Annotated in this window: 46 protein-coding genes and 2 riboswitches (2 of these 48 cut by a window edge); of the genes, 22 read left to right on the forward strand and 24 right to left on the reverse strand. The window is 37.7% G+C overall.

Translation table 11 applies throughout. The features are described 5' to 3' along the window. The 8 genes from EO766_RS11400 to trxA all read right to left on the reverse strand — a co-directional run. On the reverse strand, positions 1-338 hold the 5' portion of the coding sequence (locus tag EO766_RS11400) for an HAD family hydrolase (RefSeq protein ID WP_287101033.1). It extends 277 nt beyond the left edge of the window; 338 of the gene's 615 nt are visible here — the first part of the coding sequence; the start codon lies at positions 336-338; the stop codon falls past the left edge of the window. Positions 339-412: 74 nt separating this feature from the next. Further along, entirely contained in the window at positions 413-889 is a 477-nt protein-coding gene (locus tag EO766_RS11405; RefSeq protein WP_218332054.1) for a PAS domain-containing protein, read from the reverse strand. 178 nt (positions 890-1,067) lie between these two features. After that, positions 1,068-3,452, reverse strand: coding sequence for a ribonucleoside-diphosphate reductase subunit alpha (locus EO766_RS11410; protein ID WP_218332052.1), 2,385 nt, complete (start codon positions 3,450-3,452; stop codon positions 1,068-1,070). 48 nt (positions 3,453-3,500) lie between these two features. Then, complete coding sequence (locus EO766_RS11415) at positions 3,501-4,472, reverse strand: ribonucleoside-diphosphate reductase small subunit (RefSeq protein ID WP_218332050.1); 972 nt, start codon at positions 4,470-4,472, stop codon at positions 3,501-3,503. 115 nt (positions 4,473-4,587) lie between these two features. Then, positions 4,588-4,774: riboswitch (cobalamin riboswitch) on the reverse strand. A gap of 227 nt (positions 4,775-5,001) precedes the next feature. Then, a complete protein-coding gene (locus EO766_RS11420) occupies positions 5,002-5,343 on the reverse strand; it encodes a hypothetical protein (RefSeq protein ID WP_218332048.1) in 342 nt (113 codons plus the stop codon). 122 nt (positions 5,344-5,465) lie between these two features. Then, complete coding sequence (locus EO766_RS11425) at positions 5,466-5,630, reverse strand: hypothetical protein (protein WP_218332046.1); 165 nt, start codon at positions 5,628-5,630, stop codon at positions 5,466-5,468. 49 nt (positions 5,631-5,679) lie between these two features. Next, on the reverse strand, positions 5,680-6,276 hold the full coding sequence (locus tag EO766_RS11430; protein ID WP_218332044.1) for a class I SAM-dependent methyltransferase: 597 nt from the start codon (positions 6,274-6,276) through the stop codon (positions 5,680-5,682). A gap of 83 nt (positions 6,277-6,359) precedes the next feature. Next, positions 6,360-6,734: a thioredoxin gene (gene trxA / locus EO766_RS11435; RefSeq protein ID WP_218332042.1), complete on the reverse strand. Its 375-nt coding sequence runs from the start codon at positions 6,732-6,734 to the stop codon at positions 6,360-6,362. A gap of 203 nt (positions 6,735-6,937) precedes the next feature. Between trxA and EO766_RS11440 the strand changes: the two genes are divergently transcribed. From EO766_RS11440 to EO766_RS11460, 5 genes are all read left to right on the forward strand, one after another. Next, entirely contained in the window at positions 6,938-8,269 is a 1,332-nt protein-coding gene (locus EO766_RS11440; RefSeq protein WP_287101034.1) for a TolC family protein, read from the forward strand. Between the two features lie 21 nt (positions 8,270-8,290). Then, positions 8,291-9,397, forward strand: coding sequence for an efflux RND transporter periplasmic adaptor subunit (locus tag EO766_RS11445; RefSeq protein ID WP_218331763.1), 1,107 nt, complete (start codon positions 8,291-8,293; stop codon positions 9,395-9,397). 89 nt (positions 9,398-9,486) lie between these two features. After that, positions 9,487-12,732 carry an efflux RND transporter permease subunit gene (locus EO766_RS11450; RefSeq protein WP_287101035.1) on the forward strand — a complete coding sequence of 1,082 codons (3,246 nt, stop codon included), beginning with the start codon at positions 9,487-9,489 and terminating at the stop codon, positions 12,730-12,732. 21 nt (positions 12,733-12,753) lie between these two features. Then, the gene (locus EO766_RS11455; RefSeq protein WP_074421166.1) at positions 12,754-13,062 is read left to right on the forward strand and encodes a hypothetical protein; all 309 of its coding nucleotides are present in this window, start codon (positions 12,754-12,756) and stop codon (positions 13,060-13,062) included. A gap of 21 nt (positions 13,063-13,083) precedes the next feature. Further along, complete coding sequence (locus EO766_RS11460; RefSeq protein WP_074421167.1) at positions 13,084-13,287, forward strand: YgaP family membrane protein; 204 nt, start codon at positions 13,084-13,086, stop codon at positions 13,285-13,287. Positions 13,288-13,351: 64 nt separating this feature from the next. On the opposite strand, the gene EO766_RS11465 is transcribed toward EO766_RS11460, so the two are convergent. The 4 genes from EO766_RS11465 to EO766_RS11480 all read right to left on the reverse strand — a co-directional run bounded on the left by EO766_RS11465 (position 13,352) and on the right by EO766_RS11480 (position 18,728). Then, positions 13,352-13,669 (reverse strand): hypothetical protein, encoded by a 318-nt coding sequence (locus EO766_RS11465; protein WP_143439649.1) that lies wholly within the window; start codon positions 13,667-13,669, stop codon positions 13,352-13,354. Between the two features lie 204 nt (positions 13,670-13,873). Continuing rightward, a complete protein-coding gene (locus EO766_RS11470) occupies positions 13,874-14,551 on the reverse strand; it encodes a hypothetical protein (protein ID WP_074421169.1) in 678 nt (225 codons plus the stop codon). An 18-nt stretch (positions 14,552-14,569) separates the two neighbouring features. After that, on the reverse strand, positions 14,570-16,054 hold the full coding sequence (locus EO766_RS11475) for a hypothetical protein (RefSeq protein ID WP_287101036.1): 1,485 nt from the start codon (positions 16,052-16,054) through the stop codon (positions 14,570-14,572). Positions 16,055-16,499: 445 nt separating this feature from the next. Continuing rightward, positions 16,500-18,728 carry a transferrin receptor-like dimerization domain-containing protein gene (locus EO766_RS11480; RefSeq protein ID WP_287101037.1) on the reverse strand — a complete coding sequence of 743 codons (2,229 nt, stop codon included), beginning with the start codon at positions 18,726-18,728 and terminating at the stop codon, positions 16,500-16,502. 246 nt (positions 18,729-18,974) lie between these two features. On the opposite strand from EO766_RS11480, the gene EO766_RS11485 reads away from it, so the two are divergent. Continuing rightward, positions 18,975-20,147 (forward strand): amidohydrolase family protein, encoded by a 1,173-nt coding sequence (locus EO766_RS11485; protein ID WP_074421161.1) that lies wholly within the window; start codon positions 18,975-18,977, stop codon positions 20,145-20,147. Between the two features lie 12 nt (positions 20,148-20,159). Here EO766_RS11485 and recO read toward each other — a convergent pair whose 3' ends face one another. Further along, positions 20,160-20,906, reverse strand: coding sequence for a DNA repair protein RecO (gene recO / locus EO766_RS11490; RefSeq protein WP_074421162.1), 747 nt, complete (start codon positions 20,904-20,906; stop codon positions 20,160-20,162). Positions 20,907-20,978: 72 nt separating this feature from the next. Beyond that, complete coding sequence (gene pheS, locus EO766_RS11495) at positions 20,979-22,007, reverse strand: phenylalanine--tRNA ligase subunit alpha (protein ID WP_074421163.1); 1,029 nt, start codon at positions 22,005-22,007, stop codon at positions 20,979-20,981. Between the two features lie 138 nt (positions 22,008-22,145). Here pheS and EO766_RS11500 point away from each other — a divergent pair, with 138 nt between their 5' ends. The 4 genes from EO766_RS11500 to EO766_RS11515 all read left to right on the forward strand — a co-directional run bounded on the left by EO766_RS11500 (position 22,146) and on the right by EO766_RS11515 (position 28,056). Continuing rightward, a complete protein-coding gene (locus tag EO766_RS11500; RefSeq protein WP_074421171.1) occupies positions 22,146-22,895 on the forward strand; it encodes a DUF4290 domain-containing protein in 750 nt (249 codons plus the stop codon). A 107-nt stretch (positions 22,896-23,002) separates the two neighbouring features. After that, positions 23,003-24,310 (forward strand): UDP-N-acetylglucosamine 1-carboxyvinyltransferase, encoded by a 1,308-nt coding sequence (gene murA / locus EO766_RS11505; protein ID WP_074421164.1) that lies wholly within the window; start codon positions 23,003-23,005, stop codon positions 24,308-24,310. A 283-nt stretch (positions 24,311-24,593) separates the two neighbouring features. After that, a complete protein-coding gene (locus EO766_RS11510; RefSeq protein ID WP_218331742.1) occupies positions 24,594-25,403 on the forward strand; it encodes a glucose 1-dehydrogenase in 810 nt (269 codons plus the stop codon). A gap of 28 nt (positions 25,404-25,431) precedes the next feature. After that, a complete protein-coding gene (locus EO766_RS11515) occupies positions 25,432-28,056 on the forward strand; it encodes an MGH1-like glycoside hydrolase domain-containing protein (RefSeq protein WP_287101038.1) in 2,625 nt (874 codons plus the stop codon). A 93-nt stretch (positions 28,057-28,149) separates the two neighbouring features. Here the strand turns inward: EO766_RS11515 and EO766_RS11520 are convergent, their stop codons facing one another. The 3 genes from EO766_RS11520 to bcp form a co-directional block, all read right to left on the reverse strand. After that, entirely contained in the window at positions 28,150-28,854 is a 705-nt protein-coding gene (locus tag EO766_RS11520; protein ID WP_228733245.1) for a GDSL-type esterase/lipase family protein, read from the reverse strand. Positions 28,855-29,127: 273 nt separating this feature from the next. Continuing rightward, positions 29,128-29,382 (reverse strand): SemiSWEET transporter, encoded by a 255-nt coding sequence (locus tag EO766_RS11525; protein WP_068245931.1) that lies wholly within the window; start codon positions 29,380-29,382, stop codon positions 29,128-29,130. Positions 29,383-29,466: 84 nt separating this feature from the next. Then, positions 29,467-29,934: a thioredoxin-dependent thiol peroxidase gene (bcp, locus tag EO766_RS11530; RefSeq protein WP_218331737.1), complete on the reverse strand. Its 468-nt coding sequence runs from the start codon at positions 29,932-29,934 to the stop codon at positions 29,467-29,469. Positions 29,935-30,135: 201 nt separating this feature from the next. On the opposite strand from bcp, the gene carB reads away from it, so the two are divergent. From carB to EO766_RS11545, 3 genes are all read left to right on the forward strand, one after another. After that, positions 30,136-31,782: a carbamoyl-phosphate synthase large subunit gene (gene carB, locus EO766_RS11535; RefSeq protein ID WP_167517043.1), complete on the forward strand. Its 1,647-nt coding sequence runs from the start codon at positions 30,136-30,138 to the stop codon at positions 31,780-31,782. Between the two features lie 122 nt (positions 31,783-31,904). Further along, positions 31,905-35,315, forward strand: coding sequence for a trifunctional glycoside hydrolase family 18/polysaccharide deacetylase/glycosyltransferase family 2 protein (locus EO766_RS11540; protein WP_218331735.1), 3,411 nt, complete (start codon positions 31,905-31,907; stop codon positions 35,313-35,315). Positions 35,316-35,471: 156 nt separating this feature from the next. After that, on the forward strand, positions 35,472-36,440 hold the full coding sequence (locus tag EO766_RS11545) for a transketolase family protein (RefSeq protein ID WP_218331733.1): 969 nt from the start codon (positions 35,472-35,474) through the stop codon (positions 36,438-36,440). A 221-nt stretch (positions 36,441-36,661) separates the two neighbouring features. Here the strand turns inward: EO766_RS11545 and EO766_RS11550 are convergent, their stop codons facing one another. Genes EO766_RS11550 through EO766_RS11560 form a run of 3 tightly spaced genes read right to left on the reverse strand, consistent with a single transcriptional unit; the run spans position 36,662 to position 38,632 of the window. Next, positions 36,662-36,892, reverse strand: a complete 231-nt coding sequence (locus EO766_RS11550) for a 4a-hydroxytetrahydrobiopterin dehydratase (RefSeq protein ID WP_287101040.1) — start codon at positions 36,890-36,892, stop codon at positions 36,662-36,664. An 18-nt stretch (positions 36,893-36,910) separates the two neighbouring features. Further along, positions 36,911-37,354, reverse strand: coding sequence for an IPExxxVDY family protein (locus tag EO766_RS11555; protein WP_228733248.1), 444 nt, complete (start codon positions 37,352-37,354; stop codon positions 36,911-36,913). Positions 37,355-37,375: 21 nt separating this feature from the next. After that, positions 37,376-38,632, reverse strand: a complete 1,257-nt coding sequence (locus EO766_RS11560) for a hypothetical protein (RefSeq protein ID WP_287101041.1) — start codon at positions 38,630-38,632, stop codon at positions 37,376-37,378. Positions 38,633-38,760: 128 nt separating this feature from the next. Between EO766_RS11560 and feoB the strand changes: the two genes are divergently transcribed. Further along, positions 38,761-40,914: a ferrous iron transport protein B gene (gene feoB / locus EO766_RS11565; protein WP_287101042.1), complete on the forward strand. Its 2,154-nt coding sequence runs from the start codon at positions 38,761-38,763 to the stop codon at positions 40,912-40,914. A gap of 245 nt (positions 40,915-41,159) precedes the next feature. Here the strand turns inward: feoB and EO766_RS11570 are convergent, their stop codons facing one another. After that, on the reverse strand, positions 41,160-42,056 hold the full coding sequence (locus EO766_RS11570) for a helix-turn-helix domain-containing protein (protein WP_074421027.1): 897 nt from the start codon (positions 42,054-42,056) through the stop codon (positions 41,160-41,162). Between the two features lie 153 nt (positions 42,057-42,209). On the opposite strand from EO766_RS11570, the gene EO766_RS11575 reads away from it, so the two are divergent. The 4 genes from EO766_RS11575 to EO766_RS11590 all read left to right on the forward strand — a co-directional run bounded on the left by EO766_RS11575 (position 42,210) and on the right by EO766_RS11590 (position 48,467). Beyond that, entirely contained in the window at positions 42,210-43,199 is a 990-nt protein-coding gene (locus EO766_RS11575) for an aldo/keto reductase (protein WP_228733250.1), read from the forward strand. Positions 43,200-44,302: 1,103 nt separating this feature from the next. Then, positions 44,303-45,112: a DUF3050 domain-containing protein gene (locus EO766_RS11580; RefSeq protein WP_074421029.1), complete on the forward strand. Its 810-nt coding sequence runs from the start codon at positions 44,303-44,305 to the stop codon at positions 45,110-45,112. 337 nt (positions 45,113-45,449) lie between these two features. Further along, positions 45,450-45,640: riboswitch (cobalamin riboswitch) on the forward strand. Between the two features lie 174 nt (positions 45,641-45,814). Further along, positions 45,815-48,142, forward strand: coding sequence for a 5-methyltetrahydropteroyltriglutamate--homocysteine S-methyltransferase (gene metE, locus EO766_RS11585; RefSeq protein WP_074421030.1), 2,328 nt, complete (start codon positions 45,815-45,817; stop codon positions 48,140-48,142). 139 nt (positions 48,143-48,281) lie between these two features. After that, positions 48,282-48,467 (forward strand): hypothetical protein, encoded by a 186-nt coding sequence (locus EO766_RS11590; RefSeq protein WP_143439591.1) that lies wholly within the window; start codon positions 48,282-48,284, stop codon positions 48,465-48,467. 79 nt (positions 48,468-48,546) lie between these two features. Here EO766_RS11590 and EO766_RS11595 read toward each other — a convergent pair whose 3' ends face one another. Continuing rightward, the gene (locus EO766_RS11595) at positions 48,547-49,332 is read right to left on the reverse strand and encodes a hypothetical protein (RefSeq protein ID WP_074421031.1); all 786 of its coding nucleotides are present in this window, start codon (positions 49,330-49,332) and stop codon (positions 48,547-48,549) included. 898 nt (positions 49,333-50,230) lie between these two features. Here EO766_RS11595 and EO766_RS11600 point away from each other — a divergent pair. Both EO766_RS11600 and EO766_RS11605 read left to right on the forward strand, forming a co-directional pair. Continuing rightward, positions 50,231-50,587, forward strand: a complete 357-nt coding sequence (locus EO766_RS11600; protein ID WP_218836936.1) for a Crp/Fnr family transcriptional regulator — start codon at positions 50,231-50,233, stop codon at positions 50,585-50,587. A gap of 40 nt (positions 50,588-50,627) precedes the next feature. Further along, the gene (locus EO766_RS11605) at positions 50,628-51,110 is read left to right on the forward strand and encodes an NAD-dependent epimerase/dehydratase family protein (RefSeq protein WP_141676758.1); all 483 of its coding nucleotides are present in this window, start codon (positions 50,628-50,630) and stop codon (positions 51,108-51,110) included. Positions 51,111-51,236: 126 nt separating this feature from the next. On the opposite strand, the gene EO766_RS11610 is transcribed toward EO766_RS11605, so the two are convergent. Both EO766_RS11610 and EO766_RS11615 read right to left on the reverse strand, forming a co-directional pair. Next, a complete protein-coding gene (locus EO766_RS11610) occupies positions 51,237-51,485 on the reverse strand; it encodes a TIGR03643 family protein (protein WP_074417935.1) in 249 nt (82 codons plus the stop codon). Beyond that, positions 51,482-51,958, reverse strand: coding sequence for a flavin reductase (locus EO766_RS11615; protein ID WP_074417936.1), 477 nt, complete (start codon positions 51,956-51,958; stop codon positions 51,482-51,484). The genes EO766_RS11610 and EO766_RS11615 overlap by 4 nt, the downstream gene beginning before the upstream one ends. Before the next feature lie 383 nt (positions 51,959-52,341). Here EO766_RS11615 and EO766_RS11620 point away from each other — a divergent pair, with 383 nt between their 5' ends. Together EO766_RS11620 and EO766_RS11625 are read left to right on the forward strand one after the other, a co-directional pair. After that, positions 52,342-56,517 (forward strand): PAS domain S-box protein, encoded by a 4,176-nt coding sequence (locus tag EO766_RS11620; protein WP_074421032.1) that lies wholly within the window; start codon positions 52,342-52,344, stop codon positions 56,515-56,517. A 219-nt stretch (positions 56,518-56,736) separates the two neighbouring features. Continuing rightward, positions 56,737-57,671: the 5' portion of a PAS domain-containing sensor histidine kinase gene (locus EO766_RS11625; RefSeq protein WP_074421033.1), read on the forward strand. The gene runs 472 nt beyond the window's last position; the window shows 935 of its 1,407 coding nt (coding positions 1-935); its start codon is at positions 56,737-56,739; its stop codon lies off the right edge, out of view.

Genomic DNA, 57,671 nt, shown 5'->3' on the forward strand with positions numbered 1-57,671 from the left:
TTGGTGTTGGAGTATAAAAAAACATCGTATTTATTTTGTATCGAATTGAGCCATTCAATTCTTTCGGGTGGAAAGTTAATTAACATAGCATTCCAGGCATGGGCAATGGCTTTGTTTGTTGCCAGGATACCTGTTTGTTTTCTGAAAGCATCATAAAAATCATGCGTTGCAATGGTGCCGGTTTCTAAAGCTGCAAAAAGGCTATTGGAGTGGGTTTGTGAAAAAAAACTGTAGAATTGTGTGGCACCTAGTTGTTGAAATGCCTCATTTGTTTTTTGAAAATCGAGGTTTATGAAAACACCACCTAAATCGAAAATAATATTTTTAACTAACTTCATACTACAATATTAAATCAAATTATGTTGATACAATACAGTAGTCAATAGCTGAAGTAATGGTTTAAAAATATTGATTAAGCTGCTTTTTCAATAGCCATAAAATTTACCAACCTGCCTGATTGGTTGAATATGGGGAAGCCTTCAATATGGCAGGTATATATACTGCCGTTTTTACGATAATTTACTAATGAGGTTTGGAAAGGTTGCAAGGCATCAATAGCCATTTTAATGGCTTTACGTGTATCAAGAGAAGTGGCCGGCCCCTGAAATAGCGTTGGGCGTTGGCCTATTACTTCATGGGGCCAATAACCATTCATGGTATGTAAGTTTTCAGTGGCGTGAATGATGTTTAATTGGGTATCGGTAACTATAATGGTTTTATCTTCCCAAATTAAGGCTTCCTGAAAAGCAGCACGCACTTCTTTCCATTCGTTCCGGTACATAATATTTTGTAGTGCTTCCAAATCTTTTTTTAATTGCTTGCGCCGTTCTATTCCTTCTAATACAATATCCCAGCAAAGCAAAGGATGTGGCGTTGGGTTGTTCTCCATGAATTTATTTTTCTGATGTTTAGTAAAATTCATTGTTATTCTTCGCCTAAGTATATTCTGTTATCCTTTCAGTCTAAAAAAGCCTTTAATCATTGAACAAACTTCAATATTTTAATTGATATAAAAAAACAGTTATATAATTTATAACGGTTTTTTAAAAAGTATCCATTTGCTGATTTTATGAGCCGCAACTAATACATCCTTCCTGCATGGTGCAAACAGCGCCTTCTGTTATGGTGGCTGTTACATCGGTTTCGGCTGCAGCTTCTGCCACTGGTATTACCGGTTGTGCAGTAATTTCTGCCTGTTTCTCTACAGTAAACTGAACAGCCTGTGTGGCTGCCTGTGACCGCAGATAATACATGCCTGTTTTAAGGCCTTTTTTCCATGCATAAAAATGCATAGAAGTAAGTTTGGATGAGTTGGGAGCATCTACAAACAAATTCAATGATTGCGATTGGCAGATAAATGCACCTCTGTCGGCAGCCATATCAATAATATTTCTTTGTTTAATTTCCCAAACTGTTTTGTACAATTCTTTAATATCTGCGGGTATTTCTGCTATGTTTTGAATAGAACCATTGGCCGCAATAATCTTCGTTTTCATGGTGTTATTCCACAAACCCAATTGAATTAAATCTTTCAGTAAATGTTTGTTTACTATGATGTATTCACCGCTTAATACCCTTCTGGTATAAATATTAGAAGTGTAGGGTTCAAAACATTCATTATTGCCGAGTATTTGCGAGGTAGAGGCTGTGGGCATGGGTGCAACCAGTAATGAATTGCGAACGCCATATTGTTTTACTTCCTGCCTCAGTGCTTCCCAGTTCCAACGGTTAGAAGGGGTTGCATCCCACATATCGAACTGGAAAATACCTTTTGATAAGGGTGAGCCGGCAAATGTTTCATAAGCACCTTCCTGAATGGCCAGGTCTTTACTGGCTGTCATGGCAGCAAAATAAATAGTTTCAAAAATTTCTTTATTTAACATTTTAGCTAAGTCACTTTCAAAAGGCAGGCGTAATAAAATAAACACATCTGCCAACCCCTGTACACCTAAACCAATGGGGCGGTGTTTTAGGTTTGAATTTCTGGCTTCTTCTACCGGATAATAATTATGATCAATGATGCGGTTTAAATTAATGGTAGCGGTATAAGTAACCTCATATAATTTTTCGTGATTAAAACTGCCGTTTTCTACAAAGCGTGGCAATGCCAGCGAAGCCAGATTACATACCGCCACTTCTTCAGGCGACGTGTACTCCATAATTTCAGTACATAGGTTACTGCTTTTAATGGTGCCTAAGTTTTGTTGATTGCTTTTGCGGTTGGCAGCATCTTTATACAACATATAAGGTGTGCCGGTTTCTATTTGCGATTCCATTATTTTAAACCAAAGCTCTTGTGCTTTAATGGTTTTGCGGGCCCTGCCTTCTGCTTCATACTGTGTGTACAATTTTTCAAAAGCTTCGCCCCAGCAGTCGCTTAAGCCGGGTGCTTCATTAGGGCAAAATAAACTCCATTCTTCGTTGGCTTCTACTCGTTTCATAAACAAATCGGGAATCCATAGTGCATAAAATAAATCTCTTGCCCGCAATTCTTCTTTGCCGTGATTTTTTTTCAGGTCTAAAAATTCAAATACATCGGCATGCCAGGGTTCTAAATACACTGCAAAGGCGCCTTTTCTTTTACCGCCTCCTTGGTCTACATATCGTGCTGTATCATTAAATACCCGCAGCATAGGCACAATGCCATTGCTGGTGCCATTGGTGCCGCCAATATAACTGCCCGTAGCACGTATATTATGAATGGCTAATCCAATACCACCCGCACTTTGCGATATTTTTGCGGTTTGTTTTAATGTATCATAAATGCCATCAATACTATCTTCTTTCATGGTTAACAAAAAGCAGGAGCTCATTTGTGGTTTGGGTGTGCCTGCATTAAACAGGGTAGGTGTAGCATGGGTAAACCAGCGCTCACTCATTAAATGATAGGTTTTAATGGCGCTTTCTACATCTTTTTTATGAATACCAATGGCTACCCGCATATACATGTGTTGCGGCCGTTCTACAATTTTGCCATTGATTTTAAGCAGGTATGATTTTTCTAATGTTTTAAATCCAAAATAATCAAAGGCAAAATCGCGGTCATAAATAATGGTACTGTCTAATAATTCTGCGTTGGTTTCAATTACTTCCATTACATCATCTGCTATTAATGGCATTTTTTTTCCGGAATGTGTATCAGTGTAATTGTATAAAAGCCGCATGGTTGCAGAAAAACTTTTGATGGTGTTTTTGTGTAGATTGCTTACGGCAATACGTGAAGCCAGAATAGCATAGTCGGGGTGCGTAATGGTGAGCGATGCGGCGGTTTCGGCAGCTAAATTATCTAATTCTGCAGTGTGTACGCCATCGTAAATACCCTCAATGGTTTTTTTGGCTACATCAATCACATTCACCATTGGGCTAAGGCTGTAGGATAATTTTTGTATTCGTGCGGTTACTTTATCAAATTTTACGGTTTCTTTTCTTCCGTCTCTTTTTATTACGTGCATGGTCAAACTATTTTAATTGAAATTATTTTATTGGGATATTGAATTACTTTAAAAATCCTCATCCAATGAAAAAGATTGTGATACATTGTTGGTACTCATTACACCGGCTTTTTGATAGTCGCCCACTCTTTTTTCAAAGAAATTGGTTTTGCCTTGTAGCGAAATCATTTCCATAAAGTCGAATGGATTGGTGGCATTGTACACCTTTGGGTAGCCCAGTTCAACCAACCAGCGGTCGGCCACAAATTCAATGTATTGTTGCATTAATTTGGCATTCATACCAATTAAATCTACCGGTAGTGCTTCCGTAATAAATTCTTTTTCAATGGTCACTGCATCAGTAATAATGCTTTTTACCTGTGCTTCCGATAATTTGTTTTGCAGCATTTTATACAACAGGCATGCAAATTCGCAGTGCAAACCTTCATCACGTGAAATCAATTCGTTACTGAAAGTTAATCCGGGCATCAAACCTCGTTTCTTGAGCCAGAAAATAGAGCAGAAGCTGCCACTGAAAAAAATGCCTTCTACGGCTGCAAACGCAACCAGTCTTTCTGCAAAATTGCCATTGGTTATCCAGCGCAAAGCCCATTCTGCTTTTTTCTTTACGGCAGGCACAGTATCTATGGCATGAAATAATCTGTTTTTTTCTTCGGGATTTTTAATGTAAGTATCTATTAACAACGCATAGGTTTCTGAGTGAATGTTTTCCATCATAATCTGAAAGCCATAAAAACAGCGTGCTTCCGGCAGTTGAACTTCGCTCATAAAATTAACCGCTAAATTTTCATTGACAATTCCATCGCTGGCTGCAAAAAAGGCGAGGATATGTGAAATAAAATGGCGTTCGCCGTTATTCAGGTTTTCCCAATCTTTTAAATCTGAGCTCAAATCAATCTCTTCTGCGGTCCAGAAACTGGCTTCATGTTGTTTGTATTTTTCCCAAATAGCCGGATAGTTAATGGGCAGAATTACAAAGCGATCTTTGTTTTCTTTCAATAAAATTTCATCACTGCTCATAGTATTACAATTTTTTTGTTTTATGAATATTCGGTGCTGAAGTGGTTGTTATATAAACCGGAATAAGTGGTTGCCGGCCTATACTGAACTAACCTGCTTTTCGCCCGAAAGCATTGCTATGTGTTGGTTTAAGGCAGGTCTTCTGACTTCCCATGATTTGGCTACCTTCCCATTTCTTTTGAAACAGTGGTGTGTTTTGCCAAAACATTTGAAAATGGGTAACAGCTACGGGGATAGTTCAGGACTTACACCTGATTCCCTATTCATTCCATGTGAAGGAAACCCTAAACCGAGCAGCAAAATAGTTAAGCTTGGGTTTAAATGGCAAAATTGTTATTAACCCCATGTTGAAAACATATTTCTCTTCAAACAAAAAAAACTGCACTAATCTTTTTTGTTCAATCCACCTCATACAAAGGAATGATTTTTTTTAACGAATACAATTTGTGGAAGGCCTGTGAAAAATTTTTGGATTCAATACTTTGGAGATATTGGGTTTTCAGATAAAATATATCGAAAAATAATGGAATTAGGATGGGATTTTAATTTGAAGTGAAGCTGCCGCCGGTTTTAGTTCATCCTCAGAAAGTGTGTTGGTTTCTATGTTAATGAGTAATCTATCGTTTGCTAAAAAAATTAATTCGTATTTATTGTTGTTTTTTTGATATGTTTCCATGTCTTTTTGCCCCATAAAATCAATTGATTTGGTGTAGCCGTCTTCTGATTCGGATTGAATATTCATTTTTGTAAGATGATTCAGCGAATAAATACCTGCTCCGGCATCGCCTGCACAATCAAATAGCGTTAATTTAATTTTTTGGCTGCCATCTTCGTTTTTATAAGTAGCATCTGCGGTTGAAAAGCCCATCATGTGGGTTGCCTCAAAACTGCTTCTTTTTAAGTTGAGCAATTGTTCGGGTAATAAAGCATTGTGCTGACTGGTAGTTAGTGGAGGTAGTTTTTTAATTCATTTACTTTTTGCCCCATTGCCTTTTACCGGCGGCATCTGAAAGGCCGGCCATTCAGGTCAACATCAACTTTTGTTGTATCGTCATCGCTGGTAATGGGGGTTTTGTGTTTGTTTTGCAGGCAGTTGAAAATGCAATCAATACAATTACAAGCAGCAATATTCTTTTCATAAAAAAGTTGATGTTCCATGCATCAAAATTGGTGCATTGCATAGCCTATTCATCCACGCAGTAATAAATTACAACTTCTGGGCTACTAATCGCAACACATCGGCACTGCCTGAATGAAATTTTCCTTCTGAAAGGATTACTTCTTTTTGGCCACAACTGATAATATGTAATAATTGAAAATCGGCACAGAGTGTGGGTGCATCGTATAATAAATTAGGATCGGTTGGTCCTCCACTTTTATGATGTATTTGTTCTTTGCTGAAAGATTCTACCACTAAGTAACCACCGGGTTTTATGGAGGCTACTACATTGGCGTGAAACTTTTTTCGGAGGGGTTCGGGTAAATGCACATAAATGAGTGCTACCGCATCATATTGTTTTTCCGGAACATAATCATTGATATCTTTTACTTCATAATGAATAGTGACACCCAATGATGCTGCACGTTGCAGTGCTTTTTCTTTTGCTACTGCACTGTAATCAAATGTATCAACGGTACACCCTTGCTGTGCAGCATAAATGGCATTGCGCCCTTCGCCTTCGGCGGGTAATAATATTGTGCCCGGTTTGTTGTTATCAATAAATGTTTTGAAAAACTGGTTTGGTTCTAATCCATACACTGAGTCATTTTCTGCATACCGTTGGTCCCAAAAATTTGTCATCATTTTATTCTTTTTTCAATATCACCCATTAACAATAAAAATAGCGGGCACAATTATTACAATATAACCCGGGTTCTCACTTTTCTTTATTTTTCTTCACTTGCAATAGGCAGTAATTCTTCTTCAATTACCTGTTTAAATACTTTTTTGGGTAAAGCACCGGGCTGCATCATGGGTTGACCTTCTGCCGGTATGAATAAAAAAGTAGGTATGCTTTGAATGCCAAATACGCCAGCCAGTTCCTGTTCTTTTTCGGTATCTACTTTATAAACAATCAGTTTTCCTTCATATTCATTCGATAATTCCTCTAAAACAGGAGCTACCATTTTGCAAGGCCCGCACCAGTCTGCATAAAAATCAATAATAGCAGGCAAGTTGCCTTTGTATTTCCATTCCTGTTCTTTGGTATAATCAAAAACAAAGTCTTTGAATTCCTGGGTGGTTAAATGTTTCGTTGCCATTGTAAAATTTTTAGCGAAGTTACAACATCAGTTTTTGTTGTTTGGTGATGTTTATCACATAATGGGTTGTATAACCGGGCAAAAAGAGGAACCATTATTTGCTGTTTGTTTAAAAAAAGGAATTTTTTTTGGGTGATATATGTCACAGTACAGGCTTTTTGCTGATGATAGTTTTGCATCAAATTTTTAACACGATGCTAAGAATGAAAAGAAAGTATGCAGTCAGTGCCTTCATTGGCGTATGTTTAATGTTGTTCAATCATCTGGTATCAGCGCAGGATAGTACGCAGGTTTTAACCTTGGCCGATGCTATTACAAGGGCATCTTCCAATAACAAATCAGTACAACTGGCAGGGGTTGACGAACAAATTGCTCAAAGCAATTATAAACAAACCGATGCCATATTTTTACCACAGGTTGGAGTTTCTTATACAGCTATGAGTACCAATAATCCCTTGAATGCATTTGGATTTAAACTGCAGCAAAAATCCATTACACAGGCTGATTTCAATCCTGATTTATTGAATCATCCTTCTGGTACACCAGATTTTTCCACCCAATTATCTGTACAGCAACCGCTATTAAATTTGGATATGTTGTATATGCGGAAAGGTGCAGCTAAACAATCTGAATTGTATCAGTTTAAAACAAAGCGTACAAAAGAATATGTTACCTATGAAGTACAGAAAGCTTATCTGCAACTTCAGTTGGCTTATGATGCAGTGAAAGTGTTGCAGGAAGCGGCACAAACTGCACATGCCATGTACCAGCTCACCAATAATTATTTTAATCAGGGTCTGGTTCAGAAATCTGATGTACTGAATGCACAGGTGCATGAAAGTATGGTAACCACCAATTTGGCCAATGCAAAAAGTAATATTAGAAATGCAAGTGACTATTTAAGTTTTTTGATGGGCGTACCTGCAGGCTTGGTATATGTGATTGCCGATAAAAATATTGATGATATTATCGTTGCAGATACAGCTATAAAAGTTCCGGATGCACGTGCCGATTTTATGGCTATGAAAACCGCAATAGAAGCCAGTAATCTGATGATTAAAAGCAGCAAAATGAGTTATTTACCTAAGCTGAATGCTTTTGGAAATTATCAACTGAACGATAGCCGCATGTTTGGCTTTGGTGCCAATGCTTATTTGGCCGGCATACAACTTTCCTGGAATATTTTTAATGGTAACAGAACCAAAAATACCATTGTTACCAAAACATTGGAGCGCAATAAGCTGGAACAACAATTGGCACAACAAAAAGACCAAAGTCAATTAGAACTCAATAAAACTAATCGCGATTTACAGGATGCCCGGTTTCAAATTGAGCAGCAGCACGCTGCCATTCAACAGGCTGCAGAGGCTTTGCGCATTCTGCAAAACAGATACGAGCAGGGCTTAGTAAAAACTACTGATGTGCTGATGGCCGAAACACAACTGGCACAACAAAAATTAGGACTGGCACAGGCACAGTATAATTACCAGTCAACCAAAGCTTATATACAATTTTTAACTACAACCACTCATTAATAAAAATTTCAAAAAATAGCTATGAATAAAAATGTAAAGACCACTACCGTTATGTTGGCAATGACAGGCCTGTTTTTTTCTGCCTGCTCATCTAATGAAAAAAAGCAGGAAAATACAACTGCGATTCTTCCGGTTGAAGTAAAAATGGCCTTACCCAATGCTGCAACCCAAAATGCATTGAGTTTAGGCGGACAAATAGAAGCGGTGCAAAGTGCCAATATCAGCACACGTGTAATGGGTTATATTACATCAATGAAAGTAAAAGTAGGTGATCACGTAACACAAGGTCAGTTATTGGCTACCATCAGCAATCAGGATATGTTGGCCAAAAGAGCACAGGCCGATGCCATGATTGCAGAAGCAGAAGCTGCATTAAAAAATGCACAAAAAGATTACGATCGCTTTACTGCATTGTACCAACAACAAAGTGCTTCTGCCAAAGAGTTGGATAATGTTACTTTACAATACAATGCTGCCAAATCAAGAGTAGATGCTGCCAGGCAAATGCGTAATGAGGTAAATGCCATGTTAGCTTATACCAGTCTAATAGCTCCATTTAGTGGTGTTGTAACACAAAAAATGGCCGATGCAGGTAGTATGGCCAATCCCGGAATGCCATTGTTAACCATTGAAAAATCAGGCAGTTTTCAGGTAAGTATTGCAGTGCCGGAATCGCAAATTAACAATATGCACATGGGTAACGTAGTGCCATTATACATTCAGGCCATTAATAAAACCATAAAAGGAAGCATTACACAAATAAGCCAGAGTGCACAGTACACCGGCGGTCAGTATATTGTTAAAGTAGCCATTCCCGAAAATGAAAAAACTGGTTTATATGCAGGCATGTATGTAACCGCACAATTGCCTGTTAAACAAACTACAAATGTATTGAATACAAGCAACGATGCTGTAATGGTTCCCGTATCTGCTATTTTTTATAAAGATGAACTAACCGGTTTGTATACAGTTTCAGCCAATCATACTGCTTTATTACGTTGGGTTCGCTTAGGTAAACAAATGGGTAATGATGTAGAAGTGTTATCCGGATTAAGTAAAGATGAGCCATTTATATTGAGCGCAAACGGAAAATTAGCGGATGGAGTTCCTGTGAAAGAAATAAAATAACACCAGGTTGTTGAATAACATTGAAAGTTGCACCCATTAAGCGGTTAATAAAATAATTGCTGACATTATAAACTATTAGAAAATTTATTATGGAAAAAGGATTTGCGGGAAATATTGCCAAAGCATTCATACAGAGTAAACTCACCATTCTGTTAATGATTGCTTTTTTACTGATAGGTGCATACAGTACCTATTTAATTCCGCGGGAAGAAGAACCACAAATTGAAGTGCCAATGGCCGATGTGTTGGTAGGGTTTCCCGGGGCAGAACCACAAGAAGTAGAATCGAAAGTTACTGCACCATTAGAAAAAATTATTTCTAATGTAAAAGGTGTTGAATATGTATACTCAACTACCATGCAGGGAAGAGCCATGTTAATTGTACAGTTTTATGTAGGGGAAGATGTAGAACGTTCATTGGTAAAATTGTACAATGAACTGATGAAGAATATGGATAAGCTGCCACAGGGCGTTACACTGCCATTGGTGAAAACACGTGCTATTGATGATGTTCCTGTATTAGGTCTTACCTTATGGAGTAATCATTACGATGATTATGCTTTGCGCCAAATGGGCGAAGTGCTTACCAACGAAATTAAAAAAGTACCTGATGTATCGGCTGTAAATATTATTGGCGGACGAAGCCGTGTGGTAAAAGTAATTTTGAACAAAGATAAAATGGCCGAGTACCATGTTGATTTTTTGAGTATCGCCAAACAAATGCAGGGCAATAATGCACAATTAGCATCAGGTACTATGTTAAAAAGTGATACAGCTTTTGCGGTTGAAACAGGAAACTTTTTAACCAATGCAGATGATGTGGCTAATTTAATTATCGGCACCAATCAACAACAACCGGTATTTCTGCGCCAGGTGGCAAAAGTGGTAGATGGCCCTGAAACACCCAGCCAATATGTATATTTTGGTTATGGAAAAGCAGATACGTCAAAAGATGCCCGTTATGCATCTGCCTATCCTGCTGTAACCTTATCCATTGCTAAAAAGAAAGGAGCTGATGCCATGCAAATTTCTGAGGAAATTCTTTCAAAAATCAACCATATTAAAAGCCAGTTAATTCCGGCCGATGTGCATGTAACTACAACGCGTAATTATGGTGAAACAGCCTCTGAAAAAGTATCTGAGTTATTGTTTCACTTATTCATAGCCATTGTGGTAGTTACCTTATTTGTAATGCTGGCGATGGGCTGGCGCGGCGGATTAGTGGTATTCTTATCCGTACCGGTAACTTTTGCATTAACTTTATTTGCCTATTATTTTCTGCATTACACATTGAATCGTATTACCTTATTTGCACTGGTATTTATTACGGGTATTGTTGTAGATGATTCCATTATTATTGCCGAAAACATGCACCGGCATTTTAAAATGAAACGCCTACCGCCTTTACAGGCCGCCATTTATGCCATTAATGAAGTAGGTAATCCTACTATTTTGGCCACATTTACTGTAATTGCTGCGGTGTTGCCTATGGCATTTGTATCTGGATTAATGGGTCCTTATATGAGTCCCATGCCCATTGGCGCATCAATCGCCATGATGTTGTCACTAATTGTAGCACTTACCCTAACTCCTTACCTGGGTTATTTATTCTTGAGAGAAAAAGAACATCACGGCAAAGAGAAACCTCCGGTAGTGCTGGAAAAAACAGGTATTTACAAAATTTATAAATCATTTATCAACCCCATGCTGCAAACCAGATGGAAGCGTTGGGCATTCATGATTAGCATTGTTGTAATTCTACTTGCATCCATGTTGATGTTCTACACAAAGGCAGTTGCCGTTAAAATGCTACCTTTTGATAATAAGAATGAGTTTCAGGTAGTAATTGATATGCCAGAAGGAAGTACTTTGGAAAAAACTGCTGCTGTTACCAAAGAAATTGCTGAATATGTTTCGCATCAGCCCATGGTAGAAAACTATCAGGAATATATTGGAACAGCCGGGCCTATTAGTTTTAACGGGTTGGTACGCCACTACGATTTTAGAAGAGGCGATAATATGGCCGATATACAAATAAACTTAGTAAAAAAAGAAGATCGCAAAGAGCAAAGCCATGCCATAGCTAAAAGCATGCGTCCCGGCATTCAGGAAATTGCCAAGAAGTACAATGCCAATGTTAAAATTGTGGAAGTGCCACCGGGCCCTCCGGTATTGTCAACTTTAGTAGCTGAAGTGTATGGTCCCGATTACAGGCAACAAATTGCCATTGCCCGACAAATTAAACAGTTATTTACCAAAACGCCAGATGTGGTGGATGTAGACTGGCGGGTAGAGCACGACCAAACTGAATACAAGTTTGATGTGGATAAAGAAAAAGCCATGCGTTATGGTATTGCACCGGCGCAGGTGGTAGCTACCATGCATGCAGCTTTATCGAACAGCAATGTGGGTACGTTACATGTACCTTCCAGTTATGATCCGGTAAATATTTCATTACAGTTAAGTGATGCCGATAAATCAGATATCAATGCGCTTAAAAATTTAAAAGTGATCAATCAGCAAGGCAATGCCATTCCGGTTGGCGATTTGGTAACCATTACACGTGGCATTAAAGAAAAAAGCATTTATCGCAAAAACCAAAAACGGGTGGTATATGTAACGGCAGATATGGCTGGCAAATTAGAAAGCCCATCTTATGCCATGAGTGATATTTCTGACAAACTCAATACCATACAATTACCAGCAGGTTATACATTAAAAGAAGAGTATACCCATGCGCCTAAGTTAGAAGATCATTTCTCATTAAAGTGGGATGGCGAATGGCAAATTACTTATGAAGTTTTCCGCGATTTAGGTATTGCCTTTGTAGTAGTTATTTTAATTATTTATATGTTAATAGTTGGCTGGTTTCAAAACTTTACAGTGCCTATTATTATGTTGGCGGCCATACCTTTATCTTTAATTGGAATTATTATTGGGCACTGGATGATGGGTGCATTCTTTACCGCCACTTCTATGATTGGATTTATTGCCTTAGCAGGGGTAATGGTGCGTAATTCGGTGTTGTTAATTGATTTTATCAATATTCGCTTACGCGAAGGTATTCTATTAAAGCAAGCTATTATTGAAGCCGGTGCCGTTAGAACCACGCCTATTTTATTAACAGCAGGAGCGGTGGCATTGGGGGCAATTGTTATTTTGTTTGATCCTATTTTCCAGGGTTTGGCCATATCTTTAATGGGTGGTACCATTACTTCTACCTTCTTAACTTTATTGGTAGTGCCATTATTGTATTATAAAATGATGCGTAAAAAATATCCTGAACCTACTAATCCCAATCAACAACCTGATGGCGAAAATACCATCACACAATAATCACCTTAAAAACAATGGTATATGAAAATGTTAGTCATCACAAGTATTAAAGAGGATTTGCTGGCTGTAACACATATCCTCGAAAAAGCCAAAGTGCCGGTATTTAGTGTTACCGATACCATTGGCCATAAGGCAGAGCATAATAATTATATGCTCAACAACTGGTTTGCCAGTGGCGATGCACAAACCAGCGCTTTATTCTTTTTCAGTTTTACGGATGATGATAAAGCTCAACATGCGCTGCAAGAAGTAAAGAAGTTTAATAATGAAACGCCCAGTGCATTTCCTATCCGGGCTTTTATTGTACCTGTTGAAACAAGTAGTTATTAATCAATTTTAAAAAATAAACAAATGAGAGAACGTATTGTACGTGCCGTTGCCGGCAGTTTGGTATTAGTAAGTGTAGTATTAATTTATTTTGTTTCCATAAACTGGATATGGTTAAGTGTGTTTGTAGGTGTTAATTTGCTGCAATCATCCTTTACCCGGTTTTGCCCATTAGAAAAAATATTAGATGGTTTTGGTGTACCCTCTAATAACGGAAAATGTTGTTGAGTTAGAGAGAACAGTGGCGTAAGGTAAGGCTAACAGTGTGGTTGCTGTTAGCCTTTTTGTATTACTAAAACCGTTTGCCAACTGAAAAACCTATCCAGGGTAGAAATCCAAATTTATTAATTACCGGAGTGCAACTAATACGCCACATCATATTTTGGGTTGTGTGCCTTCTATAACCAATGCTGGGAATAAAATTAACAAAATGGTCATCCTCTATTGTTTTCTTTTCCCAGAATAGTTTTGCATTTTTTCTGGCAAATGTGCTACCTAAACCTACATCAATAAATCCTTTTGAGTTTTTGGTGGGAAACAAATAATTAATGCCAATTGGCAGCGTTAAGTAAAATGTATTTTCTGAATACATGCCTACGCCTAAACGCACTCCTAACCCCGGTTTTTTGGATAATTGCCGTTCATAATTAGCAGAAATAAACAGGCCATTACCGCCTGCTTCTATATAGATATCGTTTTTTTTTTAAAGATGCTTGCGAAAAGCAGGTATGCAACAGGGTTAGTAAGGTAATGATAAAGAGTAGTTGTTTCATTGTTTTATTTTAAAAATGATAGGATAATAAAGGGTGTAAGATTATCGCGAGAATCGTTTTTGTTTGTTTTTAAAAACATAACCAATTGTAATACCTGCCGGAAAAGAGCCATCATATTTCATAATTGGTTTGTTAGTTACATAAAATTGTAGGGGAGCTGCAAAACAGTTGAAATAAAATTGTTTCCATTGTTTTTGGTAGCCAATATTCAAGTAAATAATTGCCTGGCCGGGTGCTGCATCTTTATTTGAAACATTTTCTGCTTTACTTATTATGGTAAATGGATTAGTTAAAAAATATTGGCTGATTGATAAATATCCACCGGTAAAATTTTGGGTTGGTCTTAATTTCTTTTCCCTTTTTTGCAAAGCATAATAATACCTTATTTCTGCACTACCTGTAAAATGATAGCTGCTAACAGGATTTGGTACATATAGTCCGAAAGATTTATTGCACATTCTAATACCAGCGCTGGCAACTATAGAAACATTGTTATATAGTGCATGTTCATAGTTTCCTAATACCATAATGTCTGGTACATAATAACTTAAATCCTTTAATGGTGTAGAAATAATTAGCCGATAAATGTCTTTGCTAATGCTATATTGATTTTCATCTAGTTTCATTTGTAATGTGCTTTTCGTATCATCAGATGTTAATTCCTGTGCAATCCCCCAAAAAGGGAATAGAAAGATGATTAATAAAAAAGTTTTTTTCATATTATTTTTTTAAAGTGTTTATTTCTTCTGTATAATTACTCTTATTCCATGCCAAATAGTTCCTACTCTTGCTCTAGCATAAAAACTTCCTGCTTTCATTTCGTATCTGTAATTATACTGAGCAGGGTATCCGCCTGGAACACCTCCATTCACTTTATAAGTAACTCCAATATTTTGATCTAAAATCCATGTATTTTCGTGGCTATATCCTTGTGTTTTTTCTCCTTTACCTATTTGCCACTTTAACCTATACTGATTGTCAAGATTATTCATCACTTTTGTGTATTCTGCCCATCTTGTACTATAAGATCTATCGATTTGATTTAATATTTTATTCTCAAATAAGTTAAATAAATTAGTATATACATTTCCAGCAAGATGATTAAATTCATTATCTAAATAAGTTGCAACTTCACTATTTGTTAGTGAATATTGTAATGCACTTACACTTATGTTTATATGTAATGCCCTTAATAAGTGATTCCCTAATTTAAAGTCTGCAAAACCTGCTACTTCTGGTTTACTAGGAACAGCATAAGAGTTTGGGTGCGGCATTATATAATCGGTTTCTAAACTCATATTATCAAATCCAGTAATTAATTCATCCGCATAAGATGGTCCCCAGTATGTAATCCATAAAAAATTTTTCTCTCTTTGTATCTTAGCTTTCATTTCAATTTTTCTAGTTTTGAAATTCAATCTTCTCTTAGCCCAATCATTAAATATTATAGCTAAGTTATCATTGTTAAAATCTGGTTTTGTGAAATTGACATAATAATCTGGCACGCCATTAATACCCGGTGCACCTCCGCCGCCAAAGTCGGGCATACCACCTTTTATTTCTTGTAAATAAATAATTTTATTTAAGTTTAATATATCATCACCTATTGCACCTTCATCTCTAATAACACCTGTTATCACTTCGTATTGATTATTGCCTAGTGGTGTTTCATTTGGCATAGCCAAAAAATTGGGGTTGTAGAATAGATTATCTACATTATCCTGGAATAATTCGAGGTAGGCATCAATAACATCCATATTAACCTGAAACTGTCCAATACGCGTAAATTGGTATAACTGGTTTTCAATAATCACGTCTAAGTCCTCATTAACAATTTCTTGTAATGTTTCATTGGGTAGAGCTTCCATTTTCATGTCTATCAAATACTCTTCCTGACTCACTATTGAATTGGGAGTTGAATTTTGTGTTAATAATGCAGTATGTTTATTTTCGGATGATTTAGCTTTAAAATTATTTACAACTGTTCTAAAACTTTTAAAATGGGGCAATACCTGTTGTACATATTCCGGAGATTGTTCTATTTTTTCAAAAAAAGCTTTAAAACTTTCTTTGTTGGTAAATTGTAAAATTCCATTTGGAAAATCTTTATCGATTCTAATTTTTGGAACCTGTAAATGCTCATAATTATTATCTATCTCCCCGCTCAGTTCTTTTGCGCAGGAAGCAAACAGTAAAATACATGGAATTGAAAGCAGGATCAACTTTTTTATTCATATGTTTAATTTTTTGGTAAGAAATTTTATATGTTTCAGTTGCGTAATGCTCTTTTAAAACACGGCTGATATACGGAAAAGCAATCGCTATACATAACAATTATCTTTAACGCCACAATACTAAATAATATATTTAATATATACCAAATTAATTTAAGTATATTTTAAAAATACCGTGATTTTACGGTATTTCATTACCAAAAAAGGTAAAATTTGATGTAAATGAGTAGTGTATAAATACTTAAAAATAATTATATTATTGTGCTTTCTTTCTATCCTTAAAAAAGTAGATGGCATCATTCGTCTGAAACCTGTTCGCCAAGCCAACTTGTGTTTTTATAAACTTTATTATAAGAGTATACGACATAAAAATAAAAAGGCTGCCGTTGAAAGGCAACCCTTGTATGTTGTAATGTAATTGGTAATAAGATAATTATAACTGAGCTGCTTTGGCTAAATAGGCTGCCAATTGTTGAATGGCGGCTGCATCAACAGCAATTTGTTCCTGCGCTTCCTGCCAGTTGCGTTGCTCTATTGCTTCACGAATACCGGGCATGGTTTTAACACCATAACCTGTGTAGAAGCCGGGTGCATATAAAGTGTGTTTGTACCAGGGTCTGCGGGGCAATCCGTTTAACGATAACAATTGCTGCTCGGCCCGGTATAATGCTTTGTTGAGCGATTCCTGCATACTGCTGTTTTGTAATGCTTTTTCCCAGGTAATGGCCAAACTGTCGCTGCTGTTTTTTAATGCCACCACCGCATTTTGTAAAGGCGAAAAATCTAAGTAGGGTACTGCGGGTTTTTCAGAAGGGAATACCATTTTTTTAGTTGGGTCGGCAGCTAATTGAAACTGATGGGTGGCAATTATTTTATTTTCTACCATCGTACTCATGCGCATTTGTTGCATGTTTTGCATTAACTCGTTAATGTACCCATCTATAGTTTTGTGTAAACTTCTAAAATCAAATGGCAATACATCGGCCTCTGCCATGCGTAAAGCAGCTCTTCCTGCAGTTTGCGCCAAGGCCACACCGTAAGCAAATGTAGGGTCTTTAAAACGGCGGTACATATCCCATGAATCATAAATAGAGTGGTATTCGCCGCCTGCATCTTCACCCCCAAAACCTAAATCTAAACAAGGCACGCCTAAGTGCTGAATAAAAGAAGAATAATCAGAGCCTGAGCCCATGGCGCCTAATTCTAATGTGTGTTCTTTCATTAAAGCCTGTTTCTTTTCATCAGAAGGAGCGTGTACAATCTGCTCGGCCAGTCTTCTTTTAAAAATACTCACACCAGTTTCAGGATCTTTTACTGTTTCACTAATTTGGTACATAAAATTATTCAGTGCATGTGAGCCTTCTGCATTCAGAAAGCCCCTGCCGTTACCATCAGAGTTAATGTATACTACTGCTTTTTGTTGCAATTCTTTTCCATGATCTTCGGCCCATTCGGTGCTGCCCAATAAACCGGGTTCTTCTCCATCCCATGCGCAGTATACTAAAGTACGTTTGGGTTGCCAGCCTTTTTTCACTAATTCGCCAATGGCTTTGGCTTCTTCTAATAATGCAGATTGCCCGCTGATAGGGTCATTGGCGCCATTTACCCATGCATCGTGGTGGTTGCCTCTAATTACCCATTCATCAGGGAAGGTACTGCCTTTTATTTTCGCAATTACATCATAAGCCGGCCGAATCTTCCAATCAAATGCCAATTTTAAATGTACAATGGCATTGCCGGGGCCAACATGGTAGGTAATGGGTAAGCCGCCTGTCCAGTCTGCAGGTGCTATCGGCCCGTCTAAAGCGGCTAATAAAGGTTGTGCATCATGGTAACTGATCGGCAGTACCGGAATTTTTAATATGGTGGTAGCATCTTTACGGTCTAATCTCTGTGCATTTTCAGTAGCACCAACACCCGGTGTTAAGGGGTCGCCGGGGTATAATACCATATCCATTACACTGCCACGCTGAACACCATATTCATTTTTGAATGGGCCTTTGGGGTAAACATCACCACGGCTGTAACCATCATCTTTTGGGTCGGAATAAATAATACAACCAATAGCACCATGTTCATAAGCTACTTTTGGTTTAATGCCTCGCCAGCTTCTGCCATATTTGGCAATTACAATTTTCCCTTTTACATCAACGCCTAATTTGGCAAGGGTTTCATAATCGCTGGGTAATCCATAATTTACAAATACCAATTGTCCGGTTACATCACCATCGGCACTCCAGGCATTGTAAGTGGGTAATTGCCCATCCTGCCCGCTGGTAGCATCTTCTTTTAAGGCAGGTTCTTTTAAAATGGCAGTGTATTTAGTGGGTGAAGTCATTTCTAAAACCCTGGTAATAGGTGTGGGAAATAAAACCTGATAGGTTTCAATATGTGCATCCCAACCCCATGATTTGTATTTGGCTAAAATAGTTTCTGCAACGGCTTTACTGCCGGGCGATCCAATTTCGTGTGGTTTGGCTGATAGCTCCTGAATGGTGTTGCCTACATTTTGTGCACTTAATAAAGCATCAAATTGTTGCTCTAATGCCATTTGTTTGGCACTTGTTTTTTCGGTAAAGCCAGTGATGGCAGTAGGTTGCGACCATGTGCTTTGTTGCAAACTTAATAGGCCAATGCCCATTAGTAGTAATGTTTTTCTCATGTTCCTTGTTTTGTTAGTGGGGAAATAAAACCTATAGCAATATAGGCTTTTTAAAGGAATAGATTGGGCAAATAAAATGGCATCCATCATTTTTAATGCAATTTTTAAAGGGGTAAAATGATGGTAGATGTAATAAAATTATATTTTAATTCTTATCAATTGCGCTACTTGCATCAATGCGGTATGTAAAACAGGCTGCTGAAAACCATTGAAAATACAGAACTTAGCTGTTTAAAATATACAGCATTGTATCAGAAACTACAGGCCGATTTTTTATTTACGGGAAAAGATTGGTTACATAACGGTGAGGTATTGATTACTTTGCCAGACGGAACCATTGAAGCTATTGTTGCGGAGGCAGATGCAGGTGAAGCGATACAAAAAATAGAAGGTGTACTTTGTCCCGGATTTGTAAACACCCATTGCCACTTAGAGTTGAGCCATTTAAAAGGTACTATCCCTATGCATACCGGCCTGGTAAATTTTGTTTTGGAAATTATTACCAAACGATTTGTTGAACCAGAAGCTATTGAACAGGCAATTGTTGCAGCCGAAGCAGAAATGCTACGGAATGGTATTGTTGCAGTAGGCGATATTTGTAATACTGACCATACCCTTGCACAAAAACAACAATCTGCTTTACATTACTACAACTTTATTGAAACCAGCGGATGGCTACCTGCTATTGCTACAAAACGCTTTGAACAAGCTAAAAATTTATGGCAACAATTTTCAATGCCTAAAAGCATCGTGCCACATGCGCCTTACTCTATTTCTACTGTATTATGGCAAAAAATAGCACCCCAATTTTCAGGCAATGTTATTACCATGCACAATCAGGAAACACCTGCTGAAGATGCTTTATTTAGGAATGGTACCGGCGAATTTTTGCGTATGTATCGGCAAATGCAAATAGATAACGGCTTTTTTATTCCTTCGGGAAAAAGCAGTTTGCAAACTGTAGCGCCTTATTTCAACAATGCCTCTGCTGTTGTTTTGGTACACAATACATTTTCAACGAAGGATGATTTAATGTGGATACAACAATGGGCACAGCAATATAACAAGCAGCTTTTTGCTGCCATTTGTATTAATGCCAATTTATACATTGAACAGCAAGTGCCTCCCGTTAGTGATATGATTGATGCTGGTATAGCTATAACCATTGGTACAGATAGTTTGGCCAGTAATCATTCACTCAGTGTGTTGGACGAAATAACAACTATTAACCAGTATTTTCCAAAAGTTCCATTATCTAATTTACTGGAATGGGCAACGCACAATGGCGCCAGGGCATTGGGTATGGAAAATAATTTGGGCACTTTTATGCCACATACTAAACCGGGTATTTTGCAATTGAAAGGCATAGATGTTCAATGCAATAGCATTAAAAATGCACAGGTAAAAAGGCTTATGTAAAATTCCACTGGATTAAGCAGATAGTATTTCCTGTAAAATATCTAAACTTTTCAGCTTCCCGAATTCGGGAATATGTAAGGATAGGTAAAGCTGCAATGCTTGTAAAATGGCTCTTCTGGTACTTTGGTTTAACACAACTTCGCCAATAGTTTCAATTTGTTTGGGCATAATTTGCAATAAAGCAGCGGTGGCTTTTGCTGTTTCGTTTTCCATAAAATAATCATGATTGGGTTGCCTGGTTACATAAAAGCCTTCCTGTAAATCGAGCCAGGGTGTTGCAGCATTATATTGCCCTTGAATTTGGAAACCCAGAATCGCTGCAGCCTGCAGGGTAAAATAAATGGGAAGATTGGCTACCAGCAAATCATTTCCGGTATCAGTTAATTGTAAAGCCTGCCGGGTTAAATAAAACAGTTCAACATGTGCTTCGGGTTGTTGTAAGCTGTGTTGCAGCAATTCTACAATATATGAGGTAACGGTATGCCTCTTTACATCGTTTAAAACATTATGGTAAATATAACTCCAGCTAAATTCTTTAATAAACTGCAGTTGTTTTTGCTGGTGGTGATATACTTCTAATGCCAATATAGCACCGGGTTGAAAATAAATAGCCTGCGCCTGTTTGCGGCGGGTTGACTGGTGTACACCTTTTACAATATAGCTCTGTATGCCAAATAACTCAGTATATATTTGGGTAATAATACTGGTTTCGCCATAACGGGTAGTTCTTAATACAATACCATTGGTTGTAAATACCATGATGTGGAAGCTAATAGTTGTAAATAGGCTTCAAATATAACAGTAGCCACCACAATTTAGGTTGCTTTAAATTTATAAAGCAGCGGTAAATTGTTGTAAAAATCGAACATCGTTTTGTGAATACAGGCGTAAATCATTTACACGGTATTTTAACTGGCAAATGCGTTCTATGCCCATGCCAAATGCAAAGCCGGTGTATTTGTTGGAGTCAATATTAAAATTCTCCAATACTTTGGGGTGAACCATGCCACTTCCTAAAATTTCTACCCAGCCGGTATGTTTACAAACGGTGCAGCCTTTGCCAGCGCATATCAGGCAACTGATATCCATTTCTGCACTGGGTTCGGTAAAAGGAAAATAAGATGGCCTGAAACGCACTTTGGTATCTTTTCCAAACATTTCCTGTACAAAAAAATAGAGGGTTTGTTTTAAATCGGCAAAGCTTACATTTTCATCTACATACAAACCTTCTACCTGATGAAAAAAGCAATGTGCTCTGGCGCTAATGGTTTCATTTCGGTAAACGCGGCCCGGACAAATTACCCTTATAGGTGGCTTTTGTTGTTCCATTACCCTAGCCTGTACACTGCTGGTATGGGTTCTTAACAGCCATGCGGGGTTTTGGTTAATGTAAAAGGTATCTTGCATGTCGCGTGCCGGATGATCTTCAGGCAAATTCATGGCGCCAAAGTTGTGCCAATCGTCTTCAATTTCAGGCCCTTCTGCTACCGCAAAGCCTAATCTCTGAAAAATAGTAACAATTTGATGTCGCACAATGCTTAATGGGTGCAATGTACCTGCGGGAATGGGATCACCCGGTAAGCTCCAGTCGGTATCAACTGTTGCAGCTGTTGATGTATGATTGAGTGCGGCAAAAGATTGAAATCTTTCTTCTACCAGCAGTTTAAACTCGTTCAATAGTTGGCCCGCAGCCCGCTTTTGTTCGGCGGGTACCTGTTTCATTTCAGCCATTAAACTTTTTACCAAACCTTTGGTACCCAGATATTTTATTCGAAAACTTTCTACCTCATCTACATTTTGCGGGGTAAAAGCCAGTACTTCTTTCTTGTAATTTTCTAACTGTGTTGCTAACTGTTCCATTTGGCGAAGATAAAGAAATGAAAGCATCTGCTACAGAGGCATTTTTATGAATTTTACAACTGAAACAGGGCGATATTTTCAAAAAATAGCAATCAAGTACTTAAATACCTACATTTGCCTTTGATGAATGTAGATAATATGGAATACAACACCGCAAGAAGCTTATTAAGTATGCGGGAATATGGCAGGCATATTCACAAAATGGTTGAGTATGTAATGACCATAGAAGACCGCCAAAAAAGAAATGAACAGGCTAAGGCTGTAATAGAATTGATGGGTTTTTTAAACCCGCATTTGCGGAATGTAGAAGATTTCAGGCACATGCTTTGGGATCATTTATTCTTTATCAGCGATTTTAAATTGGATGTTGATAGTCCATACCCCATTCCGCAGAAAGAAACGTATAAAGCAAAGTCCGATCCGCTGCCTTATCCCAAACACAAACCCAAATATTCACATTTAGGCAGGAATTTAGAAGTGGTAATTGATAAAGCATTGAAGGAAGAAAATCCGGAAAAGAAAGCCGGATTTGCCAATGCCATTGCCTATTACATGAAACTGGCCTATAGCAACTGGCATAAAGAGTTGGTGCATGATGATGCTATTAGAAGTGAGTTGGATAGTATTACCGGTGGTGCATTAGAGTTTAGCAATACACCCTATATTAAACACCGCAACCAGAATTTTGAACGCGATGAGTATGCCCGTTCAGGTAACAATGGCCGCAGGCAGCAAAATTTCAGTAATCGAATTAATAATAACCAGCGCAATAATAATAACGGTAACAGAAATGGCGGTACATCCGGTAATCGCAATAATAACCAACGCGATAACCGCAATGCCGGACAACGCGATACCCGAACCAATAACTTCAAAAAAAGATATTGATAGATATTGATACCCTATCATGCCGGCTATTAAAAATATTTCATGCAAGGGGAGCTGTCTACGATAGCTCTCTTTATTTTTGAGCCATTATTTTAAAACAATTGTTTATGCACGCATTTGAAGTGATAGGGGGTAAAAAATTACGCGGCGAAATTGTACCGCAAGGCGCTAAAAATGAAGCGCTTCAAATTTTAGCTGCCGTTTTGCTTACGCCGGAAACAGTTACCATTCATAATATTCCCGATATTATTGATGTAAATATTTTAATTGATTTGCTGGCCGATATGGGTGTAACGGTACAGCGCTTGGGTAGGCATAGCTGTAGCTTTACAGCATCAAATGTAAATACCGATTATCTTTCATCTGAAGCATTTAGAAATAAAGGCAGTAAGTTAAGAGGCAGTGTTATGTTGGCCGGCGCTATGCTTGGGCGTTATAAAAAAGCCTATTTGCCCAAACCGGGCGGCGATAAAATTGGCCGAAGAAGATTAGATACCCATATTATTGGATTTGAAAAATTAGGAGCCAGTTATGTATATCAGGAAAAATTAGGTTGCTTTGAAATGTCGGCTCCACAATTAAAAGGGGCATTTATGTTATTGGATGAACCTTCTGTTACCGGAACGGCCAATATTGTTATGGCTGCTGTATTGGCCGAAGGCAATACCTCCATATACAATGCAGCCTGCGAACCCTATATTCAACAACTGTGTAAAATGCTGAATAGAATGGGTGCCCGCATTACAGGCATTGGTAGTAATTTATTACAAATTGAGGGGGTAGATGCCTTAAGCGGAACTGACCATACCCTGCTGCCCGATATGATTGAAGTTGGCAGTTTTATTGGTTTGGCAGCTATGACGCAAAGTAATCTTACCATAAAAGGTGCCGGTGTACAACACCTGGGCGTTATACCTGAAAAATTTCAGCAATTGGGTATCCATCTGGAAATAAAAGGCGATGATATTATGATACCTGAACAAGATGTATATGAAATTCAAACCTATTTAGATGGGGGTATTCTCACCATCTATGACCATCCCTGGCCCGGCTTTACACCCGATTTACTCAGCATTGTGCTGGTAGTGGCCATTCAGGCAAGGGGTAGTGTATTGGTGCACCAAAAAATGTTTGAAAGCCGTTTGTTTTTTGTAGATAAATTAATTGATATGGGTGCGCAAATTATTTTATGCGATCCGCATCGTGCAACCGTAATCGGCCTGGCACGCAAAAATAAATTAAAAGGAATTACCATGAGCAGCCCCGATATCAGAGCCGGTCAGGCTTTGCTCATTGCTGCTTTGAGTGCTGAAGGTACCAGTATTATTCAAAATATTGAACAAATTGACCGAGGCTATCAAAACATTGATGAACGCTTACGCAATATTGGTGCACAAATTAAACGAATTGATTAATGCTGCTTTTATAAGATAGTAAGAGGTATAGTCTCATCAACATCTGCACTACAAGTTCTATTCATATAATATATTACTTGCTGTAAGCGAATATAGGCCTGTTTTTAAGAAGGTCATTCTCTCAATTCGTGTCTTCGGTTATTTAATAACGCATTGTTAACTTTAATTTATTTTTTCATTTATTTTTCTTTGCCTTACTAAATTTTTATACCTTACACTACATAATTGTAATGTGTATTAATCTTCACATTGCGTTTTATTATTTCACTAAAATTTAATGGGTATGGAGCAAAAACTACAAAATCAGGTAGCTATTATTACAGGAGCTAATAGCGGCATAGGTGCCGGCGTAGCTGCTGCATTAGCCGGCGCTGGTGCAACGGTTGTAATTAACTATCCTTTTCCTGCATTACAACCCGCTGCTGAAGCGGTGTTAAAATCAATAACCGATCAGGGTGGTAAGGGGATGGTATATTGTTGCGATGTGAGTAAAGAGGATGAGGTACAACAAATGTTTGCAACAGTTGTTCGTCAGTTGGGTACCGTTGATGTTTTAGTGAATAATGCCGGAATACAAAAAGATGCTCCGTTTGAAGAGATGTCATTAGACCAATGGAATTTAGTGTTGGGTATTAATTTAACCGGACAGTTTTTATGTGCCCGTGAAGCCATTCGCGAATTCTTACGCCGTGGTATTGATACTTCAAAAAGTGCAGCAGCAGGAAAAATTATTTGTATGAGCAGCGTACACGAAGTAATACCCTGGGCCGGCCACGCCAATTATGCTACCAGCAAAGGTGGTATTATGATGTTAATGAAAAGCATTGCACAAGAGTTTGCACCTAAAAAAATTCGCATCAACAGTATTTGTCCGGGTGCTATTCAAACGCCTATTAATAAAGCGGCATGGGATACGCCTGAAGCTTTACAAAAACTGTTAACCCTAATTCCTTACCAGCGCATTGGGGAGCCCGATGATATTGCTAAAGCAGCAGTATGGTTAGCCAGCGATGACAGTGATTATGTTACCGGCACCTCTTTGTTTGTTGATGGCGGTATGACCTTATACCCAGGCTTTTCTACCAATGGATAATTTTTTAATCTTATTAAAAAATAAAAATATGAGTGTTGAACAGGAACGACTGAAAGATAAAAAATGGAAACATTGGGGACCTTATCTTTCAAACCGGCAATGGGGTACCGTTCGTGAAGATTATAGCCCCAATGGCGATGCCTGGAATTATATTTCGCACGATATGGCACGCAGTAAAGCGTATCGCTGGGGCGAAGAAGGTATTGCAGGTATTTCTGACGCGCAACAATTATTTTGTTTTTCAATTGGCTTGTGGAATACAAAAGATTCTATATTGAAAGAGCGTTTGTTTGGGTTAACCAATCAGGAAGGTAATCATGGTGAAGATGTAAAAGAGTTATATTATTTTTTAGATGCTACGCCTACACACAGCTATTTAAAAATGCTGTACAAGTATCCACAGGCTGCATTCCCTTATGAACAAATCATTAACGAAAACAAACAAAGAACCCGGAATGACCCGGAGTTTGAGTTAATAGATACCGGATTATTTAATAACAATGCCTACTTCGATGTTTTTGCGGAATATGCCAAAGCCAATGTAGATGATATTTTAATTCAAATTACAGTGCACAATCGTAATACAGAAGATGCCCGACTACATATATTGCCCACCATCTGGTTTAGAAATACCTGGTGCTGGGGCTATGATACGTATAAACCGCAACTCATTTCATCGAATAATGAAGAAATTATTATTGACCATCATCAACTTCCTAACTATAAACTGCACATTGAACAAAAAACAGATATTCTTTTCTGTGATAACGAAACCAATGTTGAAAGGCTGTATGGTGTGCCCAATACACAGCATTTTACCAAAGACGGTATTCACCGCTATATTGTGGAAGGGAATGAAAAAGCAGTAAACATTAATGGCTCCGGAACCAAGGCTGCAGTGCATTACAATACCAACATCAAAGCAGGGGAAAGTTATACCATAAAATTGCGGTTGGAAGCCCACCAAAGCAATCGGCCATTCCAGGATTTTGATGCTGTTTTTAAACAGCGGGTTCAGGAAGCCAATGATTTTTACAATGAATTGCAACAAGCCATTACAAACGATGAAGAAAAATTAATACAACGTCAGGCCCTTGCCGGAATGATTTGGAATAAACAATTTTATTATTACGATATTCCGCAATGGTTAAATGGCGATCCGGCCGAACCTCCGCCACCCGCCGAACGGTTAAAAGGCCGGAATGCAGATTGGAAACATTTAAACAATGCTGATATTATTTCTATGCCCGACACATGGGAGTACCCTTGGTTTGCCTCTTGGGACTTGGCTTTTCATACCATCCCTTTTGCTTTAATTGATTCAGGCTTTGCTAAACAACAATTAGAACTGCTTACCAAAGAATGGTACATGAAACCGAATGGCCAGTTTCCGGCTTATGAATGGAATTTCAGCGATGTAAATCCGCCCGTACATGTCTGGGCTACCTGGCGGGTATATACTATTGACCAGCGCAATAACAATGGCAAAGGCGATATAGCTTTTTTGGAAACTGTTTTTCATAAACTGCTGCTCAATTTTACCTGGTGGGTAAACCGAAAAGATAAACAGGGCAACAACATTTTTGAGGGCGGATTTTTGGGTCTGGATAATATCGGGATTTTTGACAGGAGTGCTCCTTTACCTACCGGTGGTTATATAGAACAGGCCGATGGTACCAGCTGGATGGCCATGTATTCTTTATGTATGTTGCGTATTTCTTTGGAATTGGCATTGCACAATCCGGTGTATGAAGATATGGCTACCAAATTTTTTGAACACTTCCTGTACATTGCCGCAGCAATGGATAATATAGGCGATGAACAAAATGGTTTATGGGATGATACTGATCAGTTTTTTTACGATGCACTGCATTTGCCAGACGGACAAAACATTCAACTGAAAGTGCGCAGTATGGTAGGAATTATTCCATTGTTTGCCGTGGAAGTATTAGATCATGCTACTTTAGAAGCCCTGCCTGGTTTTGCCAAACGGTTAGAATGGTTTTTGAACTACCGCCCCGATTTAGCTGCACTGGTTTCACGCTGGCAAGATAAGAGTGCCGATGAAAAACACCTGCTCTCTTTACTCCGTGGCCATAGAATGAAAAAGATACTGGAAAAAATGCTCGATGAAACCGAATTTTTAAGTCCTTATGGCATTCGGTCGGTTTCAAAATATCATGAACAGCATCCCTATATATTTGATGTAAGCGGAAAACGCTTTGAAGTGAAATACACACCTGCAGAATCTACCAGCGGTTTGTATGGCGGCAACAGCAACTGGCGCGGTCCGGTTTGGATGCCATTAAATTTTTTAATTATAGAAAGTTTGCAACGCTTTCATTTTTATTATGGCGATGATTTTAAAGTAGAATGCCCTAAGGGTAGTGGTAATTTTATTTCGCTCGATGCGGTAGCCGATCAATTATCGCAACGTTTAAAAGAATTGTTTCTGCCCGACCAAAATGGCCACCGGCCTTATTTGGGCGATAATGTGTTGCTGCAAAACGATACCCATTTTAAAAACTATTTATGGTTTCATGAATATTTTCATGGTGATGTAGGCAAAGGATTGGGCGCATCGCATCAAACCGGATGGACGGGACTGATTGCCAAATTAATACAACCCAAACGGCCATTGTTGCATCAATAAGCCGGCATCCGCATCGCACTACTATGGTGGCGAGGCATACCATGGGAGTACAAACTTTACTGCATGGCAATAAAGAGTAGCAGTTTTTAACCGTTAATTTTTCTGCAAAGTATGGGTAATGGCTTTTTCCACCAATGTATCCATTACTTGGTAACCGGCTAGGGTGGGGTGTACGCCATCTAAAGTGTACCTGGCATCCAATCCTTTATCGGCATCCACCATTCGGGTATAAAAATTAACATACGTAAGGTGATGGGAGGTAGCATATGCTTCAATCATTTTATTCAGGGCAATCACCTTATCGGCAGGATAAATAGAAGGGCGCCAGGGGAAACGATTAGCGGGTAATACCGAACACAATATTACCTGAATATGGTGCACCCGGGCCAATTCAGCCATAGAGGCAATATTGCCCATGGTGGTAGTGAGTGCAATAGGTCCGGTATTTTCAGCAATATCATTAATACCGGCTAAAATAACCACAGCTGCCGGATGCAGATCAATCACATCTTGCCGGAAACGCAATAACATTTGCGGCGTGGTTTGTCCGCTAATACCCCGGTCAATATAATTAAGATGGGTTGCAAAGAAGCCACTGTCTCTTACTTTCCAAAACTCGGTAATGGAATTGCCCATAAAAACTACCCTGTCTTTTCCCGCCGGCGCTTCTTGCAGCAAAAGCAAAGCATTTTCCGCCGCATATTTTTGTAAGTTAGGCCAGTCTTGTACTTGGGAGTTTTTCTGGCTAAATACAAAGGTTTGTACCAATACAAAAAAAATGAGTAAAGTATATTTCATGTGTTTATTTTTAAATGATAACACAATAACCGGCACCTTACAGTAATCAACATCCATTCGCTGCTGTCATATTCCTTAGCTTGCTTTTTCAAATGTAGGCAAGTAAAACGGGTAATCACAAATCATCAATAGGAAGAGTATATTTTTTGATATTGCTCAATGTCAGGGCAGGTAGCAAATCCGAACCTGCTTCGACCCATGCTCAACTCAACAGCGTTGCACAACGCTGTAAATAAGTACAGGCATTGAATCAGGTAACCTGTTTGATAGGCATTATTTGTATTTGATTTTGTAACCCAAAATAATGGCCGAAAATAAAAGCGTAATAGCATTGGCAATGGTAACCGGTAAGCTGTGGCTTAGCAGTCCGTATATCAGCCAGCACAATGTGCCAAATGTAAATAAGGCATACATACCCAACGATATACCCGAAGTATTTTTGGTTTGAATGGTTTTAATGGCCTGCGGTATAAAGGAAGCAGTAGTGCCAAAAGCAGCTATTAAACCAATAATAGTAATATAATTCATGCCGGTATTTTTAAGCAAAATACACTAAAAAATACAGGCGTGAAAGGTTTAATTGCTACCTGCATACAACCAGATACGAATAAATTACAACTGCTGCCAGGCTTCTAAAACCTGAGCCGTGTGGTTTTTAGTATCGGGCTTATCGATAATGCCTGCAATATTACCCGACTCATTAATTAAAAAAGTAGTGCGTTGTATGCCCATATATTCCCTTCCCATAAATTTTTTCAATCCCCAAACACCGTATTTTTCAGCAATGCTATGGTCGGTATCGGCAATTAAAGGAAAGGGTAAGTCGAATTTTTCTTCAAATTTTTTGTGGCTTTTAGCATCATCGGGACTTATACCAATTACAGCATAGCCTTTTTGAAGCAGTTCGGTGTAATGGTCGCGTAAATTACAAGCTTGTGCAGTGCATCCCGGTGTATTATCTTTCGGATAAAAATACAGCACTACTTTTTTACCTTTAAAATCATTCAACGAAATAGGGTTGCCGTTTTGGTCAACACCTTTTAATGCCGGAGCTTTTTTACCAATGGTTAACTGTGTCATACCTGTTTATTTGTTTGTGATATTAATACATTTTTGGGGTGAATTGTTGCAGTTGAGGCAAATTATTTTGTAGGCAGTAAAAACGTAAGACCACAACAGGCACATTTTTGTATTATTAAAAAATAAAATATATTATTTCTAATAAAATTTAAATCACAGCTTTGGCCAAATGCCCTTACATTTGCGCAATTTGTTTTTACCATGCCAAAAGATACCACCATTCAATCTGTTTTAATTATTGGTTCAGGTCCCATCATTATTGGTCAGGCCTGCGAATTTGATTATTCTGGCTCACAAGCTGCCCGAAGTTTAAGGGAAGAGGGCATAAGAGTAGTGCTGATAAACAGCAATCCCGCTACAATTATGACCGATCCTATGATGGCCGATAAAGTGTACCTGTTGCCACTTACGGTAGAAAGTATTGAGCAAATTTTATCTGAAAACCAAATTGATGCGGTACTGCCCACTATGGGCGGACAAACTGCACTGAATTTGTGCAAGGAAGCCGAAGAATTGGGTGTGTGGGAAAAATTTGGTGTACGGTTAATTGGGGTAGATGTAGCCGCCATTGATACAGCCGAAGACCGCGAAAAATTCAGGCAGCTAATGGGTAAAATTGGCATTAAAGTAGCCCCCAGCCATGTAGCCAATAGCTTTTTAGAAGGAAAAGAGTTTGCACAACAAATTGGTTTCCCCTTAGTTATCCGCCCTTCATTTACACTCGGCGGCACCGGCGGCAGTTTTGTACATTCCAAAGATGAGTTAGATGCTGCTTTAGAACGTGGCCTGAAAGCTTCGCCCATACACGAAGTTTTGGTAGAAAAAGCAGTATTGGGCTGGAAGGAATATGAATTAGAATTGTTACGTGATAAGAACGATAATGTAGTGATTATTTGTACAGTAGAAAACGTTGACCCCATGGGGGTGCATACCGGCGACTCCATCACAGTAGCTCCGGCCATGACCCTCAGCGATACTGCTTTTCAGGATATGCGCAATCAGGCTATGTTAATGATGCGCAGTCTTGGTAATTTTGCCGGTGGCTGTAATGTGCAGTTCGCCCTTAATCCGCAAAATGAAGAACTGATTGCGGTAGAAATTAACCCAAGAGTGAGCCGATCTTCTGCTTTGGCTTCAAAAGCTACCGGTTATCCTATTGCAAAAATTGCAGCCAAATTAGCCATTGGTTATACATTAGATGAACTCAAAAATCAAATTACACAAACCACTTCTGCCTATTTTGAGCCGGCATTAGATTACGTAATTGTAAAAATACCCCGTTGGAATTTCGATAAATTTAAAGGCGCCAATGACACCTTGGGCTTGCAAATGAAAAGTGTAGGTGAAGTAATGGCCATTGGTCGTAGTTTTAATGAAGCCATCCAAAAAGCTTGTCAGAGTTTAGAAAATGAAGCCGTTGGTTTGGGCTATTATGGCAAAAGCTTAATGAAGAGTGATGAGATAGTGGAATATATTAAAACGCCAAAATGGGATCGAATTTTTAGAATTAAAGATGCTTTAATGCAGGGCGTTACCGTTAAAACCATTGCACAGGCAACCGGTATTGACCGTTGGTTTATTTACCAGATAGCTGAAATATGTAAAATAGAAAAAGAACTCAGTAATTACAATTTAGAATCTTTGCCGGATGAATTATTACGGAAAGCGAAAATAGAAGGTTTTAGTGATGCCCAAATTGCTAAAATTTTACAGGGCAATACCCATGATGAAGCAGTGTATGAAAAAAGAAAAGCACTGGGCATTACCAGAAGTTATAAAATGGTAGATACCTGCAGCGCAGAATTTGAAGCCAAAACTCCCTATTTCTATTCTACTTTTGAACGCTGATACGTTTATATTTCCTTAAAATTTGCTATATATGCAAGGTTACTTCTGCCGAAGTGGCCTTTTTTGTTGTTTTAGTAGGAACTTCGTACTTTAAATAACAGGTTTGTTGTTATATCCTTTCTATGAGTGCATCTTCACAAGTTTTTCAAACCACCAATACAACCCGCTGGCAAAGGTTTAAATGGCTGGGCAGGTTATTGTTGTTTATTCTAATCATTTTTGGACTTATATTTTCTATTGCGGTTCATGTAATTAGTAAACAAAATCCTACCATTCCTTTGGAAGGCCGGGCAGTAAAAAAAGTGCTTGCAGGCGATGTTCCTGCCTATCGGCAAAGTAATCTGGCAAAAAAATACCGGGGTTTTCGTTCTATGATCAATGTAAAATGGGCAGCGGGCAGGGGCTGTGGCCAGGCAGATACGGTATTGAATTTATCTAAAAACAACGATTTTAGCGATAGTTTGGGTATACGGGCTGCTTTTTTTGTAAACTGGGATGCGCAGTCTTATTTTTCGCTTAAAAAAAATATTTCCAAACTAAACCTGGTATTGCCCGAATGGCTGTTCATTGATCCCAAAGCCGATACCCTTTTTTCTGTGATGGAGCCCCGGGTGCTGGAATTAATCAAAACCTCCGGTGTTAAGGTAATGCCCATGCTTTCCAACAATTACAATGGGGTATTTACCGGTAAGGCACTGCACAGGATTTTAAATGACCCTACTAAATCAGACAGGCTGGTTCAGGATGTAGCACGCTTTCTGGTAAAAAATAATTTAGCTGGTATTAATGTGGATTTTGAAGATTTGAATGAAAAAAACAATGATGTATTAACCAATTTTGAAAAAAAATTATATACCACCCTGCACGATTTAAACCTGCTGGTTACGCAAAATGTTTCGCCTTTTAATGAAGATTATGATTATGCTCAATTAGCTAAGTACAATGATTATATTTTTTTAATGGCCTATGATGAGTTTAATGATGGTACGAAACCCGGTCCTATCTGTTCTCAAAAATGGATAGAATCTGCGGTAGATGATTTGGCAAAAAAAGTAGATCCTTCTAAAATAGTTTTAAACCTTGCTGCATTTGGTTACGACTGGACTAAAAAAGGCAAAACCATCCCCGTTACCTATCAGGAAGCGTTGGCCACTGCAAGAGAAAGTGATGCTACCATTGATTACAACAACGATACCTATAATTTGAATTACAGTTATTATGATGATAAAAATGTAATTCATGAAGTGTATTTTACAGATGCAGCTACCAATTTTAATTCCCTTCGTTTTGCTACGGAATATGGACTGGCCGGAACTGCGCTCTGGCGTCTTGGTAGTGAAGACAGCCGGGTTTGGGAATTTTATAATAAGCCCATGAATAAGGCTGCGCTGCATAATTTCGATTTTAAAGCATTGACAGATGTTCCCTCAATGGCTACGCCGGATTTTATTGGGCAGGGCGAAATATTGGATATGCTTTCCACACCAACGGATGGGCATATTACACCCGAAATTGATTCTTCGGCAATGCTCATCAGCGAAGAACAGTATGACAAACTCCCTTCAACTTATGTAGTAAAAAAATACGGACAGTCATCTGATAAAAAATTGGTATTAACGTATGATGATGGTCCCGATGCAAAATATACACCTGAAATTTTAGATACACTGGCTTATTACCATATACCTGCTGCATTCTTTATGATTGGCATCAATGCTGAAAATAATATTCCATTGGTAAAAAGAGTATTCAGAGAAGGCCACGAAATTGGTAACCATACTTTCACCCATCCCAATATGGCCGAGGTAAGCAAAAAAAGAGCTTATCTTGAAATGGATGCTACCCGGCTTTTGTTAGAGTGTATTACGGGGCATAGTACTATTTTGTTTCGGGCACCTTATAATGCCGACAGCGATCCGGAAAAATATGAAGAAATGGTACCGGTGGCTTTAAGCCGAACTAGAAACTATATTACCGTCGGGGAAAGTGTAGATCCGGAAGACTGGGAACAGGGCGAAATACCCCATTTTAATGCCGATACCATTTTTAACAGAGTGGTTTCTATTTACAATCAGCACTTGGCCAATGGCGACAGTTCTAACATCATATTATTGCATGATGCCGGTGGCGATAGAAGGGCTACCGTAAAAGCAACGGGTATGATTATCCGCTACTTTCAAAGTAAGGGATATACCTTTACTACCATTGCCGATTTATTGCATAAAACACATGCCGATTTAATGCCCCGTGTACCCAAAGGAAGCGGCTATCGGTTAATACAATTCAATTATTTCCTGGCCGAAACAGGTTTTATAGTTGGGCAGATATTGTACGTGTTATTCCTCACCTTTATGGTGCTGGGTGCTATTCGTTTACTGTCTTTGGCCATACTTACCATACTTGAAAGGCGAAAAGAAAAAATACCACTGGGCACATTTACAAGTTTCCCTAAAGTATCTATTATTGTACCGGCTTATAATGAAGAAGTAAATGCAGTTAGTTCGCTGCAAAATTTATTAAAATGTACTTATCCTGATTTTGATATTGTTTTTGTAGATGATGGCAGTAAAGATGCCACCTATGAAAAAGTAGTGGCTGCTTTTCAACAAAACAAAAAAGTAAAAATATTTACCAAGCCCAATGGCGGCAAAGCTTCTGCACTGAATTTTGGCATAGCGCAATCTGATGCCAGGTATGTGGTTTGTATTGATGCAGATACCAAATTGTTGCCCGATGCAGTTGAAAAATTAATGCAACATTTTACCAATCCTGCTGTTGGCGCTGTAGCCGGTTCTGTAAAAGTGGGCAACACAATTAATTTGTTAACCAAATGGCAAAGCATTGAATACATTACCAGCCAGAATTTTGACAGGCGTGGTTTTGCCTACGCAAACGCAATTACCGTTGTGCCGGGTGCCATCGGAGCATTCAGAAAAAAAGCCATTGATGAAGCAGGTGGATTTACAACTGATACCCTTGCTGAAGATTGCGATTTAACCATCCGTATTTTAAAAGCAGGTTATGTAATTGACAATGAAGCCCAAGCCATTGCTTTAACCGAAGCACCCGAAACATTGAAAGAGTTTTTTAAACAACGTTTCCGTTGGACATTCGGTGTGATGCAAACTTTCTGGAAGCACAAAGATGCCTTGTTCAATAACCGGTACAAAGGTTTGGGCTGGATAGCATTACCCGATATTCTGATATTTAAATACATTATACCCCTGTTTTCACCGCTGGGCGATTTGTTTATGTTGCTGGGCCTGTTTACAGAAAACAGAAGCAAAATTGCTGTGTATTACCTGATTTTTTTGGTGGTAGATGCACTAATTGCAGTGCTTGCTTTTGCTTTTGAAAAGGGAAATATGTTAAAGTTATTTTGGATTATTCCGCAACGCCTTATTTATCGTTGGTTAATGCTCATCATTTTATTTCGTTCATTCAGGCGGGCATTAAAGGGCGAATTACAGCATTGGGGTGTATTGAAAAGAACAGGCAATGTAAAAGATATTTCTTTAGCTGATGCTACTTAAATAATATTTGCATGCCGGAATTATCCTTAATTTTTTCATTTTACACCTTGCCATATTTGCCTTACCTTGCAAACCACTTTAAAATAAGCATAAGCTAAAAGAGAAATTGCTATTGTTGGAGTTTTTCTACAGCTTATAAAGTAAAACAATTTATCGATGAAATTGAAAGACATCCAGTTACAGAATGAAAAGGAAACAAGAGCAGGTTTTGGCGAAGGCATTTACGAAGCAGGTAAAGCCAATAATAAAATTGTAGTATTGACTGCAGATTTGGCCGGCTCAATGAAAATTGCTCCTTTCATCAAAGAGTTTCCGGAACGATTTGTGCAATGTGGTATAGCCGAAGCTAATATGATTGGTATTGCAGCCGGATTAACCATTGGCGGTAAAATTCCTTACACTACTACTTTTGCCAATTTCAGTACCGGAAGGGTATATGATCAGATTAGACAGAGTGTAGCCTACAGTAATAAAAATGTGAAAATTTGCGCATCACATGCCGGTTTAACACTGGGTGAAGATGGTGCCACACACCAAATATTAGAAGATATTGGGTTAATGAAAATGTTGCCGGGTATGACGGTGATTGTACCCTGCGATTTTAATCAGACAAAGGCCGCAACCAAAGCCATTGCAGATTATGAGGGGCCGGTTTATTTAAGATTCGGCCGCCCCAAATGGCCCAATTTTACCAAAGCAGATGGCAGTGATTTTGTGATTGGTAAAGCACAGGTATTAAGTGAAGGTGCCGATGTTTCTATTTTTGCTTGTGGCCATATGGTTTGGAAAGCTATTGAAGCAGGCCGAATGCTGGAAGAAAAAGGGATATGTGTTGAATTGATAAATATACATACTATTAAACCTTTGGATGAAGCGGCAGTCTTGCAATCTATTACCAAAACAAAATGTGCCGTAACAGTAGAAGAGCACAATATTATTGGCGGCCTGGGCGATTCTATTGCACAGGTGGCTGCCAAACATTTACCTATTCCTATTGAATATGTAGGCACCAAAGATACTTTTGGCGAAAGTGGTACACCCATGGAATTATTGCAGAAATATGGGTTAGATGCCCCGCATATTTTTGCTGCGGTTGAAAAAGTATTGCAACGCAAAAATGGTTAATCAATCCTATTGTTTAAAATATACAAAGCCTTCAATAATAAATGAAGGCTTTTTTGTATGCTTTAGTTAAAGAATGATAGCTTTTTTGGTGCATATACTGCTATTCAATTCATTATCTGCTCAACGAATCAATTCCAAAATCGTCGGCCTGATGTATAAAATGATAATGTTCATAAATATTTCATACTTGAATATTTACAAGAGCAGGAAGTATGCCTTTTTTATAAAAGAGCGTCAATTTTTTGGGCCAGGGTATGGTCTTTTTCAGTTACCACATCACCCGCATCATGGGTATTGAGCCAAATTTCAACCGTGTTCCAAACATTCGTCCATCGTGGATGGTGGTTCATTTTTTCGGCTTCAATAGCCACCCGTACCATAAAAGCAAATGCTACAGAAAAATCGGCAAATTGAAATTTTCTGTATAAATGATTGTTGCTTTCCTGCCACATAATTGTAGTTTTATTAGATTAAATAATCAGGTTGCTGATATTTTTAATTTGCTCCTGTGGTATTTCCAATACTAACTGCACATTGCCTAATTTTTTGATGCTATCCATCATACGGTTGCATCTTTCATCATCTATTCTGTCGCCTTTCATTAACCATATAAAATCCAAATGCTTTAGTTCAGGTAATAAAGCTTCTCCGTCGCACTGGTTATGGTACAAATAATGCACTAAGCTGCCTTCATGTTGGCCAGATATGTAAAGATTGAAATGATAGGCTCTGTTTTTTTTGTGCATTTCAATAGGTGCATCTGTATATAAAAAAAAATTAAAGCCTAAAAAGTTATTCAGCATCCAGATAAAATAATAATTCTTTACCGGCGCCATGATGCCTACTATTTTGGTATCATCAAAAAAATCATGATTCAACTGGCTGATATCTAACTTCTGTTTTATCATGGCCATATTAATAGATGTTTTTTTGTGTTACAGTTTACTGTTATTGTTTACCTGTATTGCCAGAATATGTGTTTGTATATCTTGTATCATTTGCTGTATTACCAACGTTTTTTCTGAAGTGCTATTGGTTAAACTTTTTTTTGTGAATAAATATTGTATGCCGGGTATAATGGTGAATGGGTATTCGGCGCTTTTTTCAGCTGTAGTGATTTCATCAGGTTCGCCAATAGAAATATTTAAATGCCTGCTGTAATAGCCGTTATTGGTTGTTTGTGCAGTTGTAGTACTATCAGTAGATGCAGTATTTATTTCAATTGCATATTGCCAATGCATATTGCCAGTGATAGTGGCTGTTTGTAATAATCCGGTTTTGGCCAATGTATAATGCTGGTAGGGCTGATACACCATTACATAATTCAGCCTATTTTGCTTTTTAAGTACATCTGTCAGGCTTAGCATAGTAGCCAATCCTTCAATCGGTTGCCGTGTATACAGCAACAACGTACTGTCTGCATGGTGGTTAATGATTGCAACATAATTTACAGAACGAAATATTTTGGGTTGTATGTGAACAGAAACATCAATATCTATTGTATTCACTTCAGCTGCATTGCATTTTTTCCATCCTGATGGGGTAATATAAACAATAGGAATGGGCAGTACTGAATCTTTTTTAAAAGCTTTAAATGCAACTGCATCTTGCAAAGTGGGGTCAGTGTTGTAAAACAATAAAGCAGTAGCCCCTTTTGCAACAGCTCGTTTTGATTCACTGATGCAATATTCCGCGCAATCAAACTGTTGATCACCGGCATGTTCACTGATAATATCTGCCAAATTTCTGAACCAGGGCGCTCCATTTTCATTCAATGCAGGTGCAGCTGAACCGCTAATGTGCCTATTTGAACTGTAATGCAGTGGAAAAAAATCAGTCCCGGCTTGTAACTGTACCCCATTTAAGGAGAGATAGGTATTGGGGTTTTGATAATCATTCCCCTCATGAATGGAAAAGCTATCTGTAAAGGTACTGTTATGCAAGGGGGTTGCGCCTTTCTGCTCCATAAAAGCTTGAAAATATCCGGCTATACTTTGCGGTTCTATTGCATGCAATTGTATTAAATGATGCATCACTTCAGCTTTCAATTGAGCCGCAGCCGCTTTTTCTTCTCTTAATTTCTTTCTTTTGGATTGTGCTTGTGTGGCCGATGGGAAAAAAAGTACCCCTGCAATCATTATGCAAACAATAGGTGGTGTTTTTTCAAAAGGCCATAAAATTATTTTTCCCAAAATCGTTGAATAGTTTTGAAGGTGACAGGATGCTTTCAGATAAAATCGTATACAAAAGTAACAGGCATCAGCAATTTGTGTACTAAGGTGTATAAATATTCTTTTCCCAACCTCGAAACAGCATAGCTTTGGCTACCGTTAATTTTGCTTACTTATACATGCACGTGAAGCAACAACAATTATTACGCATCGCTTTAGTAGGAAATCCAAACAGTGGGAAAACCTCTTTGTTTAATGCATTAACCGGCTTAAACCAAAAGGTAGGTAATTTTCCGGGGGTAACGGTTGATAAAAAAACCGGGATATTGGATATTGACGGGTCATTAAAGGCTGAATTGATTGATTTGCCGGGCACTTATTCATTGTATCCAAGAAGGGCAGATGAATGGGTGGCCTATAAAGTGCTCATGAATGCTGATGTAGATTTGAATGCAGATATTATTGTGCTGGTAGCCGATGCCAGTAATTTAAAACGAAATTTTCTATTCTGTTCACAAATCATCGATTTAAAAAGGCCGGTGGTAGTGGCATTAACCATGAACGATCTGGCAGCCAAAAAAGGAATTAAAATTGATGTGGCAGGCATTGAAGCTGATTTGGGTGTGCCTGTTGTGCCTGTTAATCCAAGAAAAAATAAGGGGCTGGCACATTTACGAAAAGTGATTGGAATGGTAGCCAAACAACAATATTCCATTCCATCCCGCGATTTTATAGATAATAAAAACGTTGCCAGCAATGCTATTGAATCTGTACAACAGTTGTTCCCACAGTTAAGTGATTATGCGGCCATCCATTTTTTAATTAATCACGAAAATTTCCCTTTATCGCAGCACCAGCAGGAAGCAATAGAAGATATTGAACAAAAAAACAATTTTAATCCTACCAAAACACAGGCAGAAGAAATTTTAAAACGATACCAGCGCATCAAACAAATACTGCAAAAAAATGTGGTAGAGCCCGATCCGTTAGAACAAAAGTTATTTACCAATCATTTAGACAATATTTTTTTGCATCGGGTTTGGGGCTATTTAATTTTACTAATTGTACTGTTTCTTCTGTTTCAAAGTATATTTTGGCTGGCTCGTTATCCAATGGATGGAATTGAATGGTCATTCACTCAATTGAGTCATTATTTAAGTAATACATTGCCGGATGCTTGGTGGAGTAATTTATTGATTAATGGAATAGTGGCAGGGATGAGCGGAATTATGGTATTTATTCCACAAATCATGATTTTATTTGGATTAATTACCATTTTGGAAGATTCCGGCTATATGGCGCGAATTAGTTTTTTGAGTGATAAGTTAATGCGGAAGGTTGGTTTGAATGGGAAAAGTGTAATGCCCATGATTAGCGGATTTGCCTGCGCGGTTCCTGCAATCATGAGTACGCGGAACATTGAAAATAAAAAAGAAAGGCTCTTAACCATTATGGTTACCCCGTTAATGAGTTGCAGTGCCCGCTTGCCGGTGTATACCATTTTAATTTCGCTGGTTATAAAAAATACTTATTATTTCGGATTCCTCAGTTTACAAGGCTTGGTAATGATGGGGTTATACTTGCTGGGTTTGGTAATGGCTTTAATTGTAAGTGCTGTATTGAAAGGCTTTATTAAGATGAAAGAAAAAAGCTTTTTTATTTTGGAATTGCCTATTTACAGGGCACCCCGTTGGAAGAATGTTGGCATTACTATGGTTGAAAAAGCAAAGATTTTTGTGCGGGATGCCGGAAAAGTAATTATGATCATCAGCTTGTTGCTCTGGTTCTTAAGTGCTTATGGTCCGGGTAAACAAATGCAACAGTTAGATGCACAATATACCACTTTAATACAACAGCAACCACAGCAGGAGGCAGCACTGCAAAGAGAGCTGGCTTCACTAAAATTACAACATTCCTATGCCGGAATTTTGGGTAAAACCATTGAGCCTGTTATCCGCCCTTTGGGTTTTGATTGGAAAATTGGCATTGCTTTAATTACCTCTTTTGCGGCACGGGAGGTTTTTGTGGGAACAATGGCCACTTTGTATTCAGTAGAAGAAGGGAAAGAAGATGTTTCACTGCGTGAAAAAATGCAGCAGGCTAAGTATTCAGATGGCAGTAAAGTGTACACATTGCCTGCAGGAATATCATTAATGGTGTTTTATGTACTGGCAATGCAGTGCATGAGCACACTGGCTGTTGTAAAACGTGAAACCCGCAGTTGGAAATGGCCGGTTATTCAGTTTGTATACATGACGGGACTGGCCTATATAATGAGTTTCATTGTTTACCACATTTTTTAATGATAATAATCCCACAATAGTTTAGAAATCTTTCGGGTTAATTCCCAGGCTTCATTATTGGGTTCCCAGCTTTGGTCGCTATTATGGTTGGTGCAAATACAAAAAATATAGCTTGCTTTTTTGCCATTCACAAATAGTACTTCACTTCGGCTGGCATCTACGGCGTCATGTTATCAAATTTAATAACTGTCAGATTAAGTTTTAACTATTACCAATAATTTTTGAATAACTAATGGGGGGGATACTTAGTTCAGCATTCTGTATTCGTTTGGGGATTGCCCAACCCGTTGTTTAAACAAACGGTTAAAATGCTGGGGATACTTAAAGCCTAAATCATAGGCAATTTGACTGATTGATTTACTATGGTCAAATATTCTTTCTTTTGCCACATCAATTACTTTTGATTGTATATATTCCTGTGCTGTTTGGCCTGTTTCTTTCTTTATCAAATCGCCAAAATAGTTTGCTGATAAATGTACCTCGCCGGCACAATAAGCTACTGAAGGCAAACCAATGGTTTGTGGCTTATCAGATTGAAAATATGCGTTCAATACTTTTTCAAACCTTTCTAAAATGCCTTTATGTACATTGTCACGGGTAATAAATTGCCTGTCGTAAAAACGGGTACAGTAGTTCAAAAACAGTTCAATATTCGACACAATCAATCTTTTACTGTGTTTGTCAATGGCATGTTCTAATTCATATTCAATTTTTGAAAAACAATCCAATACAATTTTCCTTTCTCGTTCTGATAAATGTAATGCTTCATTCGATTGATAGCCGAAGAAAGAATAGTCTTGAATATGTCGGCCAAGCGAAATGCCATGAATTAAATCAGGATGAAATGCAAGTCCAAAGCCTTTGGGCTGGTATGTTTCAGCATTGCTATCGATCCCGGCAACTTGTCCCGGTGCAATGAATACCAGGGTGCCTTCCTGGTAATCGTAAGTATGCCGCCCATAATGCAAATCACCGCATTTTATATCTTTTAGCAAGATAGTATAAAAGCCAAAATACATTCTGGAACCTTGTCTTGGTGCTGCCTTTGAAAAATCAATCACACTAACCAGCGGGTGGAGTGTTTCAGTATTGTTGAAAGCATTGTAATCGCTAATTGTATCAAATCGGCGTAGTTTATCCATAACACTATTGTTTCATCAAATGTAAAATTACTGATTTATGCTTCTGTTATTGAGTGTGTATTGCATCATCAGTAATATTGGTACAGCGATCCGTAATCTATATACCATTCATGCAAAAAAATACGAAGACCTTTGCATAAACATTAAAATTGAATGATGCAAAAAAGAAAATTAGGAAATGAAGGACTTGAAGTTTCTGCAATTGGTTTGGGTTGTATGGGAATGAGCTTTTCCTATTATCCATTTCCGCAAAAAGCAGATGCCATTCATCTTATTCGCAAAGCAGTAGAGCAAGGTGTTAATTTTTTTGATACTGCTGAAGTATATGGGCCTTATAGTAATGAGGAACTGGTTGGTGAAGCGCTTGAACCTTACAAGGGCAAAGTTATCATTGCAACAAAATTTGGTTTCAATATTCAGAATGGTAAAATGGCGGGTGTAAACAGTAAACCGGAACAAATAAAAAAAGCGGTTGAAGGTTCTCTCAAAAGATTAAAGGTTGATGTGATTGATTTATTATATCAGCATCGTGTTGATCCCAAAGTGCCGATTGAAGATGTTGCCGGAACTGTGAAGGATTTAATTAAAGAAGGCAAGGTTAAATATTTTGGTTTATCTGAAGCAGGTGCCCATACCATTCGCCGTGCACATGCTGTGCAAACTGTAAGTGCATTACAAAGTGAATATTCACTATGGACAAGACAACATGAAAAAGAAATTATTCCAACCATTGAAGCATTGGGAATTGGGTTGGTTTCGTTTAGTCCGCTTGGAAAAGGATTTCTTACCGGGAAGATAGACGCAAATACAAAATTTGAAGCAGGCGATTTTCGTAATCATCTTCCAAGATTTACGGAAGAAGCTCGTAAAGCAAATGCAGCGTTGCTGGATGTAATCGAAAAATTTGCACAACAAAAAAATGCTACGCCTGCACAAATTGCACTGGCATGGGTACTTGCCCAAAAGCCTTGGATTGTACCCATTCCGGGAACAACAAAATTGCATCGTCTTGCAGAAAACAATGGTGCAGCTGCTATTGCGTTTACAGCAGCAGAATTGAATGCAATAGAAGAGGCTTCTGCACAAATAAAAATTTTGGGTGATCGGTATCCTGAAATGTTGGAAAGAGCAACAGGGTTGTAAAGTATACAATAAATTTTATAACTGTTCATCAATTTGTACCCATTATATGCAACGAATTACTGTTTAAAATGATCATGTATAAAACGATGGTTATGCAAAAAAAGTTTTATTAGCATGCATTATAATGGTATGCATGAGCAATTTTTGCAAAAAAGCGGTTGGAACCAATAACAATATAATAGGGCAATGGCAATGGAAGTATTCCATTGCGGTATTGCTGTACAAACAATTACAGCTTCGGATACCCATGTTATATTAACTTTTCAACAAGTCTCTACTTATACGCTTTCCGAAAATGGCACCATACAATCAAATGATCAATTTTTTATTACTTATGACAGTACTTATAAAAAATTGTACATCTCCTCAATTCTACATCCGGCAAGCTATGGTTTGGGCCAAATGGAACAGCTTTTTCTATTCAAAATAATCAATTGATTTGTGATGATCATCCGGTATCGGACGGATATCGGCATTTTTTTCAAAGAATAAAATAAATGTATTCAGCAATGCATAGAAATGACAATGAACCAACTCTCATCAGCGTAAATCAGCTTTATCTGTGGGAGATGATTTTTCCGATGAATCCGCAGATGAACTACAGAATAGGTTGATTTTAAAAATAAGTAAAAAATTTTCTGTGTAATCCTCTGTTACTGTTATGGTTTATTTTTTCACGCAAAGCCCGCAAAGTATAGGCGCAAAGGGCAGGGAGTTGGATTAAAATGTAAATGATTGATCCATCAGCGCTATCTGCGGAAGATTTTTTTCCCGCTGAACTCGCAGAAAAATTATTTGATAAAAAATAGTGATGTCATTTTTGAATTTGTCTATCATTAATTGTAGATTCATCAAAATAAATGAAAGAAATTTTGCCTAACATAATTATTTGTGTGCTGTTGGCCTCATAGGAACCAACAATCAACTTAAGTTTACTATCATCTTTATTGCAGCATGGGCGTATCAATTGATCGATAGCTTTTTCTTATCTACCTACTCTTAATTAAATTTTTGTGCAGATGATTTGTTCATTACTTTGCATGCTTCAAAAAAAACAATGCATACTTAATTTAAATAATTAATAAAACTAATACATTTAAAAGATGAACGAATCAATAGCGCATATAAAAAAGGCAATAGAGCCTTACAGACAACAAATCATGCAGCATAAAGTATATGCAGCCATTAGAAATACGGATGACCTGAAGGTTTTTATGCAGTATCATGTTTTTGCTGTTTGGGACTTCATGTCATTATTAAAGACATTGCAAAACAATTTAACCTGTACTGCCATCCCCTGGTTTCCCAAAGGTGCTGCTGATACAAGATACCTTATCAATGAAATAGTAGTGGGGGAAGAGTCTGATATGGATAGTTTTGGCCATAGAAAAAGTCATTTTGAACTTTATTTGGATGCCATGCAGCAATGTGGCGCCGATACTAAGCCAATGGAAACATTTATCCGCGTGTTAAAAAATACCGGTAATATGGTTACTGCATTTGCAGCAGCTGAGGTGCCGTCAGCAGCACGTGAATTTGTTGACTTTACATTTGAAATCATTAACAGCCAAAAAGATTATTTGCAATCAGCCATCTTTACATTTGGGCGCGAAGATTTAATTCCGGGGATGTTTGTTTCAATGGTTAATGATATACATAAAAACTTTCCCCAAAGTATCTCAATTTTCAAATATTATCTGGAAAGGCACATTGAAGTTGACGGCAACCACCATAGCCAGCTTGCCCTGCAAATGACAACAAACTTATGTGGTACTGATGAACAACGTTGGAAAGAAGCAGAACAGGCAATTATTACCTCTTTACAAAAGCGTATCAGCCTGTGGGATGGCGTTTATAAACAAATAATGGTACCAACAACAACTGCCAGCTTAAACGTTGTAAAAGCAGAATAATGGTGCAGGTAAGCTGAAATGCTTCAGACATAAATAATAAATAATGGTTTGCTATCGTGATAACCGTTAATATTACCAACCATTCATTTTTAAAGGTATTGATTTCGGAATGAATGTTATATTCAATTGCTGTTAAAAGGATAAAACCCTAAATAAAAGTTTTATGTTATATAGTCACAATAGTAGGAACAATAATACTAAAGTTGACAAAAAAAACAAAAGAAAGGCTAATCGATAACACATGTATGGCTTGATTTGATTTAGGGTAAAATTGCAGAGATGAAATTTTAATAGAAAGTTATAATATATTTGTATTCAAATAGTTCTTTACTACATTTCTTCATCAAACGGAAAAGGTTTTACTTAACGTAAATTAATAGGGAATTGTGTGCAAATCACAAACTGTCCCGCAACTGTAAGTAACGTTAAATTTTTACCCTTGTGTATCCACTGTTTTGCCTTGAGCGAGATGGGAAGGACGGTAAAAATGTTACAAGTCAGGAGACCTGCCTTTACCGTGTTGACAATGCTTTCGTGGAATGAAGCAGACAGTCAGAATTGATGTGCCCATTATTTTGCAGGATTATTGACTCTTGCAGGATTCATTGTGTGCATACCATTTCTTTCACTTCTTCTACAAAACATTATGAGGTTTAGCAAAAGAGCTTTAAACTGATTTCATCATTTTAAAAGCATCAAAAAATGCAAACACACAACTTAGGCTACCCGAGGATAGGCAGCCAACGTGAACTCAAAAAAGCTTCCGAGCAATATTGGTCGGGCAAAATTCCTGTACAGCAATTACTGCAAACAGGTAAAACCATTCGCCAGCAAAACTGGCAATTACAAAAAGAATTAGGTATTGACCTGATACCTTGCAATGACTTTTCTTTTTACGACCATGTATTGGATATCAGCTTAATGGTTGGAGCAATTCCGGAAAGGTATCATTCATTGATGGAAACAAAACAATTGCCAGACATTGATTTGCTTTTTGCAATGGCAAGAGGGTACCAAAAAGATGGCTATGATGTTACTGCCATGGAAATGACTAAGTGGTTCGATACCAACTACCATTACATTGTTCCTGAATTTACTGCCACTCAAAAATTTACTTTATATTCAAATAAAGTGTTAAATGAGTTTTTAGAAGCAAAAGCAAATGGTATTCAGGCAAAGCCTGTACTACTGGGGCCAGTATCTTACTTACTTTTGGGTAAGGAAAAAGAAGAAGGCTTTCACAGGCTTGAACTCATCGAAAGACTGTTGCCTGTTTATTTGGAAATATTGAAAAAATTAGATGATGCTAATGCCCACTATATCCAATTTGATGAACCTTGTTTAGCACTTGACTTGAGCCAATCAGAACAACAAATTATTGTAAAAACATATCAGAAAATAAAGAATAAATTACCCGGCCTTCATATAATTTTAACAAGCTATTTTGAATGTTATGGGCAAAATCTACAAACCGTATTAAGCCTTCCTGTGCAAACAATACATCTTGATTTGGTACGCTGCCCATCACAGTTAGACGATATCTTAGCAACTGATTTTGTGAAAACAAAAACCAATCTTTCATTAGGCTTAGTGGATGGCAGAAACATTTGGAAAAATGATTTTCAGCAGTCGCTTGCATTAATTGATAAAGCAGTTAAAATAATTGGAGTAGAAAGGATTTGGATTGCTCCTTCTTGTTCATTAATCCATTCACCTTGCGATCTGGAATTAGAAACAAACAATAAAACATTAAAACCTGAAATTAAACAGTGGCTTGCCTTTGCAAAACAAAAAATTGACGAAGTGGTAACGCTGAAACAATTGGCAAATAAGGAACATCAGGCAGATGCAATTTTAAAATTGCAGGAAAATATGGAGGCACATCAAAGTAGGAAAATATCAACTCTTATTCACAATCAGAGCGTAAAACAACGTGTTGCTGCTATTACTGAAAAAGATACACAGCGCTTCAATGATTTTTCTTTGAGAAAAATTAAGCAACGTAAAGCCTTGCAATTACCCATGTTCCCCACTACTACTATCGGTTCATTTCCACAAACTGCCGAGGTAAGAAGTTGGAGGACTAAGCTTAAAAAAGGCGAAATTACACAAGAGCAATACGATGATTTAGTTGCAAAAGAAATATCAGAGGCCATCCGTTGGCAGGAAGCAATGGGTATTGATGTATTGGTGCATGGAGAATTTGAACGCAATGATATGGTGGAATACTTTGGTGAACGATTAAACGGATTTGCATTTACCCAAGACGGCTGGGTACAAAGCTATGGCAGCCGTTGTGTAAAGCCACCAATTATTTATGGCGATGTAAGCCGCCCTGCACCAATGACATTGCGGTGGACTTCTTACGCTCAATCGTTAACCCAAAAATGTGTTAAAGGAATGCTTACAGGCCCTGTTACTATTTTGCAATGGAGTTTTGTTCGTAATGATCAACCACGCAGTGAAACCTGTAAACAGATTGCTTTTGCCATCCGTGATGAAGTAATGGATATGGAAAAAGCAGGTATAAAAATTATACAGATAGATGAACCAGCCATTCGTGAAGGGTTACCATTACGAAAAGAAAATTGGCAGGAATATTTACAATGGGCTGTTGGAGCATTCCGAATATCGGCAAGTGGTGTACATGATGAAACACAAATTCATACACATATGTGCTATTCTGAATTTAACGACATCATTCAAAATATTGCCGACATGGATGCCGATGTGATTACAATTGAATGCAGTCGTTCACAAATGGAATTGCTGGATGCTTTTGCCGATTTTAAATATCCCAACGAAATTGGTCCCGGTGTTTATGACATTCATTCGCCAAGGGTTCCTTCTAAAGCAGAAATGATAGCATTAATGGAAAAAGCAAAAGCGTTTATACCTGCTGAAAAACTATGGGTAAATCCTGATTGCGGTCTGAAAACAAGGCATTGGGATGAAACAAAAAAAGCATTGGTAGAAATGGTAAATGCTGCAAAAGAGTTGCGATTATCTGTCCATCAACCTAAAAATTGATAATTTGATAATTAGGTAATTGCATACTGTAATTACCTAATTATAACTTATTAAATAATTAAATATTATTTATCATAGTCAATTGATACTGCTATTTGTTTATATGATTGTATGAGTTGTTTTAAATTTTTCGCTTTTTGTGCAGTACACTAACATGCATCAATCAAAAGCATTAATGTGCTGTGGCTATACCTGTGCCTATTTTTATGCAACTTATGGCCACACTAACACAATGCCCATCAATATAGGTATTACAGAAAAGGCAGCATACAGACACAGTAACGCTATGGCCGATACAGTAAGGGAAGGATTGTTGAAATTGTAAATGTAGTCATTTTACATCCTGCTTCACCTATAGAAAAATATAGGTGCAAACTGCCTGTATATAGGATAGGTGTATACAACTAATTAAATTTTCTTCTCGATAAGTTAAAACCCAGTCTAACTAAGAATCCACTTAATACAACATTTGAATTATTATAAATACTTGTAAAACCCCTTTGATATGATATATCTATATTAATCATAAAAAGATATAAACATACACCACCTACAAACCCAACATACGATGAATTTAGTTGGTTATTGTTTAAAACATATTCGTTGCCATTTTGATTGTGAAAAGCTTTAGCGAGAAAATTAATGGATGGCCCGGCATACAAAAATATTGCATCAGAAAATGGAACTCCGCCTGGACTATACCCACCCGGATTGACCGTAGTGTTGCTTACAATATTATCTCCATATGAATGACTGTAAATATAGGTTTGTGTAGTAGATGAGGGTGCTATATAGCGGGCACTTGTAACTTTATTTTTAAAGGAAATACAATATTCAAATAATACCGGAGCAGATATATAGTTTAGTGTGAAAGATTCTAAACTATTGCCCGACTGCGCATTATTTGCTGTAAAATAATCCCATACTAATTTTGTTTTTAGCCCAAAATCCGGACCAGAGCTTTTGTATTTTCTATGTAACCATTCTATATATAGATCGCCAGTATATGCTATTTGTGTTTTTAAATCACCCGTTAATACAGGATTATCTGTTGCTTTTAAAGAAGAAATTCCTGTTCCGCCCCACCATGCTCCAATATCCAAGCCGGAATTAAACATCCATTTTTTATTTGTTTGTCCATTAATAAAAGTGACTGATAAACAAAATATAAATACAAGCATCTTTTTCATAAATTCAAATTTAGCAGTTAAAGAAAAGGTTGGTATAAAAAAGAAGGTGCGTAAATCTGTTAAAAAAATGTTAATGGTAAGATAGATTAATAATTTGGAAATTCCTAATTTATTTTAAAGTTTATTAAACCTGTTGCAGGATTTCTCGTTTTTGATTTGCAGCCTTTTTAGCACCCGGTCAATTTTACAAATGATATTTTTCTTTTTTTGAATTATATAATTTTATATTTGTATGTTGTAATATTATATCAGAAGGCAACCATTCCGTTGACGTATTGTAAGTGCTGATGAATAAAGTGCAAAACAGGATGAAATAACCGAAGCTATAAATTAGACTATATTCAGCAGATGGGTAGTATTTGCAATTGTTCATTTTCCCGCATTGATGACGAAGCTCAAAGGAGAGACTTTTATACACAATAGTCGGTGAAAAACCTGGTCGAAATGCAGAAAATTACCAGAAAAACAACAATTTCTTTAAATAAAAGTTATATTTAAAAAATCATTGTTGTCCGACAAAAATTGTAAAATAATGGTTCAAACCCTTTACAGAAACATATTTCAGCCGATTTCAAAAGATGGGGTACTCCCTCCAATTTTGAAACAACCATTTTTTAGCCTGTAATTCTTTACAGCAAAGGATTATAGCTATTTTTAAGTTAAGTTTTGCCGGACAATAATGACCTAAAAAGAAAAGTTACTTTTCAGAACCGCATAAAGTGTGCACCAATCTTGGGTTTATTGTGTCAGGCTCTGTGCGCTATTACAATATTAAAGACGGTGAAGAAATTACCGGCTATTTTATTTTTGAACGGCATTTTGTTACTTCCTTTAAAAGTTATTTAACCTAACAACCTTCCTTGTATTATTATATACAGGCTTTGGAAGATAAGATAGCTTGCTCATTACCATCAGTTACAAGAATATGCAGTTGTTGCTGAATCATCCGTTATTGGCATATAAAATGGAACGGTTTGACCGATTATTGGCTGAACATTATTTGGTATGTTTTGAAGATCGGATTAAATTATTCATTTTAAAAAATCCTGAAGAACGGTATTTAGACTTGTTGCAGTATGGAAAAGATGTACTGGAGCGAATGCCACAGCATTATATTGCCAAATATATTGGTATTACACCCGTTTCCTTATCACGCATAAGACGCAGGATATTTAGTTTGCCAATGCAAAATAAGTATGCATTCAATTGTATTATGATACATCAATCGATTTCTTATCTTTTGTTAACGGAATAGTACGGCCATCCGGACGAGTTTTGTGGGAACAAAAAAAGATATGCATACCATTCTAGGAGCCGGCGGCGCCGTTGCCAATGTGCTAACTCGCGAATTATTACAACATCAACAACCCGTTCAATTGGTGAGCCGTAGGCCGGTGAATGCCAAGTTTCCGAATGTGGCCTGGAAAAAAGCAGATTTGTTGCATGCTGTTGAAGTTTTGGAAGCAGTAAAAGGTGCCCATACCGTTTATTTAACTGCAGGCCTGCCTTATGATAAAAATATTTGGAAAGCACAATGGCCGGTTATTATGCACAATGTAATATATGCGGTTAAAATATCCGGGGCCAGACTGATATTTTTAGACAATGTGTACATGTATGGAAAAGTAGATGGTGCTATACATGAAGATACACCCTATAATCCCTGCAGTGTAAAAGTGGAAGTGAGTGCCCATTTAGCAACTACTTTAATGGAGGAAGTGAAAGCAGGGAATATGAATGCCACAATTGGAAGGGCTGCTGATTTTTACGGTATTTAAAGAATTAACAATTTTTTGTATATGATTGTATTGGGTAAGTTGTTGGCTATATTTGAGGAGCAAGGACATTCATCACACACAATGGAATGTATGGTGCTTAAACGCCTTATCGTTTACTGATTTTATTCAGGGTATTTGCTTTTGTAGTTTGCTTTTGAACCTGTTTATACCGGTGTTGCGCTTGTGTACGTGCTTTTTACTGATGCCGTTGTTTAAACGTTTGCGCCAAAGATGAAAACTACTGCGCTTTAGTTCGCTGCACATCAATGCAATTACATCCTGTTCGGTTAATCCAAATTGAAAAGCAATGGCTTCAAAAGGGGTTCTGTCTTCCCAGTTCATTTCAAAAATGCGGTCTGTTTCCTGTTGCGTCATATGCTAATGATTTTTTTATTGGATAGAATAGCTGTGGTTAAGATATTGGCCGATAGTGATTGATATTGCAACACTTTACATAGAAATAAAACATGGTCACCTTCCGTATCAAGGGTATTTATTTTTTTTAACCGGACATAGGCCGCAGCACCATGCAATACTTTAAATTGATTCCAGTAGGTTAACAGTTGTTTTTTTTCTAGCCATTCTTGTTTATTGAATTTGAGGCCGCTTTTTTGGCCTAAACTACGTACCAATGTGTATTGATTTTCATTCAATAATTGTAAAACGGCTTCATCTGTTTTTTGCATCCATTGCAGGGTTTGGGTATTATGATATAATGCTACGATGTATAATTTCGGACGCATACTAACCGGGGTAACATATGTACAAATGTTCATGTTTACAGCATGATTCATATAGGTAGCAAAACTGTAAACGGGAAAACTGGGTAAATTCCAGGGTCGTTGCATATTTCAAAATTTTAAAAGCATATATGTTGGTAGTGGTGCTTTATTACCAGGTCTTCACCATAGTTACATATCAACTGTTAAATAGGTATTTTGTTCATACCGCAAAACGAATAGTTATAGAAAGAGGATGATATGGCTGTTGTGTGGTAAAGTATCAGTAAATACATCATCATGTTAAAACATTATAATTTGTATAAAATTATGCGGAACTAATGATAAGGTGATTGAATTTGGTTTTTGGTGGAGTCGGTAAGTGGTTTCACTCATTTTTATATATTTTTTCATGAAGTTGCATTTTTTTATATATTCACGCAATACCTTTAACGTTAAAGGAGATAAAAGCGTATTATATTGCGTTTATCCAATCCTATAAGGATTTGTGTATGCAAGAAATGTATCATCTAACTATATTACACGCACCGCTCGCCGTTTTTCTGTCGAAACCCGATGGTACGGTGTTAGAGGCTAACCATGCAGCTGCCGAAATGTTTGGTTATAGTTTAGAAGCCTTACGTGGTATGCATTGTAGCCGGTTGATAGATGAAAACATGCCCGGATTTGCTGAACTGTATGAACAACGAGCTAAAAGCGGATTGGTGAAGGGCCGGTTTATCGGCATAAAAAGCAATGGGGAAAAATTTCCTGTTGAAATGCATTCCCGGTTGTTTACAACTACCTCTGGCGAACAAAGGGCATCGGCTATTATTGCCGATATTTCCGAGCGCCAACAACATGCTGCAGTTACCCAAAAATTAATGGCCGAAATGCAGCTCATTTTAAATAATACAGATGAGTCGTTTATAATTTTAGACCGTAACCTAAACATTACTGCTATCAATGCTTCAGCCGAAATTAAAAGTGAAGCATTACTGGGCAAAAATTTAGTTGTAGGGCACTCTATTTTAGAATATGCACAGCCGGAACGTATACCTGCATTGCAACAAGTATATAGTGATGTATTGGCCGGTCATACGCATAAAACCATTATTGAACTGCCATTTGAAGGTAGTGTGTTGTTTTATCAAATCAAGTACAAACCCATTCAAAATGCTGAGGGAGTGGTTACCCATATTATGGTGAATACCATGGATGTAACGGTACAAAAAAATATTGAAAAGCAGTTACAGGAATTGTTGCATACATCAGAGTATTTAAAAAATATTTTTGAGAAAGAACGGAATTATTTCATTAATAGTTTAGAACAATTGGCCGATGGATTTGCCACATTTGATGCCACCGGAAAGAGCACATTTTTAAATTCTAACGGCCGCCGCTTGTTGCATCTTCCGCTCGATGGAAAAAGTGCCAATATTATAGAGGCCATTCCGGGTACAGAACGGCTGGTGTTTGAGCAGGTCATCAACAATGCCCTTCAATTGCAACAATCTAATGTACTGGAAATTTTTCATCCGCAATGGCAGGAATGGATGCGTTACCGGATTTATCCGAATCAACAAGAAACAACCTTGTTTTTTAGAAGTATAACCCATGAAGTGCAGGTAAGACAAGCATTGGAAACTTCAGAAAAAACTTATAAATACCTGTTTTATTATAATCCGCAACCCATGTGGATTATACACCCCAATACCAAAGCTTTTTTAGAAGTAAATGAAATGGCAGTGCAGAAATATGGGTATAGCAGGGCTGAGTTTTTACAAATGACGATTTACGATTTGAGAGATGAGCAAGATGTCAGAGCCTTACAACTTATTCAGCGTGAAAGAAAAGGTTCAATTTTGGCCTACCAGGGTTTATGGAAACACCGTACCAAAAAAGGAGATTGGTTAGAAGTAGAAATTATTTCGCACCTGATAGAATTTAACCAGCAACCGGCTGCATTAATTCTGGTAAATGATGTAACGGAACGTTCAAAAACAAGGCGACAATTATTACAAAGCAACGAGCGGTTTGAATATGTTGTACAGGTGTCGTTTAATGCAATTTGGGATTGGGATTTAACTACCGGTCAAATGTACTGGGGAGATGGGTATACCGAATTGTTTGGCTATCCGGTGAACTTTCATCAGGGTAATATTCAGGATTGGAAAACAAGATTGCATCCGGATGATGCAGAACGAGTTACTGCCAGTTTACAACAAGCGATTGATAACGCAGCAGAATTCTGGCAGGAAGCCTATTATTACAAAAAAGCAGACGGCTCCTGGGCCTATGTAATAGATAGAGGTAAAATATTGAAAGATGAAAATGGGAAACCTTACCGCATGGTAGGGGCCATGCAGGACATTACCCTGCAAAAGTACCAGCAATCTATTCAGGATATTGAATCACTGGTATACAACTTAAACCTGCAGCAACAGGTTGCTTTTAAAGATGTGGTAGATATTTTACTGATTGAATTAGAAAAACTGCATCCCGGTATGCTGGCTTCGGTGCTTACTTTGCAATCCAACAATACTGTACAACACCTGGCCGCCCCGCATCTGCCTGCTGCTTATCTGCAAGCCATTAATGGTGCACCCATTGGCCCTGCTGCCGGCTCCTGCGGTACCGCCATGTACACCAAAGAAAGGGTGATTGTAGATGATATTGCAAATGATAAAAGATGGAAACTGTATAAAGAAATTGCCTTACAGTATGGGTTACAGGCCTGTTGGAGTATCCCCATTCTCAATAAAAATAATACCGTTTTAGGCAGCCTTGCATTTTATTACGAGGTGCCCAAAACACCTACCACTTTGCAATTGCAAACATTAGAGCGCATGAGCAAGCTAGTAGGTATTATCATGGAAAACCATTACAACTATCTGTTACTGGCTACCAATAAACTACGGTACGAATTAATTGCCAAAGCTGCCAGCGATGCGCTATGGGATTGGAATATTGCCAATCATACCGTTGAATTACTGGGAGATGGGTTTGAAAAATTATTCGGCTATCCTTCGGAAGTGTTAGAGTGGGATCGTGATTTCTGGACCAGCCATATACATCCGGATGATTTGCCCAATATTCTGAAAAGAGGAAAGCTGGCTTTTAAAAATAAAAATCAAAATATATGGGAATCGGAGTACCGGTTTAAAAAAAGTGACGGCAGTTATGCATTTGTGCGGGATAAAGGTTTTATTATTAGAAATGAAGATGGAACAGTTTCAAGAATGATTGGCGCCACAGAAGATATTACACAGCGTAAAATGCAGGAAGAAGAATTGAAACGCTTGTCGATAGTAGCTAAGGAAACCACCAATGCCGTTATTATTACCGATGCCCATGAAAACATTACTTATGTAAATGAAGCATTTACAAAAATTACTGGTTATACTTTAACTGAAAGTATCGGAAAAAATGCTCGTTTTTTACAAGGGCCTGATAGTGATGTAGCTGTAAAGACCTATATGCGTCAACAGATTGCCGCTCAGCAACCTTTTGAATGTGAAATTAAAAATTATACCAAATCAGGCGAGGCCATTTGGCTGCACATACAGGTACAACCAATTTTTGATGAACAAAAAAAATTAGTGCAGTTTTTTGCTATTGAAACAGATATTACCGAAGCTAAAAAAACACAGGAGCAATTGCATGTATCGGAAGAAAAATACAAACAATTGTTTGATACCAACCCTAATTCCATTTTTGTATGGGATATCGGGAGTCTGAAGATTTTAGATGTCAACAATACTTCCATAAAAGAATATGGTTATTCAAGAGAAGAATTACTGCAAATGACTATTTTAGATTTATATCCTGCTTCCGAGCATGAAACTTTGAAGCAATTTGTACGGCAAATTCAGTTATCTGACAAAATCAAGTATATTAAAAACTGGAAACATCAGAAAAAAGATGGAAGTATCATTCAGATGCAAATTGCTTCGCACAAAATAAAATATGAAGGCAGAGATTGTGTGATGGGTATTGGTACAAACATTACAGAAAAATTAGCATTAGAAGCGAGGTTGGCAGAAGAACAGGTGCAGCGCCGCAATGAGGTAATACATGCCGAAATAACAGCGCAGGAAAAAGAACGGCAGGAAATTGGGCGTGAATTGCATGACAATGTAAACCAGATTTTAACGGCCAGCCGTATTTATGTAGAAATGGCACGTAAAGCACATCCTGAAGAAAATGAGTTATTGCAGCAATCATCCTGGTATATTTTGCAGGCCATCGAAGAAATCAGGAAACTCTCTAAAGCATTGATTAACCCGGTTGAGAAAGATGTAAGCCTGAAAGAAGCTATCCGGAAATTGGTGAACGATATGTTGCTTTTATTGAAAAATAATGTAGTAATTGATTTAACGCATTTTAATGAAACAGGATTAGAACAAAAGTTTCGCTTGAATTTGTATCGTATTATACAGGAGCAATTAACCAATATCAGTAAACATGCAGCAGCCACTAAAGTAAAAATTCAGTTAAAACGAAATGGCAGTCATATTACATTGCGGATAGTAGACAATGGAAAGGGATTTGATGTAAATGCTGTAAAATCGGGTATTGGATTAAATAATATTCAAAAAAGAACGGAGATGTATAAGGGTAAATTTACCATACAAAGTTCGCCGGGAAATGGAACAGTATTGTTAGTAGATTTTCATAATATATAAAACAAGTAATGCATGTATAATAAAAATCGAGTCCAATAAATTTGGCAACTTGTAGATTTGTGTAGATATTAGCAAACTAATTTGCATCATTATCCTTGAAAAATCAGTTTCACTTCTTTGTTGGTGCTGTTTCTTTTCATGAGATAATTTGTTAGTACGCAACTGCTTGTTTTGGCATTGTTGTTTAAAACTAAGATTATTTCAATATTTAAACACAGCATGGATACAACTTTACCTGCCGGTAATGAATGGAGTGGTCAGCTATGGGCGTATGTATTGCAGCCCATGTTAATTGCCGATGCAAAAGGGGCTGTACATGCAAACAATCCGGCATTGGTGCAATTAACGGGTGGTTCTGTAGCTGATGGGTTACGGCACTCAGTGCTACAATTATTGAATTGGGAAATATCATACTGGCAAAAATTATGTGTTGATGTGCAAAACAATACAGTAGCATCGGTTACAACCAATATGCAAATTTTGGGAGAAGCTGCCATCCCTGTATCGGTACATTGTACCATGCTTGCTCCTGAAAAAGAATGCTTATTGCTGTTACAAATAACTGACCTGCGTGAAAAACTAGCCAATGAAGCATTGGTGCAATCGGCCAATGAAAAATACCGCTACCTGTTTTTAAATAATCCGCTGGCTTTAATATTGTGGGATTTAGAAACCCTGCATATCATTGATGTGAATTATGCTGCCTGCAAAGAATATGGTTATGCCCGGCGCGATTTTGTAAAATTATCAATGAAAGATATTCATCTGCGGGAAAACTTGCCAGACTTTTTAAAATTTGCGGCTGATTTTGCGAATACCGATAAACAAAAAAAGAAAGGTGTGTGGATACATCAAAATGCTTTGGGCAAAAAAATGTGGATGGAAACGGTATCGCATAAAATTGTATATGATAACCGGCAGGCGGTAATGGCCATGTTGAATAATGTTACTGAAAAGCTGGCATTAGAGCAGCAATTAGTCAATGAACAATTATTGCGGCAGCAACAAATAGCGGAAGCCGTAATAGCCGCGCAGGAAAAAGAACGGAGTGAAATTAGTCAGGAGTTGCACGATAATGTTAATCAATTGCTCATTGCTTCTCGCATTTATGTAGAGTCGGCAAGGCAGCATCCTAACCGGAAAGAAAATTTATT

This window comes from Hydrotalea sp. AMD, assembly GCF_004100315.1.
Lineage (GTDB): Bacteria > Bacteroidota > Bacteroidia > Chitinophagales > Chitinophagaceae > Hydrotalea > Hydrotalea flava.

Coding starts and splice junctions, on each gene's coding strand:
- EO766_RS11500 (WP_074421171.1), top strand. CDS start 22,146: ATGGAATACAACACCGCAAGAAGCTTATTAAGTATGCGGGAATATGGC.
- murA (WP_074421164.1), top strand. CDS start 23,003: ATGCACGCATTTGAAGTGATAGGGGGTAAAAAATTACGCGGCGAAATT.
- EO766_RS11520 (WP_228733245.1), bottom strand. CDS start 28,854: ATGAAATATACTTTACTCATTTTTTTTGTATTGGTACAAACCTTTGTA.
- EO766_RS11455 (WP_074421166.1), top strand. CDS start 12,754: ATGAAAATGTTAGTCATCACAAGTATTAAAGAGGATTTGCTGGCTGTA.
- EO766_RS11615 (WP_074417936.1), bottom strand. CDS start 51,958: ATGCAACGACCCTGGAATTTACCCAGTTTTCCCGTTTACAGTTTTGCT.
- EO766_RS11605 (WP_141676758.1), top strand. CDS start 50,628: ATGCATACCATTCTAGGAGCCGGCGGCGCCGTTGCCAATGTGCTAACT.
- metE (WP_074421030.1), top strand. CDS start 45,815: ATGCAAACACACAACTTAGGCTACCCGAGGATAGGCAGCCAACGTGAA.
- EO766_RS11450 (WP_287101035.1), top strand. CDS start 9,487: ATGGAAAAAGGATTTGCGGGAAATATTGCCAAAGCATTCATACAGAGT.
- EO766_RS11430 (WP_218332044.1), bottom strand. CDS start 6,276: ATGATGACAAATTTTTGGGACCAACGGTATGCAGAAAATGACTCAGTG.
- EO766_RS11415 (WP_218332050.1), bottom strand. CDS start 4,472: ATGAGCAGTGATGAAATTTTATTGAAAGAAAACAAAGATCGCTTTGTA.
- EO766_RS11445 (WP_218331763.1), top strand. CDS start 8,291: ATGAATAAAAATGTAAAGACCACTACCGTTATGTTGGCAATGACAGGC.
- EO766_RS11595 (WP_074421031.1), bottom strand. CDS start 49,332: ATGAAAAAGATGCTTGTATTTATATTTTGTTTATCAGTCACTTTTATT.
- pheS (WP_074421163.1), bottom strand. CDS start 22,007: ATGGAACAGTTAGCAACACAGTTAGAAAATTACAAGAAAGAAGTACTG.
- EO766_RS11555 (WP_228733248.1), bottom strand. CDS start 37,354: ATGGCCATGATAAAACAGAAGTTAGATATCAGCCAGTTGAATCATGAT.
- EO766_RS11420 (WP_218332048.1), bottom strand. CDS start 5,343: ATGATGGGCTTTTCAACCGCAGATGCTACTTATAAAAACGAAGATGGC.
- EO766_RS11540 (WP_218331735.1), top strand. CDS start 31,905: ATGAGTGCATCTTCACAAGTTTTTCAAACCACCAATACAACCCGCTGG.
- EO766_RS11545 (WP_218331733.1), top strand. CDS start 35,472: ATGAAATTGAAAGACATCCAGTTACAGAATGAAAAGGAAACAAGAGCA.
- EO766_RS11620 (WP_074421032.1), top strand. CDS start 52,342: ATGCAAGAAATGTATCATCTAACTATATTACACGCACCGCTCGCCGTT.
- EO766_RS11440 (WP_287101034.1), top strand. CDS start 6,938: ATGAAAAGAAAGTATGCAGTCAGTGCCTTCATTGGCGTATGTTTAATG.
- EO766_RS11610 (WP_074417935.1), bottom strand. CDS start 51,485: ATGACGCAACAGGAAACAGACCGCATTTTTGAAATGAACTGGGAAGAC.
- EO766_RS11470 (WP_074421169.1), bottom strand. CDS start 14,551: ATGAAAAAAACTTTTTTATTAATCATCTTTCTATTCCCTTTTTGGGGG.
- carB (WP_167517043.1), top strand. CDS start 30,136: ATGCCAAAAGATACCACCATTCAATCTGTTTTAATTATTGGTTCAGGT.
- EO766_RS11515 (WP_287101038.1), top strand. CDS start 25,432: ATGAGTGTTGAACAGGAACGACTGAAAGATAAAAAATGGAAACATTGG.
- EO766_RS11580 (WP_074421029.1), top strand. CDS start 44,303: ATGAACGAATCAATAGCGCATATAAAAAAGGCAATAGAGCCTTACAGA.
- EO766_RS11510 (WP_218331742.1), top strand. CDS start 24,594: ATGGAGCAAAAACTACAAAATCAGGTAGCTATTATTACAGGAGCTAAT.
- EO766_RS11550 (WP_287101040.1), bottom strand. CDS start 36,892: ATGTGGCAGGAAAGCAACAATCATTTATACAGAAAATTTCAATTTGCC.
- trxA (WP_218332042.1), bottom strand. CDS start 6,734: ATGGCAACGAAACATTTAACCACCCAGGAATTCAAAGACTTTGTTTTT.
- EO766_RS11405 (WP_218332054.1), bottom strand. CDS start 889: ATGGAGAACAACCCAACGCCACATCCTTTGCTTTGCTGGGATATTGTA.
- recO (WP_074421162.1), bottom strand. CDS start 20,906: ATGGTATTTACAACCAATGGTATTGTATTAAGAACTACCCGTTATGGC.
- EO766_RS11575 (WP_228733250.1), top strand. CDS start 42,210: ATGATGCAAAAAAGAAAATTAGGAAATGAAGGACTTGAAGTTTCTGCA.
- bcp (WP_218331737.1), bottom strand. CDS start 29,934: ATGACACAGTTAACCATTGGTAAAAAAGCTCCGGCATTAAAAGGTGTT.
- EO766_RS11525 (WP_068245931.1), bottom strand. CDS start 29,382: ATGAATTATATTACTATTATTGGTTTAATAGCTGCTTTTGGCACTACT.
- EO766_RS11480 (WP_287101037.1), bottom strand. CDS start 18,728: ATGAGAAAAACATTACTACTAATGGGCATTGGCCTATTAAGTTTGCAA.
- EO766_RS11460 (WP_074421167.1), top strand. CDS start 13,084: ATGAGAGAACGTATTGTACGTGCCGTTGCCGGCAGTTTGGTATTAGTA.
- EO766_RS11570 (WP_074421027.1), bottom strand. CDS start 42,056: ATGGATAAACTACGCCGATTTGATACAATTAGCGATTACAATGCTTTC.
- EO766_RS11410 (WP_218332052.1), bottom strand. CDS start 3,452: ATGCACGTAATAAAAAGAGACGGAAGAAAAGAAACCGTAAAATTTGAT.
- EO766_RS11425 (WP_218332046.1), bottom strand. CDS start 5,630: ATGGAACATCAACTTTTTTATGAAAAGAATATTGCTGCTTGTAATTGT.